This window comes from Staphylococcus sp. 8AQ (assembly GCF_902506595.1).
GTDB lineage: Bacteria > Bacillota > Bacilli > Staphylococcales > Staphylococcaceae > Staphylococcus > Staphylococcus pasteuri.
In genome coordinates, this window is sequence record NZ_LR733871.1 from 2,076,174 (window position 1) to 2,133,844 (window position 57,671).

Sequence of the window (57,671 nt, forward strand, 5' to 3'; positions counted from 1 at the left end):
TCTTTAATTTCTGCTACATTTAGTCTTTGTGTATTATTAGAATTATATTCATAAATCGTTTTGTCATGATGTTGTCCTTCATCAAAGTACTTATCATAATTTAGGTTACGTGCGTCTACAGGTATTCTGAAATATTCTCCTAAATCCTCGCAGCGTGCATATTCTTCTTTAGTTAACAAAGTTTCTGCCTCTTTTTCTCCATGCCTTGTACCTATAATTTGGATATCATTATTTGCCTCAAACAATTCTAATAAAGCTTGTGCTAAGTCTTGAATTGTACAACTAGGTGATTTTTGAACCATAATATCCCCATTTTCAGCATGTTTAAAAGCATAAATAACAAGTTCAACAGCTTCGTCCAAGCTCATTAAAAATCGAGTCATTAAGGGATTCGTAATTGGTAACGGCTCTCCTGCTTTAATTTTTTCAATAAATAAAGGAATAACGGAGCCACGTGAAGCCATGACGTTACCATATCTTGTTCCACATATAACAGTTGCTAACGGGTCTACCTTTCTCGATTGAGCGACAAATGTTTTCTCCATTAATGCTTTAGACATGCCCATAGCATTAATCGGATATGCCGCCTTATCTGTAGATAAACAAATAACCTTTTTTATTTTGTGATGTATAGCACTTTGTAACATATTGGCAGTACCTAAAATGTTTGTCTTCACCGCTTCTAATGGAAAGAATTCACATGAAGGAACTTGCTTTAATGATGCTGCATGAAAGACAAAATCAACGCCGCTCATAGCTAAATCAATACTGGATAAATCACGTACATCTCCAATATAGAATTTTAATTTTTCACTTTTGTATTGTTTTCTTAAATCATCTTGTTTCTTTTCATCTCTTGAAAATATTCTAATTTCTTTAATACCGGTGTTAAGCAACCTTTGAAGAACAGCGTTTCCAAAAGATCCAGTACCACCCGTGATTAGTATCACCTTATCTTTAAACATAATAAAAAATCTCCTATTTATAAGAATATTCTGACTAATAATCTTAAAATGACTTCCATCATTATCCATTCACAGATCCATAGATTCATTTGACTACGAAATAATAACATTTAGTATTTTGAATGTTATTATTCAGAAGTGATACACAACCATTTCTTTTATTAAAACCATTTTAAAAATCGTTTTATTGTTTCAGGTTTACATGGTCTATCTGAATATATCACTTCATTATTTACAATTGCTTTAGCATTTTGAATCATTTCTTCTATTTCATTACGATATGATGATAGCTTTCGCTCATTAAACAATCCATTTAATGCGAAGGGACGTTGCTCTATAGAATGTGCATCCGAAGCAATAAAGTGAGCTAGATGACAGTCAATTAAACGTATAGATAACCTTTGAATATTTTTACCAAATTGACCTAATAACGAATCTGCTGTCAATTGACTCAACGCACCATTGCAAATTAACTCGTATAAGATACATGGATTTTTAGCAATCATTTTATTCCTTTCAGGATGAGCTATGATAGGTATGTAACCTCTGGTTTGTAATTCAAAAAATAAACGTTTGGTAAAATGAGGAACTTCTCCAAAAGGAAATTCAATTAATAAATATCGAGATCTATTTAATCCTTGAATACTACCCTCTTCAATACCCTGTATAATTTCATCAGTTATTCTTATTTCCTGACCTGGATAAAACTCAATCCCTAATGATTTAATTTCAGGTAATTGTTTTAATTCCGCTAATTTAAGTGACGTTTGTTGAAAGCTATTTTGATATTTAGGATGTAAATGATGTGGCGTAGCGATGATGCAAGTAATTCCTTCTTGTTTTGCTTGTTTAAGCAATTGGATCATTGCTTCTTTTGATTGTGGGCCATCATCCATATTAACCAATATATGGTTATGAATATCAATCATGATTTGTCATCTCCGTAGTAAGCATAATATTTAGAGTTCTTCTCTTGAGGTGCTTTATTTAATACGATACCAATAATTTTTGAGCCACTTTTTTCAAGTAATTGTTTACCTTTCTTAACTTCTTCTTTATTATTTGATTCAACGTTAACGACATATACTGCATGTTGCGTATAGTTAGAAAATAATTGTGCATCTGTGACTACATTTACGGGTGGCGTATCAATAATGACAAAATTATATTTTTCCGAAATATGATCAAACATATTTTTAAACGATCTTGAGGTAATGAGTTCTGAAGGATTTGGTGGAATAGGTCCTGACGTAAGTACATCCAATCCTTCAATGTGAGTAGATTGAATCGCACTTTCATAATCTGACCATTTAAGTAATAAACTAGACAATCCTTCATTATTAGGCAACTTAAAAAGATAGTGCTGTGTCGGTTTACGCATATCACCGTCAATAAGTATCGTTTTATAACCAGCTTGGGCAAATGAAATTGCAAGATTAGCAGATGTGGTTGATTTACCAGACCCTGGTCCATCTGACGTAACTACAACACTCTTAATAGGATCATCCGCACTTGCAAATAAAATATTTGAGCGAATACCTCTAAATTTTTCACTAATAGGAGATTTCGGTTGTTCATTAACAATTAATTTGGGATATTTTCTTCTTACATTTGACATTGTACTTCCTCTTATACTTTAAATTTTTGTATGACACCTAAAACTGGTAACTGCAATTCATCTAAAACATCTTGTTCAGTTTTAATGCGTCTATCTAAAATATGTTTTAAATAAATGATAAGCAATGTTAAACCTAAAGCCGCAAGACCAGTAAGAAGCATATTATTAGTTATATTCGGTGCTACTTTATTCTCAGTATCGCTCGCTTTAGATAATACAGATACATTATCTACATCCATAATATCGGGCACTTCTTTAGCAAAAACTTTTGCAACTTTATTTGCTATCTTCGCCGATACCTTGGCATTTTCTGTCACTATAGAAACATTAATAATTTGAGAATTCGATTGATTCGTCACTTTTACAAATGAACTTAATTCCTTAACATCGTATTTATAGTCTAGTTCTTTTGAAACTCTCTCAAGTATCCTTGGACTTTTAATTATTTCTGCATATGTATTAACTGACTGCAAACTATTTTGCACATTATTTGGGTTTACGACATTGTTCTCAATTTGTTTCTGATTAACTAAGATCTGTGTCGAAGCCGCGTATTTCGGGGTTACGAATAATGATGTAAAAATTGCACTTAAAATCATAAAGATAACAGGGATGGTGATAAGTTTTTTAATATTTTTACGTAATACTTTGAAAATGCGACTTAAGTCTACCTTTCCTTCCATCATAGGCCTCCTCAATTAGACGTACTATCATTGCTGTGTTGAAGCGCTATTTCGACTATTTGTTCTATTTATAAAATTGTGCCAACGCTCACTATTATAAAATGAATTTTATAATAAATATATCGAATTTCATTATATCATGTTTTTTGAGCGATATATATTCAAAAAATGTATTATTAGGTCTCTTTTTTTCGAATAATTCGTATCATTTTCTCTAAGCCATAAAATATGTGAATCAATTTATACTCAGTTCTATCTTATATAAATAAAACACCTACTCGATACAACTTCGAGTAGGTGATCTCACTTAATTATGAAATTGTATATGTTTTTTCTCATAAAAATGGTTCACTGTATTGAGTAAAATACCTAAAATAATGATGCTTCCTGAAATAAACGTAATCGTCAAATAAGGTAAACCTATAGATAGTAAAATTGATCCTAATATAGCTCCAATAAAATTAGCAACGTTAAATATAGATGCAGCTAATGTACTCGCAAGTAATGGTGCTTCTTGAGCACTTAAAATAATTTTACTATTAAGCAATGGCGTTGTTCCAAATGTACCAAAACCAAATAAGAAGCAGATTAAAAATGCTAATATCGCATAATGCACGAATGTTACAAATAAAATGATTGTGATAAATAGTAATAAGAAAGTATAGAATAAATATTTAGTTAATGCATGTTCTGGTACACTTCCTGTGACTAAATTGCCTATTACCCCACCGAGACCAAATAAAAATAAACATATTGTTAAGCCGACGATTTTGAATGGTGCAAACTCATGTATCATTGGTTCCATAAATGTATATGTTGTAAATACACCTGAGTAACCAAAGACAATGATTGCTATAATGATTAAGATGTGAGGGTTTTTGAATACTGTTAATTCTTTAGAAATATTTACTTCTGAACTTAATGATACATGTGGCGTGAATTTCATCATGCCTAGCATTGTTATGACAGCTAACATAATCATAATGCCAAAAACAACTCTCCAATTTGCTAATCCACCTAAAAATGATCCAAATGGTACGCCTATCATTACTGCTATAGTCAATCCAGCTTGCACTAAGGCAATGGCTTGTGGTTTTTTAGCAGGTGGTGCAACTGCTGCTGCTACACTCATACAAACACCAAAGAAAGGTGCATGCATTGCCGCAGACAATACTCTAGATAATAATAATACATAAAAATTAGGTGCTAACATTCCTATTACATTACTAATAACAAATATCGCTACGAGAAGAGGTAATAGTCGATGTGCATGTACTTTCATAGTAGAAATTCGCATGAAAGGACCTATTACTGCAACACTAATGGCATAAACACTTACTAATAAGCCTGCACTTGAAATAGATACATGCATATCATTGGATATTTGAGTTAATAATCCTGTTACGACATACTCAGCCATTCCTACAGTAAATGTACCTAACATAAATATGAAAAACATCATTTTATTTTCTCTCATCACTGCTTCCCCTTTTAATCGTTTCGTTAAAAAATCAACATGCGTGATATATTACAAAAAAATTGGAGGTACGTGAAGAGGGAAATTGATATTTTTTTAAATACTCCAAGCGAGTTCTCATAAGCTTTCATTTTATTTTCATTATATTAAAATTAAGACAATTTTTAATTAAGCATTCTAAAGCATTATCTTTAAAAAATCATAATTCTTCTCTCTGAATTACTTTGCATTATAATGTATATTTTTTAAAATTGACGATTATGTGACACTAAGTAATTTTTACTACATACTAAATAAGCAGGATTATTCATTTAATATACAGTAATATGTATAAACGTTATAATATAAGAAAATATATTAGGAATTATTGTATAGGAGGTATAACATTGGGAAACCAACGTAAAGATCAAGACGAAAAAGTAATTGATCAAGAAGATAAGAAGTATAAGCAATCGTTTTGGGCAGATGTATTGAGCTTTATCCCCGAAATAATGAGTGGTATTGCCCGTGTTATTCGTTCTTTATTTTAAAAAAATTGAAGTTGATACCTTGAAATTTACTTATTTTTTACAAAAACTTAATTTTTTCACCATTTGTCTTTACAAATCGTTTAAATTATTATATACTAGTTTCTGTTATTGATTTGGAGGGATACTCAAGTCTGGCTTAAGAGGCCAATCATTTATGATTGGTAGGAGCTTTTAGCTCGCGTTGGTTCAAATCCTTCTCCCTCCGCTACTTATATTAAAGCAAGTTCTTCATTGAAGAACTTGCTTTTTTTATTACCTAATTAATTAACGAGGAGTATCGAATAAATCGATACTCCTTATTTGGTATATTTAAATTTATTTATGAGGATGGAATGTTTTTTGTGGTGTATAAATTGTAACACCATATTTATCTGCAATTCTTTGTGTTTCTTTATTAATTAATTGATTATATTCTTTTACTGAAACTTCACTCGCTTTAGGTAATCTACTTTCTAATTCTTGATATTGTTTTTCAGTCATACCTTTAGGAGCAATACCACCATATGGGCGTTCACCTTGTTTTGTTTGTTGTGTATGTTCTACTTTGTTAGTATCTTGCTTTTGAACTGAGCTTGCATCCGCCACACTAGATACTCCTGCCATAGCAATTGTTCCAGCCAATACAGATCCTGCTAACATTGTCATCTTTTTCATTGTTAAAATCTCCTTCCAAAGTGAATAATTAACTATATACTCATCATAACAATTTTTTAATTTTAAATCATTTATTTTTATAATTTTTACATAAATTTAACTTTTATATTTTACTATAGTCACTATTAATTTTTAAATATAAAAGAGCACCTAACAAATATATTAAATTTTGTTAGGCGCATTTTTAAACTTTTTTATTTAAATAATTCTTTTAACACTTTGAATAATGAACCGATTAATTGGAAGAAGTCTCCAGACATATCGCATTCTCCTTTCTTTATTTTCTATATAATTACTTATTTAAGCATGTGCCTTTTCCTCTGATGTTAGTTTTTCACTTTCTACTAAATCAGCTGCTAAGCCATGCCAGAATTGTTGTAATTCTTCTCTAGTTCTCACTGTATCAGAGCTATCTTGTCCGACAAAGTCAACGTGGTCCCAATCGTGTCTTGTTGGTGTTACTTGCCAAATGCCCTTTTGATTTTTATCTGTAGCATTTGTATATTTTTGATTAAATGGGTGTTGTGAAGAAATAACTGATACAAGGCCATCATTTTCACGCCATTCTTTTTCAGTTGCTTTACCAATTACGTTACCAGTTAAAGTAAACGGCAAGAACATATTTAAATCTGCTTTTTGTCTACCAAACAATCCTTTATGAGTTGCTTCACCTGTATATGTTTTATAGACAATGTTTGGATTTAATGATGTTTTACGGTTTAAATCTGTAGCACCATCTCTAGTTAAATCGTATAACCCGCTATCTTGTGATTTCCATAGTTTAGAATTTTTAACACGTTTGACATAGTCAATGTATGATTCGTTAGGTTTTTGTTTTAAGCCCCATTGAGATAGTCCGAAATCCACTCTTGAATCTTTATTACCAAATGCTTTACCTATATCATAAACCACTTGTCTTACAACCGCTTCATTTCCGATTAAATCAGATGCATGCGTACCATTGTGAGGTGTTCCTAATGTTGTAATTGAAGAAACCATATTATCATTATTACCTTTATACAATGGTGAAATTGTGCCACCATGTTTCTTCTGATAATCAATTTCTTCTTGATTACCATTTCTTAATAGTTCTTCAAGTTGTCGAATCGTTTGACCACCCATACTATGTCCTACTAAATGGACTTTTTGACCAGGTTGCCAATCTTTATAAACACCTTCGTACGTTTTACCATAACGGTCATGACCGTATTTTGCAGCGTGAGCAGCACCGTAGTCTACACGACCACCTTTAATATAGTAGTAAAGTTCTACTGCTCTATCATAGTTACTACCAAAAGCACTGATACTTGCTTCGTATGATTTATAACCATTTTCTTCTAAGTCTTGGCGAATATTCATTTTATCGCCACCCCAATAGTGTGAAAGTACTGCTGGGTTAATATCATCTGTAAAACCATTGAATCCATGTACTAGAATAATTGGATCATGGTTTTTATATTGATCTTGTTTAGCCTTCTTGTTTGTTTGATCTTTATTAGCAACAGTGGCATTATTTTTAGATTTATTGTTTAAGGTTGCTACTGAATTTGATTTTAAAGCTTTCAAACCATCTTTTTCTTCTTTATCTTTTTTACTTGGATTATCTTTTGATAGTGTAGTAGTACCATTTTCTAATTCATCTAAAGAAATAGCTTGTTTCTTTTGTTTTGTTGATTTAGAGGCATCTGTTTGATTTAATCCTTTATTATCTTTCGAAGCAGTTTGTTGAGCAGTTACTTTATTTTGTGGCTGTGTTGTTTTACCTACTCTACTGAATTCTGGATCCACTTGCTTCTCTTTATCTGCTTTGTTGTATTCCGGATCTACTTCTTTATCTTTGTCCGCCTTGTTGTATTCCGGATCTACTTGCTTCTCTTTGTCCGCCTTGTTGTATTCCGGATCTATTTGCTTCTCTTTGTCTGCTTTGTTATATTCCGGATCTACTTCTTTTTCTTTGTCTGCTTTGTTGTATTCCGGATCCACTTGCTTCTCTTTGTCTGCTTTGTTGTATTCCGAATCTACTTCTTTTTCTTTGTCTGCTTTGTTATATTCTGGGTCGACTTCTTTGTCTACACTTTGTTCATTTGTATTATTATTTTTTAACTCAACAGATGATTCATTATGTAAATTTGATTTTACTTCTTCATTTTTATTATTATTCTGTACTTCAACATTATCATTATTATTTTTTGATTCACTAGATTGATTTAATTGTTCATCTTTAACATCATTCCCATGTTGTTCCCCAATAGATTGTGCTTGTTTAGCTTCAGAATCTAGATTTCCCTGATCTTGATTTTCAGCTGCTTGTGCAGAACCGCCACCGATAAATAATAAGGCTGCAATTAAAATCGATGATGTTCCTACGCTAAATTTACGAATACTATATTTATTTTCTCTATTTTTCATATTCAGCACCTCTATTTTATTTTTAATTTTCAAATCAATTCTATGTTACTAGATAAATAAATTAATGATTGCACGTGGTAAAAATTCAAATAGTTTAGTAAACCAAGCTTTCATAATGACCATCCTTTCTCATTTAATAGTAAGCGCTTTCAAAAGTATTAAAATAAAAAATACTTTTTACATTAAAACCAACACTTACTTTAACTGGTTATTTATTAAAATGTTACGAATTTTTGTACAAAAAGTCAATCATCAATTCCAATTTTATATAATTTTTATTTTTTAACTAGATATACTTTATATATTAATAGTTAATCTTAAAATACAAACATTAAACGAGTTGGATAACAATTTTAGGGTAAAGTCGACTAAGAGGTGAAGGCATATGTCAGATATTAAAGTCATTGGCGCCAAACAAAATAATTTAAAGAATATTGATGTTACTATTCCTAAACATCAACTTACAGTTTTTACAGGGAGGTCTGGCTCCGGTAAGTCTTCTTTAGTATTTAATACACTAGCAGCTGAATCTGAGCGTTTACTCAATGAGACCTATTCAAGTTATATACAACATCAATTGAGTCAATTTTCAAAACCTGATGTTGATCAAATTCAAAACTTACCTGTTTCAATGATTATTAATCAAAAACGATTAGGAGGAAATTCTCGTTCCACAGTTGGGACGATTTCTGATATTTATGCATCAGTACGTTTATTATGGTCACGTATAGGAGAACCATTTGTAGGTTATTCTGATGTCTTTTCCTTTAACAATACAAAAGGTATGTGCGAAACTTGTTCAGGATTAGGTTATGTAGAGGATATTGATTTAAATGAATTAATTGATTTTGATAAGTCTTTAAATGAAGATGCTATCAATTTTCCATCTTTCCGACCTGATAGTTGGAGAGGGAAACGTTATTTATATACTGGATTGTTTGATAACGATAAAAAGTTAAAAGATTATACTAAGGAAGAATTAGATACATTTTTATATACTGAACCAACAAAACTTAAAAATCCTCCTTCTAATTGGCCCAGAACCGCAAAATTTGAAGGTTTAATTCATAGGTTCAGACGCTCATTTTTACTAAATGATAATTTTGAGAAAAAGAGATTTGCTAAAGATATAGAACGTGTTGTTCATAAACATGCATGCCCAGATTGTCATGGTAAACGTCTCAATGATAAAGTACTAAGTTGTAAAATTAATGGTATGAATATTGCTGATTTTACTGATTTACAAATTGATGATGCGTTAGACTTTTTACATAAGATTCATTCTACTAAAGCACAAGTAATTATCGAACCGTTAAAAAAACAGCTTGAATCACTTAGTTATGTAGGTCTCAATTATCTAACTTTATCTCGTGAAACCACGTCATTATCTGGTGGTGAATCGCAACGTATCAAACTTATTCGTCATCTCAACAGTCCATTGAGCGATTTAGTTTATATTATTGATGAACCAAGTGTTGGACTGCATCCTGAAGATATTCAACGAATTAATGATTTAATTCAATCTTTAAAAGACAAAGGAAATACAGTACTCGTCGTAGAACATGACCCTGATGTCATTAAAACTGCCGACCATGTTATCGATATTGGGCCATTAGCCGGTAAAGATGGCGGACAAATTACTTTTGAAGGTAGTTACCAAGACTTACTTAAATCTAGTACGAGTACTGGACAAGCGTTACATCGCTCTCATAATCTAAAAGAAAATATAAGAGTATCATCTGATATGTTAGATATTAAGGATATTTCTAAAAATAATTTACAACATATTACGACTCAATTACCTAAATATGCGATGACTGTTGTTACAGGCGTAGCTGGTTCTGGTAAAAGTTCTTTAATTACAACAGCATTTGAAAAAGATGAGCAAGCTATATTTATCGATCAAAAGCCTGCTCATGCTTCAAACCGTTCGAATCTACTAACTTATTTAAATATCTTTGATGATGTAAGAGCATTCTTTAGTAAGCAAACTGGCTTAAAGAAAAGTATGTTTAGTTATAATTCAGAAGGTGCATGCCCAGAGTGTCATGGTAAAGGAGTTATTAAAACTGAATTAGCATTTATGCCCGATTTTTCTCAAACATGTGAAATGTGCGGTGGTACAAGATATCGTCCCGAAGTGCTTGAAGCTAAAGTAAATGGCTATTCTATTGCAGATATTTTATCTTTAACAGTTCAAGAAGCTATTGAGAAATTTAAAGATGACAATCATATTGTGCAACCTTTACAAGCCCTAGCCAATACTGGATTGTATTATATGACACTTGGACAGTCCCTTGATACATTGTCTGGTGGTGAAATTCAACGTGTTAAATTAAGTAAATATTTAACAGAAACTGTACATGATGCGATATTTATTTTTGATGAGCCCACTACTGGACTTCATGAAGATGACCTGCCCATTTTAATTGAATGCTTTAACCATTTAATTGAAGAAGGTAATACCGTTATTTTAATTGAACATAATTTAACAATGATGACTCAAGCGGATTGGTTTATAGATATTGGCCCTTATGCTGGCGATAAAGGCGGACAATTACTATATAGCGGTGAGCCAAAAGGATTATTAGATATAGATCAATCCGTAACTGCCAAACATTTGAAAAGATATATTCAATCCTAGTTAGGATATCAATATCACAACCAGTACAATAGTGATATATACACCCTTGTACTAGGTTGTTATTGTTTTTAATAAGTAATTAGTATACAAACTTCAAACTTACTTATCTTTAAAAAAAGACTTTGTCAGTCATATTAATAATATATTCTTATTCATAATTTCTTATAGTCTCTTACTTTTATACTAAGTTAAAGTCTTATCCTCTATTTTTTACAAATTTTTAAATTTATAAATATTTGCTCATAAATGTTAAATTTTCCTCACTGTTTATCTCTATCCATGTTATGCTTAAATTGTTTGGAATTAAATGCATATTTATTTATAATAATTCATCAATATAGAATTTGGGTAGGAGGAGATTTTATGAAAGCAGAACAAATAAAAAAAGAAAAGCATACATCTTCACCTAAGAGAAAGTTCAAGTTGAAAATGCCTGCTGCCTTTGCAATTTTATTCATTTTAACCATTTTAGCTGTATTAGCAACTTGGATGATTCCAGCAGGTTCGTATTCAAAATTATCTTATGAAGATCACTCATTAAAGGTCGAAAATCCTCAAGGTAAAGTTGAAACACATAAAGCAACACAACAGGAATTAGACAAAATGGGTGTCAAAATTGATATTAATCAGTTCACTTCAGGTGCGATTAATAAGCCTGTTTCTATTCCAAATACTTATGAACGTTTAGATCAACATCCTGCTAAATTAACTGACATTACAAGTAGCATGGTTAACGGAACAATTGAAGCTGCTGATATTATGGTCTTTATACTTATACTAGGTGGTTTAATTGGTGTTGTTCAAGCGAGTGGTGCTTTTGAATCCGGACTTCTCGCGTTGACTCAAAAGACAAAAGGGAGAGAATTTCTTTTAATCTTCTTTGTTTCTATATTAATGGTACTTGGTGGAACACTATGTGGTATAGAAGAAGAAGCTGTAGCCTTCTACCCTATTCTTGTCCCTATATTNGAAATTCTCTCCCTTTTGTCTTTTGAGTCAACGCGAGAAGTCCGGATTCAAAAGCACCACTCGCTTGAACAACACCAATTAAACCACCTAGTATAAGTATAAAGACCATAATATCAGCAGCTTCAATGGTTCCGTTAACCATGCTACTTGTAATGTCAGTTAATTTAGCAGGATGTTGATCTAAACGTTCATAAGTATTTGGAATAGATACAGGCTTATTGATCGCGCCAGAGGTGAACTGATTAATATCAATTTTGACACCCATTTTATCTAATTCCTGTTGTGTTGCTTTATGCGTTTCAACTTTACCATGAGGATTCTCGACTTTTAGTGAGTGATCTTCATAAGATAATTTTGAATACGAACCTGCTGGAATCATCCAAGTTGCTAATACAGCTAGAATGGTTAAAATGAATAAAATTGCAAAAGCACCGGGCATTTTTAACTTAAACTTTTTCTTAGGTGAAGACGAATACTTATTTTTATTTATTTGTTCTACTCTCATAAAATATCTCCTTTACAAAAAGTATATAAATGTATTTTTGCGAATAAAAATACATTTAAGTGTAAGATAAATATATCATAATATTAATAAAATTTCGAAGGTATGTATTAATTTAGAGAAAAATAAGAGGATATATTTTTAAATATAATAAACATAATAATTTTTTCACGCTTAACATTCCTTTATTTTACCTTTGTATTGTAGTCTACTTATTGTTTTGGTAGTAATTTAATTCTAAATCTTTTGATATTTGTTGACGTATTTTTCTCATTAACGCAGTATCATTAATGAGTGATTTACCATAAGATGGAATCATTTTTTGGATTTTAGGCATCCATTCAGTTTCATATTCAGGGAAGTTTTTCTCAAGTACTTCTAGGGCTACAGATACTGAAGTTGATGCTCCTGGAGATTCTCCTAATAACGCTATTACTGAATGATCTTCAGAATTAACAACTTCTGTACCAAATTGAATAAATCCTTTACTAACCAATGTTATAATTTAGCTAACGAAAATGATGAACAATTGATGCATCAACCCCCTCACTATTGCGAGTAATGAGGGGGTTTTTATAATGTTAGTTTATAAAGTTTATTATCTTTTCTTATCATTATTCCCTTTTAAACAGGTGTGAGGTAATAAAAATTTTTTACGTGAGTTATGTGTTTTTTACATAGATATATTGATTACTAGAGCCGATGCTAAACTAATAGCATCGGCTGTTAATTTTATAAAATAATATTAACACTTTTAAAAGTTTATATAAATTGTTTTAAGTCTAAATTTAGAACTACTTTATAACATTAAAATAACAAAGGCTTACTTTGATACCTAATTAAGTGTTTAAAAGGGAGTATAGGGATTAAATTATATACCTAAGGATAGATAATATGAAAACTATTGGATGGGGTGTTGATTAATTGAATGTAACAAAATAAACTGTTGTTAATAACACTAAGAGTTTAAATATATTTAAAAAAGAAAAGAGATCGCATATATGCGACCTCTTTTTAATATCACTAAAAAATTGATTTGATTTTTAAAAAATAATATACACAATAATTGTTATAAATATAATGAATATAGGTTTTAATCTTAATATTCTATATTTGGTGCTTGATTTACATGTTTTTGGTAACGTTTGAGTGCACAAAAACCAATAGTACTAATAATTGTTACTATTAATAATTTTTTCACGCTTAACATTCCTTTATTTTACCTTTGTATTGTAGTCTATTTATTGTTTTGGTAGTAATTTAATTCTAAATCTTTTGATGTTTGTTGACGTATTTTTCTCATTAACGCAGTATCATTAATGAGTGATTTACCATAAGATGGAATCATTTTTTGGATTTTAGGCATCCATTCAGTTTCATATTCAGGGAAGTTTTTCTCAAGTACTTCTAGGGCTACAGATACTGAAGTTGATGCTCCTGGAGATTCTCCTAATAACGCTATTACTGAATGATCTTCAGAATTAACAACTTCTGTACCAAATTGAATAAATCCTTTACCATATTCAGGAGTATCTTTAATCACTTGTACGCGTTTACCTGCTGTATATAACTGCCAATCTTCATCACGTGCTTCTGGATAAAAAGTACGTAAATGATTCATACAACCTTCTTTAGTCATTAATATTTGATCAAATGAATATTTGATTAAAGGTAGATTTTTAGCAGCAGCAGATAATAATGTTGTAATATTATATGGTTTAACTGATTTAAATAAATCTAAATTTGAACCATTTTTTAAAAATTTAGGGCCGACACTAGCAAATGGACCAAATAGTAACGTACGTTCACCATCAATATAACGAGTATCTAAGTGAGGTACAGTCATAGGTGGTGTGCCAGGAGGTTCTTTACCATATACTTTGGCATCATGTTGAGCTATGATGTCTGGGTTAGTACAAATTAAAAATTGACCTGTAATAGGGAATCCACCTAAATGTTTACTTTCTGGAATTCCTGTTTTTTGTAATAGTGGAATTGCACCACCACCGGCGCCAATAAATACATAATCAGCAAGTTCAGTCTGAACATTATCACTGTTACGTTGACGCACTTTAACTTCCCATTTCCCATCTTTTCGATGATTAAAATCTATCACTTCGTGATTATATTGAACATTAGCATTAGGATGTTGTTCAATACTTTGAGCCATTTTGCGAGTAAGCTCACCAAAGTTAACATCAGTACCTTCATTAATTTTACTAGCAGCCATAATATCACTCGCGCTATGACCTTCCATCATTAAGGGAATCCATTTTCTCATTTCTTCAATATCTTCTGTATATTCAATATTGTCGAACATCGGAAAATCCTTCATAGCATGATAACGATCTTTTAAGAATTGAACGTTATTTTTACCTCTAACAAAGCTAATATGAGGTAATGGTTGAATAAATTCTTTAGGGTTTGAAATGCTATTATTTTTGACTAAATGACCCCAAAATTGTTTTGAAATCTCGAACTGTTCATTAATTTCTTTCGCCTTTTCTATATCAATTGATCCATCAGGTTGTTTTACTGTATAGTTCAATTCACATAAAGCAGCATGACCAGTTCCAGCATTATGACGCTCATTTGAACTTTCGATACCAGGTCGATCCAAACGTTCATATAGTTTTATATTCCAACTTGGTTCTAATTCTTTAAGCATAGAACTAAAAGTTGTGCTTAAAACACCAGCGCCAATAACAACAACTGTTTTTGACTCTTTTGTATTCATAATTGACTCCCTTCTTTTACGTACATGTTTTATTTTAATATAAATATTTCCAGTATAAAAATACTTATATTAAATATGACCTATTCTTTTATGGAATAGATCATTTTAATTTTAAAAATTTTTCTATTATCTTAATCAGCAACTCAGTAGAAATACATATAAAAATTGATAAATACTTTAACTATTTTTTGACTAATTGCAACCTGTTTTTACTTACAAACTACAACAATTATAACAATCTTAGAATGAGAAAATTACACAATTTTAACTTTAAGATATTAAAAAGTTATATAAAATAATTATTATAATTTAATTTTTATTTAAATTATAATAAAAAATACATATAATTATATATTTTATTATATAATTATATGTATTTTGGTCAAATAAATATTAAAGTGTTTTTTCTTTTGCTTTAGTTTTGATAAATTATTGACAAAACAGAGAGGGATTTAAGTGATTTTAATTAATAAGTTTCATTAACTATGCATACAAATTCATTATAGATCATAAATTAATATTTACTTTATTTCTACAATATAGTGATATCAATCTATTCTTGTTTATTATAAAACAATCGGGTAATAAATATAAATAAAATTAATATATTTTTGTAAATATGTATACAAAAGTGTATAATGAAATTAAATCAAGTTAGAGTATTTAGAAATTTCACTTATTAATAAGGAGGTTTTTTTATGTACTATACTAATAGTAATTATGAAGCCTTTGCACGTCCAAAAAAACCTGAAAATGTTGAAAAAAAATCAGCATATTTAATTGGATCAGGTTTAGCTTCACTAGCAGCAGCATGCTTTTTAATTCGTGACGGTAAAATGAAAGGTAAAAACATCCATATTTTAGAAGAATTAGACATCTCAGGGGGAAGTTTAGATGGTATTAATATGGAGCATCATGGCTTTGTCGTACGTGGTGGTAGAGAAATGGAAAATCATTTTGAATGTTTATGGGATTTATTTAGAAGTATTCCATCATTAGAACAACCTGATGCATCCGTGTTAGATGAATTTTATTGGTTGAATAAGGAAGATCCTAACTATTCTAAATGCAGAGCCATTTATAGTGGTGGTAAACGCATTGATACTGATGGCAATTTTACATTGTCTAAAAAAGCTATTAAAGAAATTTTAAGTTTATGTATGAAAAAAGAAGAAGATTTAGAAGATGTTAAAATTTCTGAAGTTTTCACTGAAGATTTTTTAAATTCTAATTTTTGGTTATATTGGAAAACAATGTTTGCTTTCGAACCTTGGCATTCAGCAATGGAAATGCGTCGATATCTTATGCGTTTTGTTCATCATATTGGTGGTTTGGCAGATTTTAGTGCTTTAAAATTCACTAAATATAACCAATATGAGTCTTTAGTATTGCCAATGGTAGAATATCTTAAGTCACATGGCGTGCATTTTGAATATGGTATTCAAGTTGACAATATATTGGTCGATTCAACATCATCTAAGAAAATTGCACGAGAAATTCTTGTAAACAAAAATGGTAAAACAGAATCTATACCTTTAACATTAGATGATCTTGTTTTTGTAACGAACGGCAGTATTACAGAAAGTTCAACTTATGGGGATAATGACCATCCTGCTCCACCAACGAAAGCATTGGGAGGTAGTTGGACATTATGGAAAAATTTAGCTAATCAAAGTCCAGAATTTGGAAGACCTGAAAAATTCTGTGATCATATTCCAGATAAAAGTTGGCTCGTATCTGCAACAACAACAACAAATAATAAAAAAGTAATTTCTTATATTGAAAAATTAAGTAAACGTGATGTTTTATCTGGACGCACCGTTACTGGGGGTATTATAACGGTAGTAGATTCAAGTTGGCAACTTAGTTTTACAGTCAATCGTCAACAACAATTTAAGGAGCAACCTAAAGATCAGGTAAGTGTATGGATATATGCATTATACTCTAATGTTAAAGGAGATTTCATTAAAAAACCAATCACTGAGTGTACAGGTAGTGAAATCTGTCAAGAGTGGTTATATCATATGGGAGTGCCACAAGATGAGTTAGTTGAATTAGCACAAACAGAATGCAATACGATCCCTGTTTATATGCCTTATGTGACAGCGTACTTTATGCCGAGAGCATACAAAGATCGTCCATTGGTCGTTCCTAATGGTTCTAAAAACTTAGCCTTTATAGGTAACTTTGCTGAAACAGAACGTGATACAGTATTCACAACTGAATACTCTGTGCGTACAGCTATGGAAGCTGTATATCAATTATTAGAAATAGATAGGGGCGTACCTGAAGTGTATGCTTCTGAATTTGATGCACGTGTACTTATGGATGCTTATTATCAATTAAATGATCGTAAATCATTACCTGAATTAGTTAATAATAACTTTCTTAAACGTTCAGTTTTAAAAAATGCGATGAAAAAAATACAAGGCACTTTCATTGAAGAATTATTACGCAAACATAAGTTGTTATAAAAATTACATGGTGAGTCTCAAAAAAACAAAAAACATTGTATAAAAACAACAAATATTATAGAGTTATAAACATATCTTTATATATTTAATTGTTTTGACACGCTGACGTTGAAATCACAATCCACTAACTCTTGAGTTCTAACGTTATCTAGTACACCAATCTAGATAACGTTTTTTATTATAAAAAATATATTTTATTATATGCGACCATGATGAACAACAAAATTAAAGGAAAATTATTTTTATTAGGTTTATAGTAGTAATAACTTTAAGAAAAAGATAAATTAAGTTAGTGTGATAATTTAATCAATTGATAAACATTATAAGAGAGGGTCATTGAATTTATGAATAATATTACTATTATAGGAGCTTCACAAAATAATTTAAAAAATATAGATATAACTATACCTAAACATTTGATTACAGTATTCACAGGACGTTCTGGTTCAGGTAAGTCATCGCTGGTATTCAGAACAATAGCTGCTGAATCAGAACAACTTTTAAATGAAAGTTATTCTAGCTATATTCAATTTCATTTAAATCAACAACCGAAACCAAAGGTAAAAGAAATTAAAAACCTTCCTGTAGCAATGACGATTAGTCAAAAAAGATTTAATGGTAATTCTCGCTCTACTGTAGGTACAGTGTCGGATATCTATGCCTCTGTTAGATTGTTGTGGTCGAGGGTAGGTGAACCTTTTGTCGGTTATTCAGATGCCTTTTCATTTAACACTCCCAATGGTATGTGTGAAACATGTGAAGGATTAGGTTACATTGAAGACATTAATTTAAATGAACTCTTAGATTGGGACAAATCTTTAAATGAAGGTGCTATTAATTTTCCTTCTTTCGGACCTGATAAAGAAAGAGGTAAAGCTTATCGTGATAGTGGTTTATTTGATAATGATAAAAAATTAAAAGCATATACAAAAGAAGAATTAGATTTGTTTTTATATCAGGAGCCAATAAAATTAAAAAACCCGCCCGAAGAATGGCGAAAATCAGCAAAGTATGTGGGACTTATACCTAGGTTTAGAAGGATATTCTTAGGGGATAAAGAATTTAACAAAAAACGTTACGCTAAGCATCTTAAAAACGTTGTAGAAAATAAAATTTGTCCAACTTGTAATGGTCAACGTTTAAATTCGAAAATTTTGAGCTGTAAAATTCAAGGGAAAAACATTTCAGATTTTACACAAATGACTGTAAAAGAAAATTTGGTATTTCTTGATAAATTGAACGATTCAACAGCCCAATTTATTATTGAACCACTTCGAAAGCAATTAGAAGCACTTGATTATATAGGATTAAGCTATTTAACGCTTAATCGTGTAACCACTTCTTTATCAGGTGGAGAAGCACAACGTCTTAAATTAATACGACATTTGAACAGTTCACTATCTGATTTGGTTTATATCATTGATGAACCAAGTGTTGGTTTACACCCAGAGGATATTGCAAAAATAAATGAAATTTTGAAATCTTTAAAAGATAAAGGTAATACAGTATTAATTGTAGAACACGATCCTGATGTAATTAAAGAAGCAGATTATATTATTGATATGGGGCCAAGTTCAGGAACGCAAGGTGGAGAGATAACGTTTGAGGGAACATACAAACAATTATTGTCTTCAGATACATCTACTGGGGAAGCACTACGTATCAAACATCACTTAAAAAATGAGACACGTGAATCAAAGCATTTTTATCATCTTGGACCAGTGACTCAAAACAATTTGAATAATGTGACAGTTGATATACCCAAGCATGTTTTGACAGTATTAACTGGAGTAGCAGGTTCTGGGAAAAGTACTCTTGTTAAGGCAGGTTTTGCAAAGAACGATAATGCAGTATTTATGGATCAAAAAGCGATACAAGGCTCCAATCGGTCTAATTTATTAACTTATTTAGGTGTTTTTGATAGAGTCAGAAATTTTTTCAGCAAAGAAACTGGATTAAATAAATCCATGTTTAGTTATAATTCGAAAGGGGCTTGTCCTAATTGTGGTGGTAAAGGTTATATTGAAACAGAACTTGCATTTATGGGTGAGTTTTCACAAACATGTGAAGTGTGTCACGGTAAACGTTATAAGCCAGAAGTATTGAATGCGACTATAAATGGCTATTCTATTGCTGATTTCCTTGAATTGACTGTTGATGAAGGTATAAGATTTTTTGATAAAGAGAATGAAATTCAGTCTAAGTTACAAGCTATAAGTAAAACAGGATTAAATTATGTAACACTTGGACAACCTCTATCTACCTTATCAGGCGGTGAAATTCAACGCGTTAAATTAGGTCAATATTTAAATGAAGATGTTACAGATAGTATTTTTATATTTGATGAACCTACGACAGGTTTACATGAAGCTGATATTCCTATATTGATAAATTGTTTTAATAATCTTATTGAACAAAATAATACTGTTATTTTAATTGAACATAACTTATCAATAATGTGTGAAGCTGATTGGATTATAGATGTAGGACCAGGTCCCGGTTTAGATGGGGGAAAAGTACAATTTAGTGGATTACCTGTAAACTTTGTTAAAGAAAATAAAACATTAACATCTAAGCATTTGAAACTTTATACAGAAAATAATTAAATTTGTTTCATATAACTTTAAATAGAGTTAGAAATTTTATAACTTAATTTAGTGGTTTGAAAAATTAACACATAAAATTAATAAAAGAGCCTATGGTTAAAATGATGTGCATAGGCTCTTTTGTATATTTATTATTGTGGTTTTAAAATGACTTTAATATTATTATCTTTTTTCTGATCGAAAATATCATACGCTTGTTTTGCATCTTCTAAAGGCATTGTATGCGTTATAATTTCTGTTGGATCAAAAACTTCGTTTTTAATCATTTCATATAATTTTGGCATTTGATGAATAACTGGCGCTTGACCACTTTTCACTTGAACATTTCTATTAAAAATTAAATCTATTGGATAATTATCTGCTGGTGTCCCATAAATACCAGTTAATTGAATGGTACCAAATTTTCTTACTGATTCAGCTGCTGTGATAATTGGACTAATATTACCTCGTTGAGCTGAATTTGAACTTAATTCTAAATCATCTTGAGCTACTTGTCCATCCATTCCTACACAATCTATAACAACATCTGCTCCGCCACGTGTCGTTTCATGAAGTAGTTTTCCAATATTATCTTCTTTAGAAAAATTATACACTTCAGCACTGTTATATTTTCTTGCATGGTTTAATCTATGTTCTACATTGTCAATGGCAATAACTCGTTCGGCACCTTTTAACTTAGCAAATTTTTGTGCCATTAAACCGATTGGACCACAACCGAGAACAATAACAGTATCTCCAGATTTTACGCCTGCATGTTCAACACTCCAATAAGCTGTTGGGACAACATCAGATAAAAACAATACTTGTTCGTCTTTCAAATCACTATCCGGAACTTTGAATGAAGAGAAGTCAGCAAAGGGTACTCTTAAATATTCAGCTTGACCACCCCAGTGATTTCCGTGCATAGCACTACCAAAACCGAAAAGACCCCCGTTATCCATTTTCCAGCTTGCTGGTGATGGATTAGAATTATCACATTGAGACTCCATTTCATTATTACAATAGAAACAATCGCCACAACCTATGTTAAAAGGTATAACAACTCTATCTCCCTTTTTCAAAGTTTTGACGTCTTTCCCTACTTCTTCTACAATTCCCATTGGTTCATGTCCAATAACAAAACCTGGATCCATAAATAGATCGCCTTGATGATAGAGATGTAAATCAGAACCACATATACCTGAAGCTGTTATTTTAATAATTGCATCTGTTGATTCTTCTATTATTGGATCATTTACTTCACGAACTTCCATATTTTTATGGCCTTGATACGTCACTGCTTTCATTTAAATCACACTCCTAATTATACTATACCTTTTTTAATTTTATTTACAAACTTTTTCTATTTTACTCAAAAGTATTTTTAATTTGGAGTGTCATATAAATGCTATATTTAATTGACACTTTGAGTTTCTTTCACTTTCATTAACAATCATTTTTTCAAAACAATTCCTTATCTTGTTTAATTCTATAAACAGTCTGCCTTGTGATATTCACTTCTTTCGCAATCCTACTAATTGCCTGGCCTTCTTCTAACATTTCTACAACTCTATGATAAATAACACGTTTCTGAGGGTCTTTAGCATTCGCTGAATAAAGTAACGGACGCCCTTTATATACACCTTTTTCTTTCGCAACTTTAATACCTTGTGCTTGTCTACGTTTACTTTCATTTCGTTCTTGTTCTGAAACCATTGCTAATATTTGAATGATTAGATCTTTCATAAATTTATCTAATAATGGATTACCAATGACTTCATTCATCATAGGTAAACTAGTAATCGTCAATTGAACTTCTTTATCCTTTAAATAATTAACTGTGTTAATCACTTCATCATAATTACGACCTAAGCGATCAATCGATTCTACTACAAATCTATCGCCCATTCTCACAAAGTTAAGTGCTTCTTGAAATACGGGTCTATTTTCTACTGACTTTCCTGATTGTTTCTCTGTAAATATTTTCTCTACGCCAAATGTTTTCAAATTATCTAGCTGTCTCTCTAAATTCTGATCTACCGAAGATACTCTTGCATAACCTACAATCATTTATATTCACTCCACAATTAATATACACCCTAATCATACGTTCAAGTTACTATAAATTCAATAACTTATTTTGTATGATTAGGGTGTACCTCTATTAGACATTTACGTCGATTCTTTTGTCATGATATAATTTTTTGTAAGAGTTAAAAAAATATATAAGATAGAAAGAGGAAATACTATGCAATCATTTGCTAAAATAACTGCACAAGGTACATATGTCCCTGAAAAAGTTATGGATAATAATGACTTTGAAAAAATCGTAGAGACCTCTGATGAATGGATCCAACAAAGAACAGGTATTATTGAGCGAAGAATAGCTGATGAAAATGAATATACTAGTGATTTAAGTTATAAAGCTGTATTAGATTTACAAGAAAAGTATCAAGTCGACTTAACCGATGTAGATATGATTATTAATGCGACGTTAACTCCTGATTATAAAACACCTAGTGTAGCTTCATATGTCCAAGCTCAGCTTGGGTTAAAAAATGCTGGGGCTATTGATATTAATGCTGCTTGCGCCGGATTTACATATGGACTTAATTTAGCTAATGGATTGATTACATCAGGACAAAACAAAAAAATTTTAGTCATTGGTTCAGAAACATTGTCTAAAATTACAGATTATAATGATCGAAGTACGTGTATTTTGTTTGGAGACGGTGCCGGTGCATTTCTTGTAGAATATGATAAAGAAGAAATGAGTTTTATTGCAAGTAATGCCGGATCAGATGGCTTGAAAGGTCATAACTTATATTGCACAGAATTGTCTGAAGAAATGTTTTCAGATGATTTAGAAAATCATGGTTATATCGTTCAAAATGGACGGGGCGTTTATAAATGGGCAGTCGGTAACGTTCCAAATATAATCCATGAAGTTCTAAATCAATCAAATTACAGTATTGAAGATTTGAATTGGTTTGTACCGCATAGTGCGAATGCTCGAATGATTGAATCGATTTGTGAAAAAGCAAACATTGAAACAGATAAAGCATTAAAGAGTCTTAAATACTATGGTAATACTTCATCAGCAACCATACCTTTATCAATCGACCTAGCTATAAAAGAAGGTAAAATAAAAAAAGATGACTTAATCCTATTAGTTGGATTTGGTGGGGGCTTGGCATATGCATCTACACTTATTAGATGGGCTATATAATTTTATGAGTTCTCAATTATGCATCTTTTTGCATTCCTCTACTAACCAGTGTTATAATTTATATAACGAAAATAAGTATTCACTTATACACCAATCCCCCCACTATTGCGAGTAGTGAGGGGATTGGTGTTGGTGTGGCTTTATGTCACCTATTAATTATTTGTTGCGTTTATTAAGCCAATGAGTAAAAAACGCAATGGCACAGCCACTGATGACTGGCGCTATGATGTGAACGAAAATAAGCATCACTTTATACACCTCCTCTCTGCGTCTAAATTGACGCCTGAGAGATAGGCGACCTTTATATTATATCATCTGTAATGGGGAGTTACAGATAACTTCCGATAAAGTTATTTTATGTTATATCTTTGCTTATTTTTATAGTATCAAGACAAGAAGAAACTCGTTTCACTCGTTTCAAAAACCCTTCTGATTTTTAGAGAAAAACTCTCTTATTTCATCGTCTTTAATAAAATAATATGAAATCTTTCCATCTTTATAAAAATCAAGCACCTCATTTTTATATAAAAGTCTTAAATGATGTGAAGTTGAAGCAATACTCATTTTCAATATCAAAGAAATATCACAAACACACAACTCATCTTCTTTAATCAAAGATAATATGATTTTCAATTTTTTCTCATCACAAATTTTTTCTAAAATGTTAAGTAATTTCTTAGATTTATCATCTTCTAAAAAACTTAAAGCATTGTTAACTTTATCCTCATGTACACAGATCACATCACAAGCATTTTCATAACTCATATGAAATCACACCCTAAATTAAAATATAAATCCTAAAATTGTTTGAATAGTGTCATTTTCTATAATGATAAATAAACCTAAAGCTATATAAATAACAGCCATAATCCAACGACCAAATTTCTCAACAATTTCTCCAACTCCTGGAATATTAGCTAATTTTTGTGCAGTAAATACCAAGAAGAAAATTAAAATTAAAAAGACAAACAAAGTAATTAATAAATCAGTAATACTTAATGTCACAAAATAGGGAACAAATAATCCGATATTATCAGCACCACAACTTGCTATCGTAACAATTGCAACCGTACCAACTAATTTAGACAATCCTTTTTCATTCAGTTCTTTTTTAGCTCTCTCTTCTCCTTCACTATCACCATAAATAGCCACTTTAATTCCTAAATAAATCGGTATTAACCCTAACAATCCTAATATCCATTTTTCAGGAACATAATTTAAGACAAAGGCAAAGAATAAACTTACGACAATCAATGCCACAGATCCTATATATTGACCAATATAAATATCTCGATATTCTTTCCTAGTCTTTGCTCTAGCAAAGAACATTAATAAAATCACTAATAAGTCTAATGCTGTCACAATATAAAGAATAGCAGCAATTACAATAGTCTGAATCATAATTACACCTCATTCAAAAATATTCTTGAATGTATTATAGCTTATTTTTTTAAATAATCATAGTTGCTTTATTCCAATTGCTTTTTGGTTGGAACCTACAGGGCTTTATGTGTTGTTGAGTTGGTACTTTCTTGGGATTAATCCCAAGAAAGTACCAACCAACTCGCTAACCTAGTTAGCTAACACATTGCCCATCTCAACCAAAAATTTTCTCGGCATAAATGCGTGTTCTAAATTTTAATAAAAAAATAAAAAAGCCTAAATACTCTCTCGATTTGTGAGAAAGTATTTAGGCTTTTTGAATTAATAAATTTCTTACTTCTTATGTTTATTTAACAATTAGTACTGGGACAGAACTTCTTTTAGCAATCTTATGTGTAACATCTCCTAAAACATGTTTAATATTCAAATCGACTCTATGATTACTCATAATTACTAAATCAAATTCACCATTATTTATATCTCCAGAAGTAATTTTTTCTAAGATTGTATCTTTAATATGCCCAAAATCTACATCTATTTTATATTGAATATCTCTTTTTTCTAATTCACGTAAAAATGGAGTAAGTTTTTTTTCTTTTTCTCTAATAATATCTTTTTTATGCTTATTATAATATTTGACATTAATTGCAAGATCATTTTCTGTTACAACGTGATAAATTACAACAACTGAATCTTCATCGGTGGTTTTTTCTAAATAGTCAGGGATAGCACTAAAATCATTTTCGAAATCATAGGGTAATAATATATTTTTGAACATCTACACCAGCCTCCTATTACTTATTATTTAGATGTCTATTACTTATATATACCCTGAATATATATGCTTATTCTGGTTCTGTTGCAAAGTAAAAAATATAGCTAACCACTAATTTATCATGTCAGTGTTCGCTTAACTTGCTAGCATGATGCTAATTTCGTGGCATGGCGAAAATCCATAAATCTGAAGAGGCCTGCGGTTCTTTTTATATAGAGCGTAAATACATTCAATACCTTTTAAAGTATTCTTTGCTGTATTGATACTTTGATACCTTTTCTTTCTTACTTTAATATGACGGTGATTTTGCTCAATGAGGTTATTCAGATATTTCGATGTACAATGACAGTCAGGTTTAAGTTTAAAAGCTTTAATTACTTTAGCCATTGCTACCTTCGTTGAAGGTGCCTGATCTGTAATTACCTTTTGAGGTTTACCAAATTGTTTAATGAGACGTTTGATAAATGCATATGCTGAATGATTATCTCGTTGCTTACGCAACCAAATATCTAATGTATGTCCCTCTGCATCAGGTGTTTTCTTCTTATTAGACGGTAAGTCAGTGAGCAAAAAAATTATTGAATCATTACGGTGAACCAAAGTATACATCTACATCAGCCTGAGCCAAAGAATATATGTATAAAATAGAAAATGATGACTTTTAAAATATAAAGTTGTAGTAGATACATTGTAAAAATAAACTTAAATTGCTCAAATACTTTTCAATAATATCAAGATATATATTAAATCGAAAGTGATTATATAGTACCAAAGCAAATATGGTACTAATTCCAGATTATACAGGAAAAGATAAAGAATTTTTTATACTAGTGACATCATTAAAGCAAGTAAGATTATTCCTTTTTTAGTCAAATTCTTGTGGTTTGATAAATTTATTGATTAATTATTATAAATAAAGATTGAAAAGCTTTAAGAAGGGTAAGATTTTAAACTAAGAGACTTGGAGCTCTTGTCAATTAAGATAATGAGCAAGTGAGCTCGTTAAGTTAAAGATGAGCTGAGGTAAAGTTTACCTGCTCATCTTTTTCTATTTGGAGGCTAAATATATGAAAAAAATATTATTAACAGGCGCTTCGGGATATATCGGTAGTCACTTAATGAATAAATTAAAAGATAACTATGAAATTATAGCTATTTCTAGAAATATAGAAAATAAATCAAATGAACAAAATGTTACTTGGAAGGCAGCTGACTTGTTTGATTTAAATGAAATCACTGAGGTAATGGAGGATATTGATATCGCTATATATCTTGTCCATTCTATGATGCCTTCAGCTAAGTTGACGCAGGCGAGCTTTGAAGATATGGATGCATTATTAGCTGATAATTTTGCTAAAGCCGCAAGTTATAACAAAGTTCAGCATATTGTATTTATGAGTGGTTTGATACCTAATACAAATGAATTATCACCACATTTAAGAAGCCGTTTAGAATGCGAACAGATTTTAGGATCATATGGTGTACCAGTAAGTACTTTAAGAGCTGGTTTGATTATAGGCTCTAAAGGAAGTTCTTACCCTATATTAAAAAAATTAGTAGAAAGATTACCTGGCCTGTTACTACCAAAATGGGCTTATAATACAACATTGCCAGTTGCAATAGACGACGTGATTGACGGTTTATATAAAATTGTAGAGCGTAATCCAAATGAGAACGAATCGATAGATATTGGTGGACCTAGTCATATGACTTATAAAGATCTATTCAAGCAAACTGCAGAGGTACTAGATAAACGATTACCTACGATAGATTTGCCTATTATTCCCATTTGGCTAAGTAAATATTGGGTGAAACTTATTTCAGGTGTTCCAAAAGAAATGGTCTATCCGTTAATGGATAGCTTAATTCATGATATGATTAGAAATGATGAAAATATTGTGAAAGACATTTCTATAGGCAAGATTGATTATAAGGAAAGTGTGCGTAATGCCTTGGAAGAAGAAACTAAGACACAAAAGAAAGGGAAGTCATCACGTAAGGGCGATATTAAAGATGTTAGAGCAATATCAAGGGTAGTCTTACCTAAAGATGTAAATATGATTCAATTGGCAGAATCATATGCAAATTTTTTAAATAGAATTACATTAAATGTCGTTAATAGTGATTTTAACGAAGATAACTTTACGATTAGTGTGCCGTGTTTAAATAAGGACTTACTATTATTAAGTAAAGATTTTAAAGCTTCTAATAATGAGAGAATTTTATATCGAATTGTTGGTGGAGATTTCGCTTTAGATTCAGATGGTGGTAATGCGAGATTAGAGTTTAGAAGATTATCTAATAGTGACGCATGTATCATAGCGTTACAAGAATATGAACCGACGTTACCTTGGTGGGTATATAAGTATACCCAAGCAAAAGTTCATAAAAGTGTAATGAATCTTTTTAAATTCAAGATTAATAGCCAAAAAACTAATAAAGGAGAATACTTTAATATGAAGAAGTTTATTTTGCCAATTGTTATTACAGGTGCAATTGTTTTGAAAGTATATGGATTGAAAAAGTATTTAGCTAGAAAAAATAACATGTCTAATGCCGAATTGTAACGGCTAAAATAAAGGCTAGTTACTTTTACAAAAAAGAGGGGATCTACTATGAAAGCAAAAGAGATAATTAAAACAATTATAAAAGTTATAACACCTATTACAGGCGGTAAATTTATAGGGAAATTTGCAGTGAAAAACGCGAGAAAAGATTATAAAAATAATGTTAAACCACCTTTTTCACCACCCGGCTATGTCTTTCCAATTGTATGGCCAATACTTTATACAACGATGGGCGTAGCTTATGCATTAGTGACTAATAAATCTACTAGTAACGATTTGAAAGGTGCTTATTACACGCAATTAAGCCTGAATTATCTATGGTCGATATTATACTTCAAATATAAATTACGCTTTAGTGCGTTGATAGAGAGTGTTGTATTATTGGGCGCAGTAGTTACAACAACTGTAAAATTTTTCAATGTAAAAAAAGTTGCTGGCATTTTACTAGTTCCATATATGCTTTGGAGCACTTTTGCTACTTATTTAACAGCTGGTAATTGGTATTTAAATAAAGATAACCCAAGCTATAAAGCGAAATCTGAGCATTAAATTGATGAAAAAGATTATATATATTGCGCTATATTGGTTTATAGTTCAAATGATTATTGCTCAACTTGGTACTCGTATTAGTTATAAGTTCTTAGAAAAAGATAATAAGTATTTTCGAAGTTGGAATATTGAACAAGAGGGTCAATTATGGCAACAATTAGTTAAAGTGCAATATTGGAAAGATCATTTGCCAGACGGTCAAAATCTTAACCCTAATATCAGTAGTAAAGCGACTTTCGATCTATCTAAAAATATGAATGATATACAGCGATTTATATTAGAAACTAGACGTGCAGAGGTGGTTCATCTGCTATCCATATTTCCTGTTATTGCGTTTTTTAAAGCGTCAAAAAGTGTTAAAATAATTAATTTTATATATGTCATTATAGCTAATGTGCCTTGTATGATTGTTCAGCGCTATAATCGCCCTAAGTTAATACGTATGTATAATAAATTACAAAAAAGAAAAGGTGATTAAATGGGAAATAAGAAAGTGGTTGTCATAGGAGGTGGCTTGGGAGGGATTGCTAGCGCAATTTGTATGGCTCAAGCAGGCTATCAAGTGGATTTATATGAACAAAATAAGCATATCGGTGGAAAGGTAAATAGGTTAGACATAGATGACTATGGATTTGATCTCGGTCCATCAATTTTAACCATGCCTAAAGTATTTCAACGCTTATTTCAACGATGTGATGAAAGGCTAGAAGATTATGTTAGCATTCGTAAGTTAAGTTTACAGATTAGAAACGTTTATCCAGATGGCCAAATTTTAGATTTATATGAATCCATGGAAGATATGTTAACAAATAATGAATCGTTAACAAATAAAGATATAGAGCAACTTTCTTCGTTTTTTAGTTACGCACAAAAGATACATCAAGTTGCTGAAAAAAGCTACTTTGATAAGGGATTAGATACGATGTTTGCAATTATTTGTTATCATGGTCCATTTTCAGCTTTAAAGCAATTCGATTATTTTCATACAATGCAACAAGCCATTAATAAAAGGGTAGATAACCCATATTTAAGAGAAATGCTAGGTTATTTCATAAAATATGTCGGCTCCTCATCTTATGATGCTCCGGCTGTATTGAGTTTATTACCTCAAATGCAACATGAGGAAGGTTTGTGGTACGTAGATGGTGGCATTCATAAGTTAGCGGAAGCGATGGAACAATTAGCGAGAAAATTAGGTGTGGGCATACATTTTAACACCCCTGTAAAACGTATCAATTATAATAGTCAAAATAAGGTGACAGGGATAACAATAAAAAGTAATAAGGAAATATATGCAGATTACATTATATCTAATATGGAAGTAATCCCTGTTTATAAGTATTTATTGAATTTTGATGCAAACCAAATAAACAAATTGGAACGTAAATTTGAGCCAGCTAGTTCAGGTTATGTCATGCATCTTGGTGTGGACAAAAGTTATCCAGAGCTTCAACATCATAACTTTTTCTTTTCAAGTAATTCTAAAGTTAATTATGATCAAGTTTTTCACCAGTATGTTTTGCCTGAAGATCCGACTATTTATGTAGTGAATACAAATAAAACAGATAAGACACAGGCGCCAGAGGGACACGAGAATATAAAAATATTGCCACACATACCGTACATTCAGAGTAAGTCATTTAGTGAAGCAGAATATCTGCAATTCCAAGAACGTATATTGGATAAATTAGAGTCCATGGGCTTGAAAGATTTGAGAAAGCACATTGTATATGAAGACGTATGGACACCACATGATATAGAAAATACATACAATTCTAATAAAGGAGCTATATATGGCGTAGTATCCAATAAGAAGAAAAATAAAGGTTTTAAATTTCCTAAAAAAAGTCAGTACTTCAAAAATTTGTACTTTGTAGGTGGTTCTGTAAATCCTGGCGCTGGTATGCCTATGGTTACTTTGAGTGGTATGCAAGTAGCAGAAGCTATTATTAATGGAGAAAGTAGTTGAGGCTGAATGATACTTTATATAATAGCAATAGTATTGACGATACTATCACTAATAAGTGGAATGTGTATGTATGCGCGTCGAGCGATTATAAATAACTCCGGAAAAGGAAGAGGTCAGACAACCGTCAGTGTTATTGTACCTGCTAGAAATGAAGCGGAGAACTTACCTAAATTACTTAACAGTATAAGTAAAAAGCAAGAAATAGAAGTAATTGTTATGGATGATGGTTCAACTGATGAGACACAAGTTGTCGCTAGATATTATGGTGCGAGCGTATATACTGTTGAAAATGATACTACATGGCAAGGTAAGTCACATGCTTGTTGGCAAGGTAGCAAATATGCAACGCATGATTTATTAATGTTTGTTGATGCTGATGTTCAGTTTGCTTGTGATGATAGTATTCAAAATATAGCCAATCAATATGATTTACAAGGTGGTAAAGGTTTGTTGTCAATACAACCTTATCACAAGATAAAAAAGCTATATGAAAATATATCGGCGATTTTTAATTTAATGACAATCGTAGGTATGAATCAATTTTCGATCACGAAATCAGCAAATAATGAGCAAGGCGCGTTTGGACCAGTCCTTGTGACAAATAAGCAAGATTATAAATTGACACAAGGACATTTGAAAGCTAAAAATCAAATCATTGAAGGCTTCGCAATAAGTAAAGCATATAATCAACAAGGTTTGCCAGTTAGTTTGCATGAAGGCCAAGGTGTAGTGAATTTTAGAATGTATGCTCAAGGATATAAAGCGCTATTAGAGGGTTGGAGTAAACACTTTGCACTTGGCTCTCAAGTAACTAAAAAGTCTACGCTTACGTTTGTATTTTTATGGCTATTTGGTTCACTTACAACAATTTTAGCGATAATTTTTTCAATTAATTTAGGCTCGTTATATATATTATTAGCTATTACTCTATATTTTATATATGCGATACAATTTCATATATTTATCCGAAGAACAGGAAATTTTAATATCGTTGCGAGTTTATGTCATCCACTGCTCTTCATATGCTTTGTCGTGATATTTTTTAAATCATGGTTAGATATCAATGTATTCAAACGTATATATTGGAAAGGCCGTAGAATAGATTTATAGGTTAGTTTTTTATACAAATGTCAAGAAGTTCTAGGCTTACTGAGGAGGCCAATAAATGAATCAATTAGAGAGAGATTATAACCATTGTCACAATATAATGAAAGAACATTCAAAAACGTTCTCATATGCCTTTGATTTTTTGGATTTAAAAAGGAAAAAAGCAATTTGGGCTATTTATGCAGTTTGCAGAATTATAGATGACAGTATTGATAAATACAAAGACCTTGAGCAATTAAACGGCATAGCTAGAGATTTAGATGTGATTTATAGCGATTGTGATTATATTCAAGCGTATCAAAGTGATGCAGCTATTATGAATGCTTTAAGTAACATTGAATACATATTCAATACCTAAAAAACCTTTTGAATCTTTAATTCAATATGTGAAGGAAGATTTAGTTTTAAAAGAAATGAAAACTGATTCAGATTTATATGAGTATTGCTATGGTGTGGCAGGTACTGTCGGTGAATTGTTAATTCCTATATTAACTTCATCAAATGAAAATAATTTCGAGCAAGCTGAAGAAGCTGCGATTGCTTTAGGCAAGGCAATGCAAATAACTAATATTTTAAGAGATGTCGGCTAAGATTTTCAAAATGGAAGAATTTATCTAAGTGTAGAAAAATTAGCTCAATACCGAGTTAATCTACATTCTATATATTATGAAGGAGTTACGCCAAATTATATAGAACTGTGGGTAAGTTACGCTACAGAGGCAGTTAGGTTATATGATATTGCATTAAACGGTATTAATTATTTTGAAGAAGAGGTACGTTACATTATCGAATTAGCTGCGATAGCTTATCATGAAATACTTGTGGAAGTAAGGAAGGCAAACTATACGTTGCATAAGAAAGTATATGTAAGCAAATTGAAAAAAATGAAAATTTATCGTGAACTTAGTGCGAAATATAATAGGAGTGAAACATTATGAAGATTGCAGTTATAGGCGGCGGTGTTTCAGGTTTAGCTGCAGCTTCAAGATTAGCAGCAAACGGTCACCAAGTAGATTTATATGAAAAGAACCAACAAATAGGTGGCAGGATGAATCAGATCAAGCAAGATGGATTTACATTTGATATGGGACCAACCATCGTAATGATGCCTGAGATTTATCGAGACGTTTTTAATTACGCTCAAAAAAATATGAATGATTACTTGGAAATTAAACAATTATCATATATATATGATGTTTATTTTAGTGAAACAGATCAAATTCGCGTTCCTACAGATCTTGCTCAATTAAGAGATATGCTTGAAAGTATTGAATCTAACTCTACACATGGTTTTATGTCCTTTTTAACAGATATATACGAAAGATACGAAATAGCACGAAAATATTTTCTAGAACGTACGTTTAGGAAACCTACAGATTTTTATAATCCTTTTACTATATATCAAGGTATGAAACTCAAAACATTTGATAAAGCAGATAATTTAATTGAAAAATATGTTGATAATGAAAAAATCCAAAAGATTTTAGCGTTTCAAACATTATATATAGGTATCGACCCTAAACGAAGCCCGTCATTGTATTCAATTATACCCATGATAGAGTTAATGTTTGGTGTTCACTTTATAAAAGGTGGTATGTATAGCTTTGTCAGAGCACTTCAAACGCTAAATGAAGAATTAGATACTCAAATTTATACCAACGCAAACGTTGAAGAAATTATCATTGATGGTAGGTATAAGTGTGCGGAGGGACTAAAAGTAAACGGACATATAGAAAAGTATGACAAAATAATTTGTACTGCTGATTTCCCATATGCTACTTCATCTTTAATTAAAAATGAACATCATCCTAAGAAGTATACGACACAGAAAATTGATAATATGGACTATTCTTGCTCAGCCTTTTTAATGTACATAGGGGTTGATAAAGATTTATCTGAAGATATCTTGTTACATAATGTTATATTTTCAAAGGATTTTGATAATAATATCAATGAAATATTTTCTGGCGAAATATCCCAAGATCCATCAATATATGTATACGCTCCTAGTGTGGAAGATCAGTCGTTAGCGCCAGAAGGTCAAACAGGTATTTATGTGCTGATGCCCGTTTCAGAATTGAAAACAGGTGATACGGATTGGTCTGATGAGTCAACAATCACACAAGTGAAAGATATTATTTACAATAAGCTTTCTACGATTAAAGCGTTAGAAGATTTGAAAAAGCAAGTTGTGACAGAAATTATTTATACACCTAAGGATTTTGAAGGAGATTATAATGCTAAATTTGGAGCAGCCTTTGGTTTAATGCCTACTTTAGCGCAAAGTAACTATTACAGACCGCCTAATGTGAGCAGAGATTACAAAAATTTGTATTTTGCTGGAGCTAGTGTTCATCCAGGGGCAGGAGTGCCAATTGTACTGACGAGTGCTAAAATTACAGTTGATGCTATGTTAGAAGATATTAATAATGGTATATAAAAAGCGGGGGTGGGACAGAAATCAAATTTTCTAATATAGATTTCGTAGTCCCACTCCGGCAAGGGTGACTAGAATTGAAAAAAGCTTGATATAATCGCATTTTCAATTCAGTCACCTACTGCCAAATTGAAAACGAGCCTGAGACATCTATTTATGTCCCAGGCTCGCCTTTTTAACTAATCGAACGTAATGGTTTGTGGTGTGTCTAATTTTTTATCGTTCATAATTTTTATGGATTTTGGTATTACTTTAATTACACACAAGTTTGGATCATCCTTAGAGTCAAAAAAGGACTTATCTTGTTTGTTCCAAATCCAATCAATAGTCTCTTGATCTTTCAGTATTTCAACATTAGCATCAATTTCTAGAAAACTACGATTATTCGTTTCATCGTAACCTATAAGTACATGAGCTTTGGGATTATCTTTCAATTCATCAATTTTTTTAGACTCAATGCTTGTCTTAGTATAAAGTGTGTGTCCATCATTATAAAATATCATGTATCTACTATTAGGTGTATTGTTATGTGCAGTAGATAGAACACCTATTTTTGATGTATTTAATATATTTTCAATTTCATTTTGTAATTGTTCGTTATTCATAATTTAATCACCTCTGATAATAATATACACTGAAGTTGCCTATAATATGTAAGGTATTAAAATTTATTTTATTTTTAAGTGAATTATACAAAAGTTAAAACGGGTATATGATTGAAAACACAATCTTAAGTTAAAGGACAATGATAAAGTGAATTTGTATGAAAAAAGCTGGGAAGCAATAAAATCCATTTAGGAGTCATACTTAACAGAGTTTTTAGAACGAAAGATAATCCACTTTTTCAATATATAGTGAAGCATCAAAATGAGATAAATAAATTGTATTTTATTAGAGGTCGCCAAATGATTCAACTCGGTACTTGAGTACCGAGTTGAATCATTGTCTTGGGCGACCTGCATTGTACTCTGTCAATTGATTTTGAATGTATTGTTCTACAACATCTTTAGACATATTACCAAGTGTCGACATGAAAAAACTGGGTGACCATAAATGCCCATTCCATAGTTGTTTTTTCGTCTCGGGAAATAGTTGAAACCATTCTCTCGCAGAACGTCCTTTGAGCGTCTTAACAATAGAACTTGGGGCATGTTTGGGATTGAAACTTAGTAACATGTGAATATGGTCTGACATCACTTCGATTTCTTGAATAGTGATATCGTAACGATGAGATATATTTTCAAGTATACGTTTCATCTCATTACGCTTTAAATCTGTATCAAAAATTGAAGCACGATACTTAGTCACCCATACAAGATGAAAATTAAAATCATACACATTCGTTCTTGTTTTAACAATCATATGAAACCTCCTATAAACCTTAATTATAGCATTTAATATTGGTTTAAACAAAGTCATATGTGTTATCATATAAGTGTAAAAGGAGGTGACACATATGTATAAAGGAATCGAATGTAAACTATATCCAAATCAAAAACAAGCTGAACTGATACAAATGACTTTTGGTCATACACGATTCATTTGGAATCAAATGTTAGGTATGTTAAAAGAACGATATCAAAATAACGCTAACCTTAAAATGTTATCTTATTCAAAACTATCTTCATTAATCCCTCAGTTAAAACGGGAATATCCTTGGTTAAAAGATGTAGACAGTGTCGCGATTCAATGTTCTGTTAAAACATTATCTGATACATTTGACCGTTTCTTTAAAGGAGGTTGTCGCTATCCTAAATTTAAATCAAGAAAACAAACGGTACAGTCTTATTTAAGTACAATAAGAGGGGAGAATATACGTTTTAATGGCAATCAACGTTATGTTAAACTTCCTAAATTAGGTTGGGTTAAGTGTAGAATGAGTGTACCTCATATTGAAAATGAACGTATCAAATCAGTTACTATTAAACAAAAACCAAGTGGTAAGTATATGATGTCTGTTTTAGTTACAAGTGAAAATCAAACTTTACCTAAAACACATCAAACTGTAGGTATAGATTTAGGCGTTTCTGATTTTGCGATTACATCTGACGGTCATAAATATCGTTCTCAAAGGTTGCATTTAAAATACCAAAAACAGTTACATGTTTGGGAAAAAAGAATGGCAAGGCGTCGATTACGTGCCAAAGCTGAAGATAAGTCATTGTCAGAATCAAAAAATTATCAGAAAGCACGTCAACAAGTCGCTCGTATTCATGAAAAAATAGCTCATACGCGTAAAGACTATATTCATAAAATCACGACAGATTTAGTCAAAAACTATGATGTGATTGTCATTGAAGATTTGAAAACATCTAATCTGTTAAAAAATCATCACTTAGCACGTATTATTGCCTCACAATCATGGCATCAATTTAAAATAATATTAAAATATAAATGTGAACGATACGGCAAACAGTTACATTGTGTCAATCCATATAAAACCTCACAATTCTGTTCTAATTGTGGTCATGATAGTGGCAAAAAAACATTAAATATACGCCATTGGCGTTGCTCATCATGTCATACTTTACATGATAGAGATATTAACGCAGCGAAAAATATAAGAAATGTAGGCTTGGGACAAGCCTTAGTCAAATAGCTTAGACCACTGATTTACTTTGAAATAAGTAAATCAAGTCATGAGTGTTCCTAGAAACTCGTTACTTTAGTAACGATGTAGTTCATCATATTGAAATTGGAAAAGATTATCCACAGACTATCGTGAATCATAAAAATAGTAGAGATTATGTTATGGATAAATTTAAGCAATTTTGACATGTCATCCAATAAAAAGGAGTGATTCATTTGTTAAAAAATGAAATACATCGTATTTATTTAGACAAAAATAATAATGAGGTAACTATTAATAGATTTAATGTGACATACCACTATACTATATTAGAACAAATTAATGATTTGCCACAATATGGTTATGCAGTTTTAAACCATTTATATGCTAATCCTGGTTTAGAGGCAGACTTCGAGCGTGTGTTCTTAAATAGAGATAAACATCTAGAGAATACTGAAGGGTTTGAAAATCTATTATTTCTAAAGCCACATAGTACACATGAACATCATGTTATCATTACGTTTTGGCAAGACGAAGCAGCTTACAAACATTGGCAAGAGTCTCAGGAATATAAAACATCCCATAAAAATAGAGGAACCAAACAAGGCGCTGATAAATCTATTGTAAACAGAAACCTATCATTTAATATTAGTTTAGAATTTAAATAACATAATTTTTGAATTAAATGATATTTCTGAAAACATATAGGCGAGTTATTTAAATACTAACTTGTCTATTTTTTAAGCGATATAAAATTTTTAGCAAAATCACTGATAAGCAGACTCATACTATAAATGAGGTTGTATATAACTCACTCTGAAATTGATTGAATATATAGTATCTTTAATAAAATGCAGCTATTGTGGCGTAGAATTTAAGAATTAAAAAATGATTAATATAGTTTGAAAAGACTGAATATAAATACTAGAAGAATAGCCAGTAAATGAGTTTATTATGAATTCATTTACTGGCTTCTTTAAATAATGATCTAGACAATTTGCTTTTCTAGACCTACTTTGAAATACGTTATTTTCTTTAAGCATATTAATATATGACTTGTGTTGATAATGCTAACCTTGGTCAGAGTGTATTGTCATGCGATAATTCAGATGAGATTTTTTAATTAAAACCTTATTTTAAACATCGATGACAAGGTCTAATGTAGGACGTATAGACATCATTTTCAGAATGATATAAATAAATCCATAAATGGAGATAAATCGAAATTATTTATACCCCATTGGGGTATATGTTATAGTATAAGTAACTTTACTATAACATTTTCATTAGGAGGGGTTAATTTGAATAATAATGGTGAAGCGCATAATCATCAAAATCACATGAATCATTCTAATCAAATGCATCATGATAACCATGCCTCACATCATCATCATAGTGGCCATGCACATCATCATGGAAATTTTAAAGTTAAGTTTTTTGTTTCATTAATTTTTGCAATACCTATCATTCTTTTATCGCCAATGATGGGTGTTAACTTACCTTTTCAATTCACATTTCCAGGTTCTGAATGGGTAGTGTTAATATTAAGTACAATTTTATTCTTTTATGGTGGTAAACCGTTCTTGTCTGGTGGTAAAGATGAAATTGCTACAAAAAAACCAGGCATGATGACCTTAGTTGCCCTAGGTATTTCAGTAGCTTATATTTATAGCTTGTATGCTTTTTATATGAATAACTTTAGTAGTGCAACTGGTCATACAATGGACTTTTTTTGGGAATTAGCAACCTTAATTTTAATTATGCTATTAGGACATTGGATAGAAATGAATGCTGTCGGAAATGCTGGAGATGCTTTAAAGAAAATGGCAGAACTGTTACCTAATAGTGCTATTAAAGTTATGGATAATGGCCAACGTGAAGAAGTTAAAATATCAGACATCATGACTGATGATATCGTCGAAGTAAAAGCCGGAGAAAGTATTCCAACAGATGGTATTATCGTTCAAGGACAAACATCTATAGATGAATCCCTAGTCACTGGAGAATCTAAAAAAGTACAAAAAAATCAAAATGACAACGTCATCGGGGGTTCTATTAATGGGTCTGGAACAATACAAGTCAAGGTTACAGCTGTGGGAGAAGATGGATATCTTTCTCAAGTTATGGGACTTGTTAATCAAGCACAAAATGATAAATCTAGTGCTGAATTGTTATCTGATAAAGTAGCGGGTTATTTATTCTACTTTGCTGTAAGTGTTGGCGTGATTTCTTTTATTGTCTGGATGCTCATTCAAAATGATGTTGATTTTGCATTAGAACGTCTTGTAACTGTGTTAGTCATTGCTTGTCCACATGCTTTAGGCTTGGCAATACCTTTAGTCACTGCATGTTCTACTTCAATTGGTGCACATAACGGTTTAATTATTAAAAATAGAGAGTCTGTAGAAATAGCTCAACATATCGATTATGTAATGATGGATAAAACTGGTACTTTAACTGAGGGTAACTTTTCTGTGAATCATTATGAGAGCTTTAAAAATGATTTGAGTAATGATACAATATTAAGCCTTTTCGCCTCATTAGAAAGTCAATCTAATCACCCATTAGCTATAAGTATTGTTGATTTTGCGAAAAGTAAAAATGTTTCATTTACTAACCCACAAGACGTTAATAATATTCCAGGTGTCGGATTAGAAGGTCTAATTGATAATAAAACATATAAAATAACAAATGTCTCTTATCTTGATAAACATAAACTTAATTATGACAATGACTTGTTTACTAAATTAGCTCAACAAGGTAATTCAATCAGTTATTTAATTGAGGATCAACAAGTCATTGGCATGATTGCTCAAGGAGATCAAATTAAAGAAAGCTCAAAACAAATGGTAGCTGATTTACTATCAAGAAATATTACACCAGTCATGCTTACAGGTGATAATAATGAAGTGGCACACGCTGTCGCAAAAGAATTAGGTATTAGTGATGTCCACGCACAACTCATGCCAGAAGATAAGGAAAGCATTATAAAAGATTATCAAAGTGACGGTAATAAAGTCATGATGGTCGGAGACGGTATCAACGATGCGCCGAGTCTTATAAGAGCCGATATTGGTATAGCAATTGGTGCAGGCACAGATGTTGCAGTGGATTCAGGTGATATCATACTTGTTAAAAGTAATCCATCAGATATTATTCATTTCTTGACCCTTTCAAATAATACTATGAGAAAAATGGTGCAAAACTTATGGTGGGGTGCAGGTTATAATATTGTTGCTGTACCTTTAGCAGCTGGTATTTTAGCATTTATCGGCTTGATTTTATCACCAGCTGTAGGAGCAATATTAATGTCTTTAAGTACAGTTATAGTAGCGATTAATGCTTTTACATTAAAATTAAAATAAAAGAGGTAAACCTTATGTATAATAAAGTTTTTGCAATTTTAATTATAATTTTTTCCATAACAATTATTGCGTCTAATGATACTTTCGCAGAAAGTAAGAATGATATGATGAATATGAAAGAAGATAAGAAAAATACAATGGATATGACAAATATGAAACATCATGACGAAAGAAAGAAATTAAATTCTTCACAAGGAAAAAATGAAATAATATTCCCTAAAGTTGCAGAGTCAAAAAAAGATAACAATGGTTATAAAAATTATACATTAAAAGCTCAGGAAGGAAAGACAGAGTTTTACAAAAATAATTTTTCTAATACTCTAGGCTACAATGGAAATTTACTTGGACCAACTTTAAAATTAAAAAAAGGAGATAAAGTTAAAATTAAGTTAATAAATAACTTAGATGAAAATACAACATTTCATTGGCATGGATTAGAAGTAAATGGAAAAGTGGATGGAGGGCCTTCTCAGGTTATAAAACCAGGAAAAGAAAAAACTATAAAATTTGAGGTTAATCAAGATTCTGCTACGTTATGGTATCACCCCCACCCCTCTCCAAATACAGCTAAACAAGTTTATAATGGCTTATCAGGATTATTATATATAGAAGATAGTAAAAAGAATAATTATCCTAGTAATTATGGAAAAAATGATTTGCCTATAATAATCCAAGATAAAACATTTGTATCTAAAAAATTAAATTATTCAAAAACGAAAGACGAAGATGGCACTCAAGGTGATACTGTTCTTGTGAACGGAATAGTAAACCCCAAACTTACAGCAAAAGAAGAGAAAATACGTTTGAGACTTTTAAATGGTTCTAATGCTCGAGATTTAAATCTTAAGCTAAGTAATAATCAAAGTTTTGAGTATATTGCTTCAGATGGCGGTCAATTAAAAAACGCTAAAAAATTAAAAGAAATTAATTTAGCTCCTTCAGAAAGAAAAGAAATAGTAATAGATTTATCTAAAATGAAAGGCGAGAAAATCAGTCTGGTTGATAATGATAAAACTGTAATTTTACCGATTAGTAACAAAGAGAAAAGTTCTAACAAAAGTAATACACCAAAAGTAGGTAAGAAAATAAAATTAGAAGGTATGAATGATAATGTTACCATTAATGGTAATAAATTCGATCCTAACAGAATAGATTTTACACAAAAGTTAAACCAGAAAGAAGTATGGGAAATTGAAAACGTCAAAGATAAAATGGGTGGTATGAAACATCCTTTCCACATCCATGGAACGCAATTTAAAGTTTTATCTGTGGATGGGGAGAAACCTCCAAAAGATATGAGGGGTAAAAAGGATGTTATATCTTTGGAACCTGGACAAAAAGCTAAAATAGAGGTTGTATTTAAAAATACTGGAACATACATGTTTCACTGTCATATACTTGAGCATGAAGATAATGGAATGATGGGTCAAGTAAAAGTAACAAACTAATCAATAGGGAAATTTTAATATGATGAAAAAAGATAAAGACACTAATGACCAAAAAAGTGAGAGCCATATGAAGCATAATGATGAAAGTAAAGTTCCTGAAGATATGAAATCGACTAATGAAGGTGAATTTAAAGTAGGAGATAAAGTAACGATTACAGCAGGACATATGCCAGGTATGAAAGGTGCAGAAGCTACTGTAAAAGGTGCGTATAAAACATATGCCTATGTTGTAAGTTATAAACCCACAAGTGGAAATGAAAAAGTAAACAATCATAAAAGGGTCGTAAACGAAGAGATCAAAGATGCACCTAAAGATGGATTTAGTAAGGGCGATACTGTTAAATTAGAAGCAAGTCATATGTCTGATATGAAAGGTGCTACAGCCAATATAGATAACGTGAAAAAGACTACTGTTTACGTAGTTGATTACAAATCCAAAGATAATGGTAAAATCATTAAAAATCATAAATGGATGACAGTAAATGAACTGAAAGCACGATAAAAATCTAGTTCTAGATTGAGAAATAAATAGATATAAAAATATCCCCCTTAATCAATAATTTAAATAACTTATTATTGTTAAGGAGGATATTTTTTAGTGTGTAAATTAAAAAGAATTTTAGAAGAATAACATTTATCAAAAAACTGTTCATTACGTTATTAATTGAAATTATATAATTAAAAACCACATCATTAACCGATACGCAGAAGCATATCATAAGTGATGCGGTTTTTCAGTTTTAGTAGTTATCTTTTATGCTATAATTATAGCAATAAAAATTTTAAATTAAGGTTGGATTATAATTTGGTAAGATTTATTGGTAATAAAAATGCATTAAAAAATAATAAAATGAGAAATAATGGATAAACTAAAGCATCCCTCACTGCAAAGTGAAGGATGCTCTAGTTTTATTAGAATATAGTTTTCATTTTGATAGATAATGGTTAATAATTGTCTGTAAATCATTATTAAGTACCGTTGTAATACAATCGTCATTCATAAAATCTTCATAGATTTTCCCCAATATTTCTTCATCTTCAATTGCTGTGAAGTGATGTACTAGCCCTTTTACTATTGATATATAATTTTGTGACGCTAAACAATTAGCAACCGTTCACCAGTCTGATTGTGTAGTTTCACGGTTCATAGATAACCCTCCTTTTTATTTTAATGTCCATTTTTGACGTGCTTTAGGGTTTAGTGAATGCATGATTTCATTTGTTGCTGGATTAACGAGTTTTTTAACTTTCTTTTTGTGAGGCTTCAACATTTCCATCACTTGCTCAACACGTTTGACGACAATAGGCCGCTTCGCATAGGCGCCATAAGCTAGAATCACTGTGTCACTTTCACTTATCGCTTTCATTAAGTGTATATCTGTGTGCTCATCGTATGGTTCTTTGATATGTTTGAGATTTTCAGGCGTTTTAATATTCGAAAATAAATTCACTAAATATACAGCGCCATATTGTTCAGAATTCGCTAATTGATTAAGAATGAGAACAGTAGTAGGATCGAGTGATAATACACCATCTAAATGAGGGTACATCGTTATCACTGTACAAGCGGGTTTCTCTTCATCCCATGTTTTCTTGAGTAAGTAGCGGTGTTGTTTATCTCCGCTAAATATCGCTTCTGTGTATATTGTACTTTTAATTGTATTCATATATCGTTACTCCTTTTAATATTTTTCTGGCAAAAGCATCACATAATAAAAAGCGTCTACATCATCTTCTCGGATGACGTAGACTTTCTTAGGTAGTGCATTTTGATTTTTTACATAGTTTGTATAGTGATATTTCAATTTGTACGCGGGTTGTTTTTGTTCATGTGTGATTGACAATATATTCTTATCTTCTTGTAGTCTAAAAATGTGTAGGTAATCTGTATGGAGGTGATTATCTCTTTCTTTCACCATATTCCAAAGTAATATTTGAAGCTCTAGAGATAGTTGTTCACTAATGCCTCTTGTGATATATCGATTGATTTTCATATTATTTTACCTCATCTTGAATTTCTTTCATGATGATAATTGCTTGACTAATAATCGTAACAGATATTTGTGCCACTTTGATCCAATTATTCATGGCGATTCCCTCCTTCTTTTAGTAGATGACGTTCATCGATAATCGTATTTTTAATATCAGTGAGGTAGAGAAAGTCCATATCAAAATAATCCAAATAACCAATGCTGATGAGTTGGTTATTGGCGTACATAAGAAATGGATAGATACTTAGCTCATGTATTTCATTGTTATAGTAGGTATAAGTTTCAAGTGTAAGATGAGCAAGTGGGGTATGGTCTACAAAACGAGTAGGAAGTATATTTTCTGCTGCTTCTTCTAACGCTTCACATTCCCATGTTTCATTTTTAGATAGTTGGAAAAGACGAGTTATATATTGTTTGAGTTCTTGAGTGATTGTTTTCATATCATTGCCTCCTAGATAGTGTGATAGTGATGTAGTTGATATACATCATTGGGATAATATATATTTGATTTGTCATTTATTACGAATCCCGGTGAGAATAAGAGAAAATTACATATAAAAAACCGCTAAAAACATTGGTATGACAAGGAAATACCGGAATCCCGCCTATTTTGACGAACAATCAACTCATTATTTATACGTATTAATGATGAGTGTATCTCTCTGCTTCCTTATATATATTATTTATTTGTAAAAAATAACGAGATTTTGGGATTGTGCTTGCACAATCCTTCTGCTTCTTCGAATCTGCAAATCCCATTTGTTTCCCGGTAAAAAATCATCGTGGGATGTTCTTTAGCAATTTCAATATAAGCATCGTGTAGTAGTAGATAGGTAATGCCAATTTGCTACCATATTAGATAAGTGTTATTGAAATTGATAAAAACTATATACTTCAATAAAATGAAATTTGTAAATAAAAAAATAAGAGATAGAACCACGATTTCTTGTTCTACCTCTTTAAATGATAAAATGTTATTTTTCTTTTACAAGTTTTTTAACTTCTTCTAATTCTTTTTCAACATCTCTATTCGGTTTTTTAGTTATAAGACTTACGATATAAGTCACAATTAAACTTGTTAAAAATCCAGGAATAATTTCATATAAATTAAAGAAGTCAATATATTCTCCTAATGGTTTCACAAAAACAATCCAAATAATGACTACAACTGATCCTGATATCATACCAAAAATAGCTCCTGTACGACTTAATCCCTTCCAATAGAGAGATAGTAATACCAGTGGACCAAATGCTGCACCAAATCCAGCCCATGCATTACCAACAAGATTAAGTATAGTATCATTTGGAGTCCATGCGATTATAATAGATATAATTGCTATAATAAGAACAGATAATCGACCTACTAATAAAAACTCTTTTTTATGTTTTTTTGCAGCTTCTTCGCCTCTAATTAATTTATAGAAATCCTCTGTAAGTGAACTAGAAGTAACAAGTAGTTGTGAGGAGATTGTGCTCATAATAGCTGCTAAAATTGCTGCAAGAAGGAAACCACCAACCAATGGATGGAATAAAATTTGGCCCATTAAAATAAACAGTGTTTCTGGATCATTTAATTTAACTCCTCTATCTTGAACAAAAGCAATACCTATCAACCCTACACATACAGCACCAATTAAACTAATAGCCATCCAACTAATACCAAATCTTCTGGCAGTTTTTAATTGACTAACGGATTTGATTGACATGAATCGTACTATAATATGAGGTTGCCCAAAGTAACCTAATCCCCAAGCAAAGAAAGAAATAATTCCCACAATAGTAGTACCTTTAAATAAATCTAAATTAGTCGGTTTTAAATCTGCTGCTTGAGAAAAAGCATCAATACCTCCGAGCTGCATCATGGCTACAATAGGTACCATAACCATCGCAATTAACATAACTACACCTTGAAAGAAGTCAGTTAATGATACTGCTAAATACCCCCCAAAGAATGTATAAGCAATAACAATCACCGAAACTATAATAAGACCAGTATGATAATCTAGACCAAACGCACTATTAAATAATTTACCACCAGAAACCATACCCGAGTGAGTATATAGTGTAAAGAATACAACAATAATACCACCAGAGATAATTTTAATAATATTAGAATTATCATTAAGGCGATGTGTAAAGTAGTTAGGTAATGTGATTGAGTCATTCGCTTTTTCAGTGTACACACGAAGTCTTGGTGCTACAAGGATGTAGTTAACATAAGCTCCGATAGTTAACCCAATAGCTAACCATGCTGCTGATAAACCTGTTGTATAAACCTCTCCAGGTAACCCCATAATCATCCAACCACTCATATCTGAAGCTCCAGCAGATAATGCAGTGACGTAAGGTCCTATATTTCTTCCACCAAGCATATATTCACTTAAATCTCCGGTTGCCTTCTTATAACCATAATATCCAATAACAAGTAAAATTAGAAAATATACTGCAAGCATGATATATGTTCGCCAGTCAAGATTCACTTGGCTTGATAAAGATGTAGCTAAAACAAACATATTAAATAACTCCCTTATATTTATTTTTGTTACATACAATTAATATAATTTAAAGGTGTTTATATTAATTTGTATTAATACTTAAATATTGCAATTCTTTCAATTTGTCATAAAAATGACTCTTTTTTTATTTGAGTAACTAAAAATCTAATAAATGTTTTGAGACTGTTTATTTATTTTTAGATTGATACTGGATATATTCTTTTGTACGTTGATGATCAGGTTGTAAGGTTAAACCTAAGAATTTTCTTTCTTGATTGGCATCTTTGAAAAATGAAATCATCATAAAAATAACGACAATACTAAATGGTAGTGCTGAGATAATTGCTGCTGATTGCAGTGCATTTAAACCTGTTGATCCACCAGCAAGTAAAAGTACATATGCAATAGCAGATAACATTATACCCCAAACGATTTTAACAAAGGATGAAGGATTTAAACGTCCAAACGATGTTTGCATGCCTAATACAAATGTAGCTGAGTCAGCAGAAGTAATAAAAAATGAGCCTACTAGAATAATTGCAATAAATGATAATACTGTACCAAAAGGCATTTCATTGAATATACCGAATAGTTGTGTTTCAGGAGGCATTTTAAAAATATGCTTTGATTGTTTACTGATTTCAATACCTGTAACACCAAAAGTAGTAAACCAGAACATACTAATAATCGTAGGTACACCTAAAACGGCGATGACAAATTCTCGTATTGAGCGGCCTTTTGAAATACGAGCGATAAAGATACCTACAAATGGAGACCAACTCATCCACCAACCCCAATAATAAATCGTCCATGATTGCAGCCACTCATGTTTTTGTGAATTAAGTGGAGCCACATCGAAACTATTGAAAATAAGTGTATTTAAGTATTAACCAACTGAAGAAGTGAACATATTCATAATTAAAATTGTAGGTCCAACAATTAAAATAATAATAAGTAATGCTGCAGCTAATCCCATATTTAGATTACTTAAATATTGAATACCTTTACTTAATCCACTCCAAGCACTAATTAAAAATAAGATTGTAACAATAAAAATAATAATACCTTGAACGAGTTTATTATTTGGAATGCCAAATAAATAATTCAATCCACCATTAATTTGCATTGCGCCTACACCAAGTGATACAGCAACACCAACAATAGTAGCAAAGACGGATAAGACATCTACAATCGTTCCTAATGGACCTTCTACTTTACTACCAAAAATGGGACGTAATGTTCGAGAAATTAAACCTAACTCATTTTTTCGGAATTGAGTATATGCAAGTGCTAATGCTACTATTCCATAAACTGCCCATGGATGCAGTCCATAATGTAAAAAACTGGAGCGCATCGATTCTGCTAGAGCAGCTTGTGTTTCTGAACTAGCTGTTGGTGGAGACAAATAATGTGATATTGGTTCAGATGAACCATAAAATACAAGACCGATTCCCATACCTGCACTGAATAGCATTGTTAACCATGAAATAGTATTAAACTCAGGTTTATCATCGGGTTTCCCTAATTTAAGCTTACCGATTGGATGGAAAACAAGAATGATACAAAAAATAAGAATAATACTTACAAGAAACATATAATACCAACCGAATGTTTCGGTAATAAAACTACCAATTGCTCCAGAAATTGATCCAAATTGATTAGGGAATATAGCACCAATAATAACCAATAGTCCTACAATGGCTGAAGCAAACACAAATACATTTGTATAAAAGACTAACATATATGGGAGAAATATCAATATAAATGTTAAAATTTCACAAACATTTAATTTATTAATAAATTATTGAATATTTTAAAAATAAAGTTTTAAGTTTTTTTATGTGCTCAGTTTTAAATAAGAAATAGTAATACTATTATAGAAAAAGCGCTTACACCTTAGAGGGGAGCGTAGCGATGATGTCATCCGTTTAGATATGAAAGATGATAATATGTTATTTTACAATTTTTATAATAATACTCAAAATATTATAACTACAGAAAAGTTAGATATAATATCTTCATTTATAAAACAATATGATAAACCATTTGAACGAGACGAACATGGCAAACATGTTAAAGCAAAAGTGTTTGAAGGTATAAGTGACTTTCATAAGCGTGTAAAATAAGGATTTGATAATAATGATGTGCTATTGTATTTGAGATTGGAAATGAGTGTACATGAAAATAAGTATGATTAATTATTAGTTTATCTAATAATATAAAAAGGGACTATAAGCTATATCTAACTACTTATAGTCCTTCTTCATTAGTATAAATATATAATTATTAAGAAAGGTGTATATCTTTATAACCTTCGTTTACATTAATAATGTTGTGATAACCTTTGTGTTCTAAAATACCAATAGCTATAGAACTTCTAATGCCAGATTGACAGTGTACATAAATATCATCATTTTTATTGAAAGGTAAATCTGTGTCTAAAAGTTTGCCATGTGGTACATGAACTGCTTGAGATAAGTGGCCATTATTCCATTCATTATCATTACGTACATCTAATATATGTGATTCGTTACCTGTAATGTCTTCACTATGAATGGAACGTGTTTGAATCTTAGATTGAGGTAATTGATATCCAGCAACATCATCGTATCCAATGAGTTGTAAGGTGTGTGTTGCTTTTGAAATAAGGTGATAGTCTCCAATCAAGTTAATTTCTTGATCATAGTTTAGATACCAGCCAATTTGATTGATGAAATTTTTATCATATGGAATATTGATTGTACCTTCAATATGTCCACCATGATAAGCCTCCTTACTGCGGAGATCAAAAGTTAATCTGTTTGTATTTGTAGTTGGATAAACCGTATAAGGTTGATATAAATTCATACCGAATTGATTAATTTTTTTCATTTGTGCAAAATGATGTGGTGGTGCAGGTTGGTCAGAAATGAGTTTATCGATAAAGGTATCTTCATTATTTTCAGAAAAGGCCCAGTTCGTTTGTTTTTCATAACCAAGCGTAGATGTTGGAATAGCACCTAAAGATTTACCACAAGGACTACCAGCACCATGACCAGGCCAAATTTGAATATAGTCTGGCAAATCTTTAATACTTTCAATAGATTTAAACATTTGTTTAGCGCCTATTTCAGATGATCCTTCTACTTTAACCGCTTTTTCTAGTAAATCAGGTCTACCGATATCTCCTACAAAAATAAAATCACCACTGAATAGTCCCATTGGGACTTGTGCTCCAGCACCTTCGTCAGTAAGTAAAAAACTTATACTTTCTGGCGTGTGACCAGGTGTATGAAGCACTTTTAATTTTATATTTCCTACATAAATATCATCATTATGTTGAACAAAATGTGTGTGGTTAGGCATATTTTTATAACCTAATGTGTCATCACTTTCACCCGATACATAAATATTAGCATTTAACTTTATAGCAACATCTCTAATTCCTGAAGCAAAATCTGCATGTATATGTGTTTCAGCTGCATGAGTAATGGTTAAACCTTCTTCATCAGCAACTCGAATATATGAAGATAAGTCACGAATAGGATCAATAATCATGGCTTCTCCAGTTTTTTGACAACCGATTAAATAAGATGCTTGAGATAAATGTTTATCATAAAATTGTTTAAAAAACATAATATCATTCCTTTTTTAATTATATAAATAAATTATGGTTAGATTGTTCTGTATATCCAATATATGCACCTACGCCACCGTATTCTACATCATCGCGTAATTCTTCTTTTGTAATGCCCATCACATCCATGCTCATTGTACAAGCAATAAGTTTAACACCTTGTTCAACTGCTTGATTGATAAGAGAAGGTAAATCATCGACATTTTTCTTTTTCATGACATAACGCATCATTAGATTGCCTAAACCAAACATATTCATTTTAGAAATAGGCATGTTAATTGGTGAATTTGGAAGCATGAAGTCAAAAAGTTTTGCAATACCTTTTTTCTTAATACGTTGACTTTGAATTTTTTTAAGTGCATTTAAGCCCCAAAATGTGCAAAAAATGGTTACATCTCTCCCTGCGGCTTTAGCACCATTAGCAATAATCATTGCTGCAACTGCTTTATCTAGCTTGCCGCTAAATAAAACAATCGTTGTTCCACTTTTCGTGTGTGTCACTTCTATATTTTTATTTTCTTCTTTTTGAATAATAGCGCGAATTTCATTACCAGAATCATTGAGTCTAACAAGTGTATGTCCAGTTTGTTTGACCCAACTTTTAATATCATTTAAAAATCCGTGATCAGTCACAACAACTTCTATTTGATCACCAATAGCGATGTTTTTGATTTCTTTACTAATATTAACAATAGGTCCTGGACATTGTAGATTACTATAATTGAACATCTTACGATTATCTTTAATTTCTCTATCTTCTTTTACTTTAGATAAATTATCATTATGATGTTGTTGTTCGTATGCGGTATAACCTCCGTCTAAATTCACCACATCGTATCCACGTTGTGCAAGAAATTGACTGGCTTTTCTACTTCTATTACCACTTTTACAATAGATATAGTAAGTTTTATTTTTGCTTTGTTTAAAAGTCTCTATATTTTCAACTGAATGTAATAAAGCATTTTTAATGTGTCCTAATTCAAATTCTTCAGGCTGTCGAACGTCAATTAATTGACCCTTAGAACCCAATTCTTGTAATTCTTTTTTAGTGAAATCATTAATGTGTTTCGTTTTATATTGTGACATAATAGCCTCCTTTTAAATACCTATGGGGGTATTTTATAATAGATTAGATATTTTGTCAAATACCCCCACAGGTATTTGACAAAATAAAATTTAATCAATATGATGTAATTATTAAAAATTAATTTGGAGTGAAATATATTGGAATATAATAAAAAGATGATTAATCGTATTCATCGCATACAAGGACAGCTTAATGGTGTGATTAAAATGATGGAGGAAGAAAAAAATTGTAAAGATGTCATTAGTCAATTAAGTGCATCTAAAAGTTCTATTCAACGTTTAATGGGTATTATCATTAGTGAGAACTTAGTAGAATGTGTCAAAATGTCTGAAGAAAATAGTGAAGATTCTCAGGCACTAATTAATGAAGCAGTTGAATTATTAATAAAAAGTAAATGATAAGTATAACAGCAATTATAGTAATGTTAGCTATTGGTATCTTAGGAGGATTTATTTCTGGACTAGTTGGTATAGGAGGAGCCATTATTATTTACCCTGCTCTCTTATTATTACCACCTTTATTTGGTTTACCTACTTATAGTGCTTATATTGCTTCAGGATTAACTTCAATTCAGGTGTTTTTTAGTACATTGAGTGGATCTTTAAAAGCATATAAAAATAAAGATTTTTCTAGAACGCTTATATTTAATATGGGAAGTGGAATGGTAATAGGTAGTATTCTAGGTGCATTATTAGCAACTGTATTTAATAGTCATTTTGTTAATGTAATTTATATAATCATTGCTTTGTTAGCTCTTATTCTAATGTTTATTAAAATTACACCATCTACTAGTCATATTAAGTTTAATCGTGTACTTTTAATTACAATAGGTAGTATCATCGGTTTGGTATCTGGTATTGTAGGAGCTGGTGGAGCATTTATTATTATTCCAGTACTACTTGTTATATTTAAATTACCAATGAATGTGGTTGTTACAAATAGTATTGTAATTGCATTCATCTCTTCTATTGGAGCATTTATGATTAAATTATTACAGGGTTATATTCCTATCAATAGTGCAATACCGTTAATTTTAGGTAGTATACTATTTACACCTCTAGGTATGAAAATAGGACAAAAAATACCTGATTCTATTCAAAAAGTGATTGTAAGTATTTTAATCGTCATTGCAATCATTAAGTTGATTTTTTAAGAGCATTATATGATAGAAAATCTATTAAAAAGCGTCTCAACCATATTGAGACGCTTGAAGTTTATCTAGCTTTAAATGATTCAATGGAGGTTTTGATTTCATCTCTAACACGTTGAAATTCTGACCAAGGTTTGCCTGCAGGATCATCAAATTCCCAATGTTCCTTCTTTACATTAAGCGGCAATACAGGACAGTTTTGATCAGCATCGCTACATAGAGTTACTACTAAATCAGATTGGTTTAGTATAGTTTTATCTATTAGATTAGAAGTATGATTTGATATATCAATTCCAACTTCTTTCATAGCTTCGGTTGCTTTCGGATTGACACCGTGTGCCTCAATACCTCCAGAATATACTTGCCATTCATCACCTAAGATTTTTTTACCCCAGCCTTCAGCCATCTGGCTACGGCATGAATTACCTGTACATATAAAATAAATTATTTTCTTTGTCATCATTGACACCTCTTTTTTAAAATATAATAAGTGTAACGTACAAACCAACTAATGTGATAAACAGAACAGGAATCGTAATAACAATACCCGTTTTAAAATATGTGCCCCACGAAATTTTTACTCCTTTTTGTGTTAAAACATGTAGCCATAGTAATGTTGCTAAGGAGCCGATAGGTGTGATTTTAGGTCCTAAATCTGCGCCAATGATATTAGCATAAATCATGCCTTCTTTGATTAAACCGGTAGTTGCAGATTGTCCAATAGCAATTGCATCAATTAATACGGTAGGCATATTATTCATAATGGCTGAAAGGAATGCGGATATAAAGCCCATACCTATAACACTACTAAACAATCCATAGTTTGATATGCTTGATAGAATATTAGCTAATAGTGCAGTAATACCTACATTTTTCAGACCAAATACAACTAAATACATACCTATAGAGAAGAGCACAATATTCCATGGTGCACCTTTGATAACTTGTTTTGTATTTACTACTCTCGATTTATAGGCCAATACAGTAAATATAAACGCAATCAAACAAGCAATTAACGATACTGGAATTTGAATAAATTCACTAACTATATAACCGATGAGTAAGATTGATAAAACAATCCATGAAAACTTGAATAATTTTGGATCTTTAATGGCTTGATTAGGTGCTTTAAGATTTTTAATTTCAAAATGGTTAGGAATAACTTTTCTGAAATATAGCCATAATACAACGATACTTGCAAGTAAAGAGAATAGATTGGGAATGATCATGCGGCTTACATATTCAATAAATCCAATATGGAAGTAGTCAACAGAAACGATATTAACTAAATTACTTACAATTAGTGGAAGAGACGTAGTATCTGCAATAAAACCACTAGCAATAATAAATGGGAATATCGTTTTTTTATCAAATCCTAAACTACGTACCATTGCTAAAACAATAGGCGTCAGTATTAAAGCCGCACCATCATTTGCGAAGAAGGCTGCTACAACTGAACCTAAGAGCATGATAAAGATAAACATTTTCAAGCCATTACCCTTTGACGCTCTTACCATATGTATGGCAGACCATTCAAAGAATCCAATTTCATCTAATATGAGTGAAATAAGAATAACTGCAACAAAAGTTAAAGTCGCGTTCCAAACAATTCCAGTAACTTCTAGTACGTCTGAAAAGCTTACAACGCCAGTGATTATAGCAACTACAGCACCAATTAATGCTGTAATACCTATATCTAGCCCTTTAGGTTGCCAAATTACAAAAAGGAGGGTTAAAAGAAAAATAATAATCGCTAAAATAGTCATTATTTACATTCACCTGTCTTTATTTTTTTACACATACATTGTTGAGTAGGGGAACTAATATAAGTTAATTCTTTATTGATTGCATCTAAGTATTCTTGATTAAGTTGATACATACGTTTAGTACCGTCTTTTCGCGTAGTCACTAGTTCATTGTCTACCAGTATTTTCATATGATGACTTAATGTAGGTTGTGAGAATTGGAAATGCTCTAATAAATCACAAGCACATAATTCACCACAAGATAATAAATCTAATATTTCTAATCGACTTGAATTGGATAAAGTTTTTAATTGTAATGAAAGTTCCTTGTAAGACATAAATTTGCTACCTCCTTTAATATAGAATATCATATATATAGATAACAATCTATATACATTGATTTTTTGCAACAATCCATTAGATTGTTTATAACGTGATTGGTACTATTGGGCTGATCCGAAGGATGATGGTTCTGAACCTAATAACTGGGAAAGTATCTTTAATGGTTCAACTTGGGAATTTGATGAAAATACAGGACAATATTATTTTCACTTATTCAGTGTTAAACAACCCGATTTAAATTGGGAAAACCCTGAAGTACGAAATGCAGTTATAGACATGATGAATTGGTGGTTCGATAAAGGTATTGATGGTTTTNATTTAGTATTAAATAACGGAAGAATATCAGATACGATTTTACATTTTTCTTCATCACTTGTTGAAAATATTCAAGGTCCATTATTTGTTATCGCATTACTATTTATCTTTTTCTTCCTAGGATTTATTATTCCATCATCATCTGGACTAGCTGTATTAGCGATGCCTATTTTTGCACCATTAGCCGATACGGTGGGTATTCCTAGATATACGATTGTTACGGCGTATCAATTTGGTCAATATGCAATGTTATTCTTAGCCCCAACCGGTTTAGTCATGGCTACATTACAAATGCTTAACATGCGTTATTCTCATTGGTTCCGTTTCGTTTGGCCAGTGGTTGTCTTTGTACTTGTATTCGGTGGTGGCATGTTAGTAACTCAAGTTTTATTACATTAACTATATTTTATGAAAAGGGATAATACATCGCCATTGATGTATTATCCCTTTAACTCTATTTATTAATTTCACGTGTTAACCACTCAACAATTTCCCGGAAAATATTTTTATTATATGATGACTCATTAAATATTTCATGTTGAAGGCCGTCATAAATGTGTATTGATTTATGTTTAGAACCAATTTCATTATACAATTCTAGTGAATCTTGATAACTTACTAATCCATCATCTTTGCCATGCAAGATCAATATCGGTTCAGTAAAATATGCTGCATTTTCTTTCAATATCTTAACACCATCTAATAACGTATAAATTAAACCCATTGATATATCTTCAGCAATTAAATCATCCGTCTCATATATTTGAACTACTTCTTCATCAGAACATAAGCCTTCTCCTAATTCATTAGGTATATACATATCATAAGGGTGATTACTATCAAGGTCTCCAAACAAATTTAAATGATTCCTCGTTAACGCTCCAGAAGTAATAATACCATCAACAAGTCCAGGATGCTTCGTTCCATATAGAGTAACTGCATAACCACCCATACTATGACCAATCAAATAAATGTTACCTGGACAATTTTCCATCACACATTGTACGGTTGCATCCAAATCTTCAATAATTTCATTTTCATTATTATAATATACAGGTTTTCCTTCTGAACGACCATGCCCTCGTTGATCATAACGAATAACATTAAATTGATTATCGTTCAAAAAAGCCGCCAACTCATCATATCTATCAAGATACTCTGCTAAACCATGTACTATAATGACATTAGCTTTTGAGTTATTAACCGTGTTAATTTTACCGTACAAATTTGTACCATCTGCTGATTGTATATATTTTATAAAATTCATGGTCATCGACCCCTTTATATTATTAATACCCCTTTTTCGAACAATCATAACTCATCACTTAATTTCGTTCGGAATGTAAACTTCTGATTCACTATCAGGAGGATAATAATATCCGTTAGGAATCGTTTGTAATTCAATTAAACTGCCCCATGGTGTTTTGATATAAACTGTTTGATTATCGTTCGTATCTTCATAACGTGTATTTAAATGTGGTTCTGAAATTGGCTCGCCACCAGCAGATTTAACTTGTTCTACAGCATGCTCAAAGTCATCAACATAAAAAGATATGTGCGTATAGCCAATATCTTGCAATGTCTCTGCTTGACGTTGTGTCGCATCTTTAAACTCAAATAGTTCAATATTAGGTCCATTTCCAAATACCATCATTCGTTTTTTAATAATTTTGGCACCTTGTTGTAGTCCTAAGACACGTTCAACAAATTCTCCTTCTCTAGGATTGTCGTATTTTGTTTGGCTATCATAAGCAATTTTTCCATCTAAACCTTCTTTAAAAAACTGTGTTGCTTCTTCAATATCAGGAACAGTAAGTCCAATATGATTAATACCTCTTGAAATTGTCATATTTAAACACCTCTTTACTTTTATTTTTCCCGTATTTTAATTTTTCTACTTTTTTATTCTTATCATTTGACACTTTTTGTTAATAAATATACTTTTAAAGTAGAAAAAGCCTAAAACTTTTAGATATTTAAGCATTAAAAAGTTTGCTTTTCTAAAAATAGTGTAGTATATTATTTATATCAAGTACAAATGATATATTAAAAAGAAAACGGAGGAGTTAATTATGACTCAATTTACATTCGATAGCGTACACAGTTCTTTAGAATTCCAAATCAAACACTTAATGGTATCAAAAGTTAAAGGAACATTTGATCAATTTGACGTAAATGTTGAAGGCGACATCAACGACTTAAGTTCTTTAAAAGCAACAGTAACAATCGATCCAAAATCAATCAATACTGCTAATGAAGACCGCGACAATCACTTAAAATCAGGAGATTTCTTCGGTACTGACGAATTCGACAAAATCACTTTCGTAACTAAAGAAATCAGCGAAAACAGTGTTGTTGGTGACTTAACTATTAAAGGTGAAACTCATGAAGAAAAATTCGACGTTGAATTCAATGGCGTAAGTAAAAACCCTATGAACGGCGAACAAGTTACTGGTTTCATCGTAACTGGTAAAATTAACAGAGAACAATACGGCATCAACTTCAACCAAGCATTAGAAACTGGTGGCGTAATGTTAGGTAAAGACGTTAAATTCGAAGCTTCAGCAGAATTCAGCGTACAAGACTAATTTAAATATATTTTTTTAAAACGTCTGGGTATAAACCTAGACGTTTTTTTATTTTATAACTAAAAAGGTTTGCACACTTAAATTAGTATACAAACCTTAATACTTATTTTTCTTAATTATCTACCTTTGGCTTTTTAACAAATAATGAACAAATTAAACCAATGAATGCTAAGACTACTAAATACCAGAATGCTTTTTCTGCTCCATGTGCTATTAATATTGTTTCTGATATTTTTTCATGAGTTTCTGAAAAATGTTTCATTGCAATAGTATATATTGTAATAGCAATTGTGGTACCAGCTGAACCAGCCACTTGTATTAATGTAGTAATCGTTGCAGAACCATCCGGGTATAATTCTTTTGGTAACTGATTTAGTGCATTTGTTTGAGCAGGCATCATAATCATTGTTATTCCTATAAACATTAACATGAAATTACAGATAATCACCCAAACTGGTGTATGCGCTGATATGGTAAAAGCGAAGATTAACATAGAAATAAATAAAATAACAAAACCAAATATACCAAATATTTTCGCCCCAAATTTATCAAATAATTGACCTATTATAGGGGACAAAATTAAATTCATAATATTGCCTGGTAATAAGATAAGGCCTGCCATAATAGCGCTAAACATTAACGATCCCTTGATATATATCGGTAGAATAATACCTGATCCTAGAATACATAATATAAC

Annotated in this window: 48 protein-coding genes, 1 tRNA gene and 11 pseudogenes (2 of these 60 cut by a window edge); 26 read left to right on the plus strand and 34 right to left on the minus strand. The window is 31.1% G+C overall.

What is annotated here, in order from left to right:
* The 5 genes from GVY01_RS10235 to GVY01_RS10255 all read right to left on the minus strand — a co-directional run.
* Positions 1-965, minus strand: partial view of an SDR family NAD(P)-dependent oxidoreductase gene (locus GVY01_RS10235; RefSeq protein WP_159333749.1) — the 5' portion only. It extends 58 nt beyond the left edge of the window; the window shows 965 of its 1,023 coding nt (coding positions 1-965); its start codon is at positions 963-965; its stop codon lies beyond the left edge, outside the window.
* 161 nt (positions 966-1,126) lie between these two features.
* Positions 1,127-1,894, minus strand: a complete 768-nt coding sequence (locus GVY01_RS10240; RefSeq protein ID WP_017637272.1) for a tyrosine-protein phosphatase — start codon at positions 1,892-1,894, stop codon at positions 1,127-1,129.
* Positions 1,891-2,583: a polysaccharide biosynthesis tyrosine autokinase gene (locus GVY01_RS10245; protein WP_017637273.1), complete on the minus strand. Its 693-nt coding sequence runs from the start codon at positions 2,581-2,583 to the stop codon at positions 1,891-1,893. Before GVY01_RS10245 ends, GVY01_RS10240 begins: the two co-directional genes overlap by 4 nt.
* Positions 2,584-2,594: 11 nt before the next feature.
* A complete protein-coding gene (locus tag GVY01_RS10250) occupies positions 2,595-3,266 on the minus strand; it encodes a Wzz/FepE/Etk N-terminal domain-containing protein (protein ID WP_017637274.1) in 672 nt (223 codons plus the stop codon).
* A gap of 307 nt (positions 3,267-3,573) precedes the next feature.
* On the minus strand, positions 3,574-4,743 hold the full coding sequence (locus tag GVY01_RS10255; RefSeq protein ID WP_017637275.1) for an MFS transporter: 1,170 nt from the start codon (positions 4,741-4,743) through the stop codon (positions 3,574-3,576).
* A gap of 386 nt (positions 4,744-5,129) precedes the next feature.
* Here GVY01_RS10255 and GVY01_RS12560 point away from each other — a divergent pair, with 386 nt between their 5' ends.
* Positions 5,130-5,273 carry a hypothetical protein gene (locus tag GVY01_RS12560; RefSeq protein ID WP_017637276.1) on the plus strand — a complete coding sequence of 48 codons (144 nt, stop codon included), beginning with the start codon at positions 5,130-5,132 and terminating at the stop codon, positions 5,271-5,273.
* A 115-nt stretch (positions 5,274-5,388) separates the two neighbouring features.
* A tRNA-Ile gene (locus GVY01_RS10260) sits at positions 5,389-5,478 on the plus strand.
* A gap of 110 nt (positions 5,479-5,588) precedes the next feature.
* On the opposite strand, the gene GVY01_RS10265 is transcribed toward GVY01_RS10260, so the two are convergent.
* Both GVY01_RS10265 and lip read right to left on the minus strand, forming a co-directional pair.
* Positions 5,589-5,927 carry a hypothetical protein gene (locus GVY01_RS10265; RefSeq protein ID WP_017637277.1) on the minus strand — a complete coding sequence of 113 codons (339 nt, stop codon included), beginning with the start codon at positions 5,925-5,927 and terminating at the stop codon, positions 5,589-5,591.
* 300 nt (positions 5,928-6,227) lie between these two features.
* The gene (lip, locus tag GVY01_RS10270; RefSeq protein ID WP_108017152.1) at positions 6,228-8,336 is read right to left on the minus strand and encodes a YSIRK-targeted triacylglycerol lipase; all 2,109 of its coding nucleotides are present in this window, start codon (positions 8,334-8,336) and stop codon (positions 6,228-6,230) included.
* 385 nt (positions 8,337-8,721) lie between these two features.
* On the opposite strand from lip, the gene GVY01_RS10275 reads away from it, so the two are divergent.
* Positions 8,722-10,980 carry an ATP-binding cassette domain-containing protein gene (locus GVY01_RS10275; RefSeq protein ID WP_108017153.1) on the plus strand — a complete coding sequence of 753 codons (2,259 nt, stop codon included), beginning with the start codon at positions 8,722-8,724 and terminating at the stop codon, positions 10,978-10,980.
* A gap of 363 nt (positions 10,981-11,343) precedes the next feature.
* A pseudogene (locus GVY01_RS10280) lies at positions 11,344-11,948 on the plus strand (YfcC family protein); the annotation flags it as partial.
* Position 11,949: 1 nt separating this feature from the next.
* Here the strand turns inward: GVY01_RS10280 and GVY01_RS10285 are convergent.
* The 4 genes and pseudogenes from GVY01_RS10285 to lqo all read right to left on the minus strand — a co-directional run.
* Positions 11,950-12,454: pseudogene (locus tag GVY01_RS10285) on the minus strand (YfcC family protein); the annotation flags it as partial.
* A gap of 205 nt (positions 12,455-12,659) precedes the next feature.
* Positions 12,660-12,938 (minus strand): annotated as a pseudogene (locus GVY01_RS10290) (malate:quinone oxidoreductase); the annotation flags it as partial.
* Positions 12,939-13,550: 612 nt separating this feature from the next.
* Positions 13,551-13,661, minus strand: coding sequence for an SE2200 family small protein (locus tag GVY01_RS12735; protein WP_071561274.1), 111 nt, complete (start codon positions 13,659-13,661; stop codon positions 13,551-13,553).
* A 27-nt stretch (positions 13,662-13,688) separates the two neighbouring features.
* Entirely contained in the window at positions 13,689-15,188 is a 1,500-nt protein-coding gene (gene lqo, locus GVY01_RS10300) for an L-lactate dehydrogenase (quinone) (RefSeq protein WP_017636332.1), read from the minus strand.
* 698 nt (positions 15,189-15,886) lie between these two features.
* Between lqo and GVY01_RS10305 the strand changes: the two genes are divergently transcribed.
* Positions 15,887-17,662, plus strand: a complete 1,776-nt coding sequence (locus GVY01_RS10305) for an oleate hydratase (protein ID WP_017636331.1) — start codon at positions 15,887-15,889, stop codon at positions 17,660-17,662.
* Positions 17,663-18,006: 344 nt separating this feature from the next.
* On the plus strand, positions 18,007-20,268 hold the full coding sequence (locus GVY01_RS10310) for an ATP-binding cassette domain-containing protein (RefSeq protein ID WP_017636330.1): 2,262 nt from the start codon (positions 18,007-18,009) through the stop codon (positions 20,266-20,268).
* Positions 20,269-20,399: 131 nt separating this feature from the next.
* Here the strand turns inward: GVY01_RS10310 and GVY01_RS10315 are convergent, their stop codons facing one another.
* The gene (locus tag GVY01_RS10315; protein WP_017636329.1) at positions 20,400-21,554 is read right to left on the minus strand and encodes a zinc-dependent alcohol dehydrogenase; all 1,155 of its coding nucleotides are present in this window, start codon (positions 21,552-21,554) and stop codon (positions 20,400-20,402) included.
* Positions 21,555-21,708: 154 nt separating this feature from the next.
* Positions 21,709-22,317: a recombinase family protein gene (locus GVY01_RS10320; protein ID WP_029056321.1), complete on the minus strand. Its 609-nt coding sequence runs from the start codon at positions 22,315-22,317 to the stop codon at positions 21,709-21,711.
* A gap of 178 nt (positions 22,318-22,495) precedes the next feature.
* Between GVY01_RS10320 and GVY01_RS10325 the strand changes: the two genes are divergently transcribed.
* Positions 22,496-23,476 carry a ketoacyl-ACP synthase III gene (locus tag GVY01_RS10325; RefSeq protein WP_159333750.1) on the plus strand — a complete coding sequence of 327 codons (981 nt, stop codon included), beginning with the start codon at positions 22,496-22,498 and terminating at the stop codon, positions 23,474-23,476.
* Between the two features lie 156 nt (positions 23,477-23,632).
* On the opposite strand, the gene GVY01_RS10330 is transcribed toward GVY01_RS10325, so the two are convergent.
* From GVY01_RS10330 to GVY01_RS10350, 5 genes and pseudogenes are all read right to left on the minus strand, one after another.
* Positions 23,633-23,725 carry a type I toxin-antitoxin system Fst family toxin gene (locus GVY01_RS10330; RefSeq protein ID WP_107362593.1) on the minus strand — a complete coding sequence of 31 codons (93 nt, stop codon included), beginning with the start codon at positions 23,723-23,725 and terminating at the stop codon, positions 23,633-23,635.
* 168 nt (positions 23,726-23,893) lie between these two features.
* Positions 23,894-24,241: an ArsR/SmtB family transcription factor gene (locus tag GVY01_RS10335; RefSeq protein WP_017636323.1), complete on the minus strand. Its 348-nt coding sequence runs from the start codon at positions 24,239-24,241 to the stop codon at positions 23,894-23,896.
* Positions 24,242-24,259: 18 nt separating this feature from the next.
* Entirely contained in the window at positions 24,260-24,877 is a 618-nt protein-coding gene (locus GVY01_RS10340) for a CadD family cadmium resistance transporter (protein WP_017636322.1), read from the minus strand.
* Positions 24,878-25,205: 328 nt separating this feature from the next.
* Positions 25,206-25,637: a universal stress protein gene (locus GVY01_RS10345; RefSeq protein ID WP_002486800.1), complete on the minus strand. Its 432-nt coding sequence runs from the start codon at positions 25,635-25,637 to the stop codon at positions 25,206-25,208.
* 132 nt (positions 25,638-25,769) lie between these two features.
* Positions 25,770-26,165, minus strand: a pseudogene (locus GVY01_RS10350) (DDE-type integrase/transposase/recombinase); the annotation flags it as partial.
* Here GVY01_RS10350 and GVY01_RS12810 point away from each other — a divergent pair.
* From GVY01_RS12810 to GVY01_RS10385, 8 genes and pseudogenes are all read left to right on the plus strand, one after another.
* Positions 26,161-26,254 (plus strand): annotated as a pseudogene (locus GVY01_RS12810) (immunodominant staphylococcal antigen IsaB family protein); the annotation flags it as partial. The pseudogenes GVY01_RS10350 and GVY01_RS12810 overlap by 5 nt on opposite strands.
* A 447-nt stretch (positions 26,255-26,701) precedes the next feature.
* Positions 26,702-28,201, plus strand: coding sequence for an NAD-dependent epimerase/dehydratase family protein (locus tag GVY01_RS10355; protein ID WP_159333751.1), 1,500 nt, complete (start codon positions 26,702-26,704; stop codon positions 28,199-28,201).
* A gap of 48 nt (positions 28,202-28,249) precedes the next feature.
* Positions 28,250-28,750 (plus strand): TspO/MBR family protein, encoded by a 501-nt coding sequence (locus GVY01_RS10360; protein ID WP_159333752.1) that lies wholly within the window; start codon positions 28,250-28,252, stop codon positions 28,748-28,750.
* Between the two features lie 4 nt (positions 28,751-28,754).
* Positions 28,755-29,228: a hypothetical protein gene (locus GVY01_RS10365; RefSeq protein WP_047211167.1), complete on the plus strand. Its 474-nt coding sequence runs from the start codon at positions 28,755-28,757 to the stop codon at positions 29,226-29,228.
* Positions 29,229-30,719: a phytoene desaturase family protein gene (locus GVY01_RS10370; protein ID WP_159333753.1), complete on the plus strand. Its 1,491-nt coding sequence runs from the start codon at positions 29,229-29,231 to the stop codon at positions 30,717-30,719.
* Between the two features lie 60 nt (positions 30,720-30,779).
* On the plus strand, positions 30,780-31,829 hold the full coding sequence (locus GVY01_RS10375) for a glycosyltransferase (RefSeq protein ID WP_236549872.1): 1,050 nt from the start codon (positions 30,780-30,782) through the stop codon (positions 31,827-31,829).
* Positions 31,830-31,884: 55 nt separating this feature from the next.
* Positions 31,885-32,764, plus strand: a pseudogene (locus GVY01_RS10380) (phytoene/squalene synthase family protein).
* Positions 32,761-34,266 carry a phytoene desaturase family protein gene (locus GVY01_RS10385; protein WP_159333754.1) on the plus strand — a complete coding sequence of 502 codons (1,506 nt, stop codon included), beginning with the start codon at positions 32,761-32,763 and terminating at the stop codon, positions 34,264-34,266. Before GVY01_RS10380 ends, GVY01_RS10385 begins: the two are co-directional and overlap by 4 nt.
* 176 nt (positions 34,267-34,442) lie before the next feature.
* Here GVY01_RS10385 and GVY01_RS10390 read toward each other — a convergent pair whose 3' ends face one another.
* The gene (locus tag GVY01_RS10390; protein ID WP_017636312.1) at positions 34,443-34,868 is read right to left on the minus strand and encodes a pyridoxamine 5'-phosphate oxidase family protein; all 426 of its coding nucleotides are present in this window, start codon (positions 34,866-34,868) and stop codon (positions 34,443-34,445) included.
* 334 nt (positions 34,869-35,202) lie between these two features.
* Positions 35,203-35,649 (minus strand): IS200/IS605 family transposase, encoded by a 447-nt coding sequence (gene tnpA / locus GVY01_RS10395; RefSeq protein WP_372868721.1) that lies wholly within the window; start codon positions 35,647-35,649, stop codon positions 35,203-35,205.
* Positions 35,650-35,719: 70 nt separating this feature from the next.
* Here tnpA and GVY01_RS10400 point away from each other — a divergent pair, with 70 nt between their 5' ends.
* The 5 genes from GVY01_RS10400 to GVY01_RS10420 all read left to right on the plus strand — a co-directional run bounded on the left by GVY01_RS10400 (position 35,720) and on the right by GVY01_RS10420 (position 42,147).
* Positions 35,720-36,862 (plus strand): RNA-guided endonuclease TnpB family protein, encoded by a 1,143-nt coding sequence (locus tag GVY01_RS10400; RefSeq protein WP_017636310.1) that lies wholly within the window; start codon positions 35,720-35,722, stop codon positions 36,860-36,862.
* Positions 36,863-37,059: 197 nt separating this feature from the next.
* Positions 37,060-37,500 (plus strand): antibiotic biosynthesis monooxygenase family protein, encoded by a 441-nt coding sequence (locus GVY01_RS10405; protein WP_236549873.1) that lies wholly within the window; start codon positions 37,060-37,062, stop codon positions 37,498-37,500.
* 633 nt (positions 37,501-38,133) lie between these two features.
* Positions 38,134-40,197, plus strand: a complete 2,064-nt coding sequence (locus tag GVY01_RS10410; protein WP_201294210.1) for a heavy metal translocating P-type ATPase — start codon at positions 38,134-38,136, stop codon at positions 40,195-40,197.
* A gap of 14 nt (positions 40,198-40,211) precedes the next feature.
* Positions 40,212-41,645 carry a multicopper oxidase family protein gene (locus tag GVY01_RS10415; RefSeq protein WP_017636308.1) on the plus strand — a complete coding sequence of 478 codons (1,434 nt, stop codon included), beginning with the start codon at positions 40,212-40,214 and terminating at the stop codon, positions 41,643-41,645.
* Between the two features lie 19 nt (positions 41,646-41,664).
* Positions 41,665-42,147, plus strand: a complete 483-nt coding sequence (locus tag GVY01_RS10420) for a YdhK family protein (protein ID WP_089589865.1) — start codon at positions 41,665-41,667, stop codon at positions 42,145-42,147.
* Between the two features lie 424 nt (positions 42,148-42,571).
* Here the strand turns inward: GVY01_RS10420 and GVY01_RS12645 are convergent.
* From GVY01_RS12645 to GVY01_RS10450, 6 genes and pseudogenes are all read right to left on the minus strand, one after another.
* Positions 42,572-42,793: pseudogene (locus tag GVY01_RS12645) on the minus strand (hypothetical protein).
* Positions 42,794-42,808: 15 nt separating this feature from the next.
* Complete coding sequence (locus GVY01_RS10430) at positions 42,809-43,312, minus strand: DUF1643 domain-containing protein (protein WP_159333755.1); 504 nt, start codon at positions 43,310-43,312, stop codon at positions 42,809-42,811.
* A gap of 15 nt (positions 43,313-43,327) precedes the next feature.
* Positions 43,328-43,639 (minus strand): DUF960 family protein, encoded by a 312-nt coding sequence (locus GVY01_RS10435; RefSeq protein ID WP_159333756.1) that lies wholly within the window; start codon positions 43,637-43,639, stop codon positions 43,328-43,330.
* Positions 43,640-43,725: 86 nt separating this feature from the next.
* Positions 43,726-44,076, minus strand: coding sequence for an SAUGI family uracil-DNA glycosylase inhibitor (locus tag GVY01_RS10440; RefSeq protein WP_047211156.1), 351 nt, complete (start codon positions 44,074-44,076; stop codon positions 43,726-43,728).
* Positions 44,077-44,610: 534 nt separating this feature from the next.
* A complete protein-coding gene (putP, locus tag GVY01_RS10445; protein ID WP_159333757.1) occupies positions 44,611-46,149 on the minus strand; it encodes a sodium/proline symporter PutP in 1,539 nt (512 codons plus the stop codon).
* Between the two features lie 169 nt (positions 46,150-46,318).
* Positions 46,319-47,872, minus strand: a pseudogene (locus tag GVY01_RS10450) (BCCT family transporter).
* 220 nt (positions 47,873-48,092) lie between these two features.
* Between GVY01_RS10450 and GVY01_RS10455 the strand changes: the two are divergent.
* Positions 48,093-48,329 (plus strand): annotated as a pseudogene (locus GVY01_RS10455) (hypothetical protein); the annotation flags it as partial.
* A gap of 88 nt (positions 48,330-48,417) precedes the next feature.
* On the opposite strand, the gene cstB reads toward GVY01_RS10455, so the two are convergent.
* A complete protein-coding gene (gene cstB, locus GVY01_RS10460; RefSeq protein ID WP_159333758.1) occupies positions 48,418-49,746 on the minus strand; it encodes a persulfide dioxygenase-sulfurtransferase CstB in 1,329 nt (442 codons plus the stop codon).
* A gap of 19 nt (positions 49,747-49,765) precedes the next feature.
* Positions 49,766-50,833, minus strand: a complete 1,068-nt coding sequence (locus tag GVY01_RS10465; RefSeq protein ID WP_159333759.1) for a DsrE/DsrF/DrsH-like family protein — start codon at positions 50,831-50,833, stop codon at positions 49,766-49,768.
* Positions 50,834-50,971: 138 nt separating this feature from the next.
* On the opposite strand from GVY01_RS10465, the gene cstR reads away from it, so the two are divergent.
* Entirely contained in the window at positions 50,972-51,232 is a 261-nt protein-coding gene (gene cstR / locus GVY01_RS10470; RefSeq protein ID WP_000456194.1) for a persulfide-sensing transcriptional repressor CstR, read from the plus strand.
* Positions 51,229-51,987 carry a sulfite exporter TauE/SafE family protein gene (locus GVY01_RS10475; RefSeq protein WP_159333760.1) on the plus strand — a complete coding sequence of 253 codons (759 nt, stop codon included), beginning with the start codon at positions 51,229-51,231 and terminating at the stop codon, positions 51,985-51,987. The genes cstR and GVY01_RS10475 overlap by 4 nt, the downstream gene beginning before the upstream one ends.
* A 61-nt stretch (positions 51,988-52,048) precedes the next feature.
* On the opposite strand, the gene arsC is transcribed toward GVY01_RS10475, so the two are convergent.
* Genes arsC through GVY01_RS10490 form a run of 3 tightly spaced genes read right to left on the minus strand, consistent with a single transcriptional unit; the run spans position 52,049 to position 54,067 of the window.
* Complete coding sequence (gene arsC / locus GVY01_RS10480; protein ID WP_017636298.1) at positions 52,049-52,444, minus strand: arsenate reductase (thioredoxin); 396 nt, start codon at positions 52,442-52,444, stop codon at positions 52,049-52,051.
* 16 nt (positions 52,445-52,460) lie between these two features.
* Positions 52,461-53,753 carry an arsenite efflux transporter membrane subunit ArsB gene (gene arsB, locus GVY01_RS10485; RefSeq protein WP_191962470.1) on the minus strand — a complete coding sequence of 431 codons (1,293 nt, stop codon included), beginning with the start codon at positions 53,751-53,753 and terminating at the stop codon, positions 52,461-52,463.
* Positions 53,750-54,067, minus strand: a complete 318-nt coding sequence (locus GVY01_RS10490) for an ArsR/SmtB family transcription factor (RefSeq protein WP_017636296.1) — start codon at positions 54,065-54,067, stop codon at positions 53,750-53,752. Before GVY01_RS10490 ends, arsB begins: the two co-directional genes overlap by 4 nt.
* 94 nt (positions 54,068-54,161) lie before the next feature.
* Between GVY01_RS10490 and GVY01_RS10495 the strand changes: the two are divergent.
* Together GVY01_RS10495 and GVY01_RS10500 are read left to right on the plus strand one after the other, a co-directional pair.
* Positions 54,162-54,386: pseudogene (locus tag GVY01_RS10495) on the plus strand (alpha-amylase family glycosyl hydrolase); the annotation flags it as partial.
* A gap of 1 nt (position 54,387) precedes the next feature.
* A pseudogene (locus GVY01_RS10500) lies at positions 54,388-54,785 on the plus strand (YfcC family protein); the annotation flags it as partial.
* A 55-nt stretch (positions 54,786-54,840) separates the two neighbouring features.
* Here the strand turns inward: GVY01_RS10500 and GVY01_RS10505 are convergent.
* Together GVY01_RS10505 and GVY01_RS10510 are read right to left on the minus strand one after the other, a co-directional pair.
* Positions 54,841-55,653, minus strand: coding sequence for an alpha/beta hydrolase (locus tag GVY01_RS10505; RefSeq protein WP_017637281.1), 813 nt, complete (start codon positions 55,651-55,653; stop codon positions 54,841-54,843).
* 54 nt (positions 55,654-55,707) lie between these two features.
* The gene (locus tag GVY01_RS10510; RefSeq protein ID WP_017637282.1) at positions 55,708-56,235 is read right to left on the minus strand and encodes a VOC family protein; all 528 of its coding nucleotides are present in this window, start codon (positions 56,233-56,235) and stop codon (positions 55,708-55,710) included.
* A 223-nt stretch (positions 56,236-56,458) separates the two neighbouring features.
* On the opposite strand from GVY01_RS10510, the gene GVY01_RS10515 reads away from it, so the two are divergent.
* Positions 56,459-56,974: a YceI family protein gene (locus GVY01_RS10515; protein WP_017637283.1), complete on the plus strand. Its 516-nt coding sequence runs from the start codon at positions 56,459-56,461 to the stop codon at positions 56,972-56,974.
* A 112-nt stretch (positions 56,975-57,086) separates the two neighbouring features.
* Here the strand turns inward: GVY01_RS10515 and GVY01_RS10520 are convergent, their stop codons facing one another.
* Positions 57,087-57,671, minus strand: partial view of a DHA2 family efflux MFS transporter permease subunit gene (locus GVY01_RS10520; RefSeq protein WP_159333761.1) — the final stretch only. 825 nt of this gene lie beyond the right edge of the window; only the last 585 of its 1,410 coding nucleotides appear in the window; the start codon falls outside the window, past its right edge; its stop codon occupies positions 57,087-57,089.

Excerpts from the sequence above, each read along its gene's own strand:
- GVY01_RS10430 (WP_159333755.1), bottom strand. The coding sequence starts at position 43,312 with ATGAATACAATTAAAAGTACAATATACACAGAAGCGATATTTAGCGGA.
- GVY01_RS10505 (WP_017637281.1), bottom strand. The coding sequence starts at position 55,653 with ATGAATTTTATAAAATATATACAATCAGCAGATGGTACAAATTTGTAC.
- GVY01_RS10240 (WP_017637272.1), bottom strand. The coding sequence starts at position 1,894 with ATGATTGATATTCATAACCATATATTGGTTAATATGGATGATGGCCCA.
- GVY01_RS10390 (WP_017636312.1), bottom strand. The coding sequence starts at position 34,868 with ATGAATAACGAACAATTACAAAATGAAATTGAAAATATATTAAATACA.
- GVY01_RS10255 (WP_017637275.1), bottom strand. The coding sequence starts at position 4,743 with ATGAGAGAAAATAAAATGATGTTTTTCATATTTATGTTAGGTACATTT.
- GVY01_RS10435 (WP_159333756.1), bottom strand. The coding sequence starts at position 43,639 with ATGAAAATCAATCGATATATCACAAGAGGCATTAGTGAACAACTATCT.
- GVY01_RS10275 (WP_108017153.1), top strand. The coding sequence starts at position 8,722 with ATGTCAGATATTAAAGTCATTGGCGCCAAACAAAATAATTTAAAGAAT.
- GVY01_RS10335 (WP_017636323.1), bottom strand. The coding sequence starts at position 24,241 with ATGAGTTATGAAAATGCTTGTGATGTGATCTGTGTACATGAGGATAAA.
- GVY01_RS10400 (WP_017636310.1), top strand. The coding sequence starts at position 35,720 with ATGTATAAAGGAATCGAATGTAAACTATATCCAAATCAAAAACAAGCT.
- GVY01_RS10440 (WP_047211156.1), bottom strand. The coding sequence starts at position 44,076 with ATGAAAACAATCACTCAAGAACTCAAACAATATATAACTCGTCTTTTC.
- GVY01_RS10475 (WP_159333760.1), top strand. The coding sequence starts at position 51,229 with ATGATAAGTATAACAGCAATTATAGTAATGTTAGCTATTGGTATCTTA.
- GVY01_RS12735 (WP_071561274.1), bottom strand. The coding sequence starts at position 13,661 with ATGTTAAGCGTGAAAAAATTATTAATAGTAACAATTATTAGTACTATT.
- GVY01_RS10265 (WP_017637277.1), bottom strand. The coding sequence starts at position 5,927 with ATGAAAAAGATGACAATGTTAGCAGGATCTGTATTGGCTGGAACAATT.
- GVY01_RS10355 (WP_159333751.1), top strand. The coding sequence starts at position 26,702 with ATGAAAAAAATATTATTAACAGGCGCTTCGGGATATATCGGTAGTCAC.
- GVY01_RS10385 (WP_159333754.1), top strand. The coding sequence starts at position 32,761 with ATGAAGATTGCAGTTATAGGCGGCGGTGTTTCAGGTTTAGCTGCAGCT.
- GVY01_RS10365 (WP_047211167.1), top strand. The coding sequence starts at position 28,755 with ATGAAAAAGATTATATATATTGCGCTATATTGGTTTATAGTTCAAATG.
- cstB (WP_159333758.1), bottom strand. The coding sequence starts at position 49,746 with ATGTTTTTTAAACAATTTTATGATAAACATTTATCTCAAGCATCTTAT.
- GVY01_RS10340 (WP_017636322.1), bottom strand. The coding sequence starts at position 24,877 with ATGATTCAGACTATTGTAATTGCTGCTATTCTTTATATTGTGACAGCA.
- GVY01_RS10375 (WP_236549872.1), top strand. The coding sequence starts at position 30,780 with ATGTGTATGTATGCGCGTCGAGCGATTATAAATAACTCCGGAAAAGGA.
- GVY01_RS10465 (WP_159333759.1), bottom strand. The coding sequence starts at position 50,833 with ATGTCACAATATAAAACGAAACACATTAATGATTTCACTAAAAAAGAA.
- GVY01_RS10315 (WP_017636329.1), bottom strand. The coding sequence starts at position 21,554 with ATGAAAGCAGTGACGTATCAAGGCCATAAAAATATGGAAGTTCGTGAA.
- putP (WP_159333757.1), bottom strand. The coding sequence starts at position 46,149 with ATGTTTGTTTTAGCTACATCTTTATCAAGCCAAGTGAATCTTGACTGG.
- GVY01_RS10345 (WP_002486800.1), bottom strand. The coding sequence starts at position 25,637 with ATGTTCAAAAATATATTATTACCCTATGATTTCGAAAATGATTTTAGT.
- lip (WP_108017152.1), bottom strand. The coding sequence starts at position 8,336 with ATGAAAAATAGAGAAAATAAATATAGTATTCGTAAATTTAGCGTAGGA.
- GVY01_RS10360 (WP_159333752.1), top strand. The coding sequence starts at position 28,250 with ATGAAAGCAAAAGAGATAATTAAAACAATTATAAAAGTTATAACACCT.
- GVY01_RS10515 (WP_017637283.1), top strand. The coding sequence starts at position 56,459 with ATGACTCAATTTACATTCGATAGCGTACACAGTTCTTTAGAATTCCAA.
- GVY01_RS10325 (WP_159333750.1), top strand. The coding sequence starts at position 22,496 with ATGCAATCATTTGCTAAAATAACTGCACAAGGTACATATGTCCCTGAA.
- arsC (WP_017636298.1), bottom strand. The coding sequence starts at position 52,444 with ATGACAAAGAAAATAATTTATTTTATATGTACAGGTAATTCATGCCGT.
- GVY01_RS10420 (WP_089589865.1), top strand. The coding sequence starts at position 41,665 with ATGATGAAAAAAGATAAAGACACTAATGACCAAAAAAGTGAGAGCCAT.
- GVY01_RS10310 (WP_017636330.1), top strand. The coding sequence starts at position 18,007 with ATGAATAATATTACTATTATAGGAGCTTCACAAAATAATTTAAAAAAT.
- GVY01_RS10320 (WP_029056321.1), bottom strand. The coding sequence starts at position 22,317 with ATGATTGTAGGTTATGCAAGAGTATCTTCGGTAGATCAGAATTTAGAG.
- GVY01_RS10415 (WP_017636308.1), top strand. The coding sequence starts at position 40,212 with ATGTATAATAAAGTTTTTGCAATTTTAATTATAATTTTTTCCATAACA.
- GVY01_RS10490 (WP_017636296.1), bottom strand. The coding sequence starts at position 54,067 with ATGTCTTACAAGGAACTTTCATTACAATTAAAAACTTTATCCAATTCA.
- GVY01_RS10245 (WP_017637273.1), bottom strand. The coding sequence starts at position 2,583 with ATGTCAAATGTAAGAAGAAAATATCCCAAATTAATTGTTAATGAACAA.
- lqo (WP_017636332.1), bottom strand. The coding sequence starts at position 15,188 with ATGAATACAAAAGAGTCAAAAACAGTTGTTGTTATTGGCGCTGGTGTT.
- GVY01_RS10250 (WP_017637274.1), bottom strand. The coding sequence starts at position 3,266 with ATGGAAGGAAAGGTAGACTTAAGTCGCATTTTCAAAGTATTACGTAAA.
- GVY01_RS10370 (WP_159333753.1), top strand. The coding sequence starts at position 29,229 with ATGGGAAATAAGAAAGTGGTTGTCATAGGAGGTGGCTTGGGAGGGATT.
- GVY01_RS10510 (WP_017637282.1), bottom strand. The coding sequence starts at position 56,235 with ATGACAATTTCAAGAGGTATTAATCATATTGGACTTACTGTTCCTGAT.
- GVY01_RS10305 (WP_017636331.1), top strand. The coding sequence starts at position 15,887 with ATGTACTATACTAATAGTAATTATGAAGCCTTTGCACGTCCAAAAAAA.